Source organism: Paenibacillus aestuarii (assembly GCF_027789125.1).
GTDB lineage: Bacteria > Bacillota > Bacilli > Paenibacillales > NBRC-103111 > Paenibacillus_E > Paenibacillus_E aestuarii.
The window spans coordinates 109,702-167,372 of record NZ_JAQFVF010000092.1; the positions used below are offsets into that span (position 1 = coordinate 109,702).

General features: G+C 52.1%; 51 protein-coding genes and 1 pseudogene (2 of these 52 only partly in view). 13 read left to right on the forward strand and 39 right to left on the reverse strand.

What is annotated here, in order from left to right; genetic code table 11:
- Window positions 1-673 carry the 5' portion of a DMT family transporter gene (locus O9139_RS32430; RefSeq protein ID WP_270885879.1) on the reverse strand. Its footprint begins 197 nt before the window's first position, so 673 of the gene's 870 nt are visible here — the first part of the coding sequence; the start codon lies at window positions 671-673; its stop codon lies beyond the left edge, outside the window.
- Between the two features lie 52 nt (window positions 674-725).
- Window positions 726-2,948: a GDYXXLXY domain-containing protein gene (locus tag O9139_RS32435; RefSeq protein ID WP_270885880.1), complete on the reverse strand. Its 2,223-nt coding sequence runs from the start codon at window positions 2,946-2,948 to the stop codon at window positions 726-728.
- 142 nt (window positions 2,949-3,090) lie between these two features.
- On the opposite strand from O9139_RS32435, the gene O9139_RS32440 reads away from it, so the two are divergent.
- Entirely contained in the window at window positions 3,091-4,035 is a 945-nt protein-coding gene (locus O9139_RS32440; protein ID WP_270885881.1) for an EcsC family protein, read from the forward strand.
- Here O9139_RS32440 and O9139_RS32445 read toward each other — a convergent pair.
- The 3 genes from O9139_RS32445 to O9139_RS32455 form a co-directional block, all read right to left on the reverse strand.
- A complete protein-coding gene (locus O9139_RS32445; RefSeq protein WP_270885882.1) occupies window positions 3,988-4,173 on the reverse strand; it encodes a hypothetical protein in 186 nt (61 codons plus the stop codon). The genes O9139_RS32440 and O9139_RS32445 overlap by 48 nt on opposite strands.
- 1,462 nt (window positions 4,174-5,635) lie before the next feature.
- Window positions 5,636-7,429 (reverse strand): ABC transporter ATP-binding protein, encoded by a 1,794-nt coding sequence (locus O9139_RS32450; protein ID WP_270885883.1) that lies wholly within the window; start codon window positions 7,427-7,429, stop codon window positions 5,636-5,638.
- Window positions 7,422-9,173, reverse strand: coding sequence for an ABC transporter ATP-binding protein (locus O9139_RS32455; RefSeq protein ID WP_270885884.1), 1,752 nt, complete (start codon window positions 9,171-9,173; stop codon window positions 7,422-7,424). The genes O9139_RS32450 and O9139_RS32455 overlap by 8 nt, the downstream gene beginning before the upstream one ends.
- Window positions 9,174-9,247: 74 nt before the next feature.
- Between O9139_RS32455 and O9139_RS32460 the strand changes: the two genes are divergently transcribed.
- Entirely contained in the window at window positions 9,248-9,457 is a 210-nt protein-coding gene (locus O9139_RS32460) for a YrzA family protein (protein WP_270885885.1), read from the forward strand.
- 58 nt (window positions 9,458-9,515) lie between these two features.
- On the opposite strand, the gene O9139_RS32465 is transcribed toward O9139_RS32460, so the two are convergent.
- Both O9139_RS32465 and O9139_RS32470 read right to left on the reverse strand, forming a co-directional pair.
- Entirely contained in the window at window positions 9,516-10,475 is a 960-nt protein-coding gene (locus O9139_RS32465; RefSeq protein WP_270885886.1) for an acetylxylan esterase, read from the reverse strand.
- Window positions 10,476-10,490: 15 nt separating this feature from the next.
- On the reverse strand, window positions 10,491-12,167 hold the full coding sequence (locus O9139_RS32470) for a hypothetical protein (protein ID WP_270885887.1): 1,677 nt from the start codon (window positions 12,165-12,167) through the stop codon (window positions 10,491-10,493).
- Window positions 12,168-12,353: 186 nt separating this feature from the next.
- On the opposite strand from O9139_RS32470, the gene O9139_RS32475 reads away from it, so the two are divergent.
- The 3 genes from O9139_RS32475 to O9139_RS32485 are packed head-to-tail and all read left to right on the forward strand — an operon-like array spanning window position 12,354 to window position 14,928.
- A complete protein-coding gene (locus O9139_RS32475; protein ID WP_377524293.1) occupies window positions 12,354-13,391 on the forward strand; it encodes a methionine ABC transporter ATP-binding protein in 1,038 nt (345 codons plus the stop codon).
- Window positions 13,388-14,050: a methionine ABC transporter permease gene (locus O9139_RS32480; protein WP_377523878.1), complete on the forward strand. Its 663-nt coding sequence runs from the start codon at window positions 13,388-13,390 to the stop codon at window positions 14,048-14,050. The genes O9139_RS32475 and O9139_RS32480 overlap by 4 nt, the downstream gene beginning before the upstream one ends.
- A 20-nt stretch (window positions 14,051-14,070) precedes the next feature.
- Complete coding sequence (locus O9139_RS32485) at window positions 14,071-14,928, forward strand: MetQ/NlpA family ABC transporter substrate-binding protein (protein ID WP_270885889.1); 858 nt, start codon at window positions 14,071-14,073, stop codon at window positions 14,926-14,928.
- Between the two features lie 53 nt (window positions 14,929-14,981).
- Here the strand turns inward: O9139_RS32485 and O9139_RS32490 are convergent, their stop codons facing one another.
- The 3 genes from O9139_RS32490 to O9139_RS32500 all read right to left on the reverse strand — a co-directional run bounded on the left by O9139_RS32490 (window position 14,982) and on the right by O9139_RS32500 (window position 19,974).
- Window positions 14,982-16,943 (reverse strand): glycoside hydrolase family 127 protein, encoded by a 1,962-nt coding sequence (locus O9139_RS32490; protein ID WP_270885890.1) that lies wholly within the window; start codon window positions 16,941-16,943, stop codon window positions 14,982-14,984.
- A 139-nt stretch (window positions 16,944-17,082) separates the two neighbouring features.
- Entirely contained in the window at window positions 17,083-18,198 is a 1,116-nt protein-coding gene (gene ald, locus O9139_RS32495) for an alanine dehydrogenase (protein ID WP_270885891.1), read from the reverse strand.
- 123 nt (window positions 18,199-18,321) lie between these two features.
- On the reverse strand, window positions 18,322-19,974 hold the full coding sequence (locus tag O9139_RS32500; protein ID WP_270885892.1) for a PucR family transcriptional regulator: 1,653 nt from the start codon (window positions 19,972-19,974) through the stop codon (window positions 18,322-18,324).
- A 283-nt stretch (window positions 19,975-20,257) separates the two neighbouring features.
- On the opposite strand from O9139_RS32500, the gene O9139_RS32505 reads away from it, so the two are divergent.
- Window positions 20,258-20,533 carry a hypothetical protein gene (locus tag O9139_RS32505; RefSeq protein WP_270885893.1) on the forward strand — a complete coding sequence of 92 codons (276 nt, stop codon included), beginning with the start codon at window positions 20,258-20,260 and terminating at the stop codon, window positions 20,531-20,533.
- 121 nt (window positions 20,534-20,654) lie between these two features.
- Here the strand turns inward: O9139_RS32505 and O9139_RS32510 are convergent, their stop codons facing one another.
- The 6 genes from O9139_RS32510 to O9139_RS32535 form a co-directional block, all read right to left on the reverse strand.
- Window positions 20,655-21,788 (reverse strand): DUF2264 domain-containing protein, encoded by a 1,134-nt coding sequence (locus O9139_RS32510; RefSeq protein WP_270885894.1) that lies wholly within the window; start codon window positions 21,786-21,788, stop codon window positions 20,655-20,657.
- Complete coding sequence (locus O9139_RS32515) at window positions 21,781-22,902, reverse strand: glycoside hydrolase family 88 protein (RefSeq protein WP_270885895.1); 1,122 nt, start codon at window positions 22,900-22,902, stop codon at window positions 21,781-21,783. Before O9139_RS32515 ends, O9139_RS32510 begins: the two co-directional genes overlap by 8 nt.
- A gap of 201 nt (window positions 22,903-23,103) precedes the next feature.
- A complete protein-coding gene (locus O9139_RS32520) occupies window positions 23,104-24,156 on the reverse strand; it encodes a LacI family DNA-binding transcriptional regulator (RefSeq protein ID WP_270885896.1) in 1,053 nt (350 codons plus the stop codon).
- A gap of 799 nt (window positions 24,157-24,955) precedes the next feature.
- Complete coding sequence (locus O9139_RS32525) at window positions 24,956-25,138, reverse strand: hypothetical protein (RefSeq protein WP_270885897.1); 183 nt, start codon at window positions 25,136-25,138, stop codon at window positions 24,956-24,958.
- A 237-nt stretch (window positions 25,139-25,375) separates the two neighbouring features.
- Window positions 25,376-26,338 carry an LLM class flavin-dependent oxidoreductase gene (locus O9139_RS32530; protein ID WP_270885898.1) on the reverse strand — a complete coding sequence of 321 codons (963 nt, stop codon included), beginning with the start codon at window positions 26,336-26,338 and terminating at the stop codon, window positions 25,376-25,378.
- A gap of 246 nt (window positions 26,339-26,584) precedes the next feature.
- Window positions 26,585-27,343, reverse strand: a complete 759-nt coding sequence (locus O9139_RS32535; RefSeq protein ID WP_270885899.1) for an SDR family oxidoreductase — start codon at window positions 27,341-27,343, stop codon at window positions 26,585-26,587.
- A gap of 176 nt (window positions 27,344-27,519) precedes the next feature.
- Between O9139_RS32535 and O9139_RS32540 the strand changes: the two genes are divergently transcribed.
- Window positions 27,520-28,131: a TetR/AcrR family transcriptional regulator gene (locus O9139_RS32540; RefSeq protein WP_270885900.1), complete on the forward strand. Its 612-nt coding sequence runs from the start codon at window positions 27,520-27,522 to the stop codon at window positions 28,129-28,131.
- A gap of 70 nt (window positions 28,132-28,201) precedes the next feature.
- On the opposite strand, the gene O9139_RS32545 is transcribed toward O9139_RS32540, so the two are convergent.
- The 7 genes from O9139_RS32545 to O9139_RS32575 form a co-directional block, all read right to left on the reverse strand.
- Complete coding sequence (locus O9139_RS32545) at window positions 28,202-28,984, reverse strand: SDR family NAD(P)-dependent oxidoreductase (RefSeq protein WP_270885901.1); 783 nt, start codon at window positions 28,982-28,984, stop codon at window positions 28,202-28,204.
- 245 nt (window positions 28,985-29,229) lie between these two features.
- Window positions 29,230-30,195 carry a class II fructose-bisphosphatase gene (gene glpX, locus O9139_RS32550; protein ID WP_270885902.1) on the reverse strand — a complete coding sequence of 322 codons (966 nt, stop codon included), beginning with the start codon at window positions 30,193-30,195 and terminating at the stop codon, window positions 29,230-29,232.
- Window positions 30,196-30,236: 41 nt separating this feature from the next.
- A complete protein-coding gene (locus O9139_RS32555) occupies window positions 30,237-31,025 on the reverse strand; it encodes a pyruvate, water dikinase regulatory protein (protein WP_377524291.1) in 789 nt (262 codons plus the stop codon).
- Between the two features lie 27 nt (window positions 31,026-31,052).
- The gene (locus tag O9139_RS32560) at window positions 31,053-31,664 is read right to left on the reverse strand and encodes a helix-turn-helix transcriptional regulator (RefSeq protein ID WP_270885904.1); all 612 of its coding nucleotides are present in this window, start codon (window positions 31,662-31,664) and stop codon (window positions 31,053-31,055) included.
- A 233-nt stretch (window positions 31,665-31,897) separates the two neighbouring features.
- The gene (locus tag O9139_RS32565) at window positions 31,898-32,440 is read right to left on the reverse strand and encodes a chromate transporter (RefSeq protein ID WP_333743137.1); all 543 of its coding nucleotides are present in this window, start codon (window positions 32,438-32,440) and stop codon (window positions 31,898-31,900) included.
- Window positions 32,441-32,450: 10 nt separating this feature from the next.
- Window positions 32,451-33,095 carry a chromate transporter gene (locus tag O9139_RS32570; RefSeq protein ID WP_270885905.1) on the reverse strand — a complete coding sequence of 215 codons (645 nt, stop codon included), beginning with the start codon at window positions 33,093-33,095 and terminating at the stop codon, window positions 32,451-32,453.
- Between the two features lie 68 nt (window positions 33,096-33,163).
- Window positions 33,164-33,325 carry a hypothetical protein gene (locus O9139_RS32575; RefSeq protein ID WP_270885906.1) on the reverse strand — a complete coding sequence of 54 codons (162 nt, stop codon included), beginning with the start codon at window positions 33,323-33,325 and terminating at the stop codon, window positions 33,164-33,166.
- 84 nt (window positions 33,326-33,409) lie between these two features.
- On the opposite strand from O9139_RS32575, the gene O9139_RS32580 reads away from it, so the two are divergent.
- The 4 genes and pseudogenes from O9139_RS32580 (at window position 33,410) to O9139_RS32595 (ending at window position 37,518) form a co-directional block, all read left to right on the forward strand.
- Window positions 33,410-34,678 (forward strand): MerR family transcriptional regulator, encoded by a 1,269-nt coding sequence (locus O9139_RS32580; protein WP_270885907.1) that lies wholly within the window; start codon window positions 33,410-33,412, stop codon window positions 34,676-34,678.
- Between the two features lie 175 nt (window positions 34,679-34,853).
- Complete coding sequence (locus O9139_RS32585) at window positions 34,854-35,183, forward strand: PadR family transcriptional regulator (protein WP_270885908.1); 330 nt, start codon at window positions 34,854-34,856, stop codon at window positions 35,181-35,183.
- A gap of 18 nt (window positions 35,184-35,201) precedes the next feature.
- Window positions 35,202-35,918 carry a pentapeptide repeat-containing protein gene (locus O9139_RS32590; RefSeq protein WP_270885909.1) on the forward strand — a complete coding sequence of 239 codons (717 nt, stop codon included), beginning with the start codon at window positions 35,202-35,204 and terminating at the stop codon, window positions 35,916-35,918.
- A gap of 63 nt (window positions 35,919-35,981) precedes the next feature.
- Window positions 35,982-37,518 (forward strand): annotated as a pseudogene (locus O9139_RS32595) (DHA2 family efflux MFS transporter permease subunit).
- 193 nt (window positions 37,519-37,711) lie between these two features.
- Here the strand turns inward: O9139_RS32595 and O9139_RS32600 are convergent.
- From O9139_RS32600 to O9139_RS32645, 10 genes are all read right to left on the reverse strand, one after another.
- Window positions 37,712-38,914 (reverse strand): serine hydrolase domain-containing protein, encoded by a 1,203-nt coding sequence (locus O9139_RS32600; protein WP_270885910.1) that lies wholly within the window; start codon window positions 38,912-38,914, stop codon window positions 37,712-37,714.
- A 180-nt stretch (window positions 38,915-39,094) separates the two neighbouring features.
- Window positions 39,095-39,985: a glycoside hydrolase family 43 protein gene (locus O9139_RS32605; RefSeq protein WP_270885911.1), complete on the reverse strand. Its 891-nt coding sequence runs from the start codon at window positions 39,983-39,985 to the stop codon at window positions 39,095-39,097.
- Between the two features lie 32 nt (window positions 39,986-40,017).
- Window positions 40,018-41,673, reverse strand: coding sequence for an MGH1-like glycoside hydrolase domain-containing protein (locus tag O9139_RS32610; protein WP_270885912.1), 1,656 nt, complete (start codon window positions 41,671-41,673; stop codon window positions 40,018-40,020).
- 74 nt (window positions 41,674-41,747) lie between these two features.
- Window positions 41,748-43,085 (reverse strand): ABC transporter substrate-binding protein, encoded by a 1,338-nt coding sequence (locus O9139_RS32615; RefSeq protein ID WP_270885913.1) that lies wholly within the window; start codon window positions 43,083-43,085, stop codon window positions 41,748-41,750.
- A gap of 40 nt (window positions 43,086-43,125) precedes the next feature.
- Complete coding sequence (locus O9139_RS32620; RefSeq protein ID WP_270885914.1) at window positions 43,126-43,965, reverse strand: carbohydrate ABC transporter permease; 840 nt, start codon at window positions 43,963-43,965, stop codon at window positions 43,126-43,128.
- A gap of 5 nt (window positions 43,966-43,970) precedes the next feature.
- Window positions 43,971-44,888, reverse strand: coding sequence for a carbohydrate ABC transporter permease (locus O9139_RS32625; RefSeq protein WP_270885915.1), 918 nt, complete (start codon window positions 44,886-44,888; stop codon window positions 43,971-43,973).
- A gap of 75 nt (window positions 44,889-44,963) precedes the next feature.
- Window positions 44,964-46,574, reverse strand: coding sequence for a response regulator transcription factor (locus O9139_RS32630; protein WP_270885916.1), 1,611 nt, complete (start codon window positions 46,572-46,574; stop codon window positions 44,964-44,966).
- Window positions 46,549-48,372, reverse strand: a complete 1,824-nt coding sequence (locus O9139_RS32635) for a sensor histidine kinase (protein ID WP_270885917.1) — start codon at window positions 48,370-48,372, stop codon at window positions 46,549-46,551. Before O9139_RS32635 ends, O9139_RS32630 begins: the two co-directional genes overlap by 26 nt.
- 165 nt (window positions 48,373-48,537) lie before the next feature.
- Window positions 48,538-49,491 carry a DMT family transporter gene (locus O9139_RS32640; RefSeq protein WP_270885918.1) on the reverse strand — a complete coding sequence of 318 codons (954 nt, stop codon included), beginning with the start codon at window positions 49,489-49,491 and terminating at the stop codon, window positions 48,538-48,540.
- A gap of 68 nt (window positions 49,492-49,559) precedes the next feature.
- Window positions 49,560-50,294 carry a glycosyltransferase family 2 protein gene (locus O9139_RS32645; protein ID WP_270885919.1) on the reverse strand — a complete coding sequence of 245 codons (735 nt, stop codon included), beginning with the start codon at window positions 50,292-50,294 and terminating at the stop codon, window positions 49,560-49,562.
- Window positions 50,295-50,420: 126 nt separating this feature from the next.
- On the opposite strand from O9139_RS32645, the gene O9139_RS32650 reads away from it, so the two are divergent.
- The gene (locus tag O9139_RS32650; protein WP_270885920.1) at window positions 50,421-51,731 is read left to right on the forward strand and encodes a nucleotide sugar dehydrogenase; all 1,311 of its coding nucleotides are present in this window, start codon (window positions 50,421-50,423) and stop codon (window positions 51,729-51,731) included.
- Window positions 51,732-51,787: 56 nt separating this feature from the next.
- On the opposite strand, the gene O9139_RS32655 is transcribed toward O9139_RS32650, so the two are convergent.
- Window positions 51,788-52,507, reverse strand: a complete 720-nt coding sequence (locus tag O9139_RS32655; protein WP_270885921.1) for a GT-D fold domain-containing glycosyltransferase — start codon at window positions 52,505-52,507, stop codon at window positions 51,788-51,790.
- 228 nt (window positions 52,508-52,735) lie between these two features.
- Between O9139_RS32655 and O9139_RS32660 the strand changes: the two genes are divergently transcribed.
- Window positions 52,736-53,095, forward strand: coding sequence for a hypothetical protein (locus tag O9139_RS32660; RefSeq protein ID WP_270885922.1), 360 nt, complete (start codon window positions 52,736-52,738; stop codon window positions 53,093-53,095).
- Here the strand turns inward: O9139_RS32660 and O9139_RS32665 are convergent.
- From O9139_RS32665 to O9139_RS32685, 5 genes are all read right to left on the reverse strand, one after another.
- Complete coding sequence (locus O9139_RS32665; protein WP_270885923.1) at window positions 53,092-53,298, reverse strand: GapA-binding peptide SR1P; 207 nt, start codon at window positions 53,296-53,298, stop codon at window positions 53,092-53,094. The two genes, O9139_RS32660 and O9139_RS32665, sit on opposite strands and share 4 nt — an antisense overlap.
- Window positions 53,277-54,329, reverse strand: a complete 1,053-nt coding sequence (gap, locus tag O9139_RS32670; protein WP_270885924.1) for a type I glyceraldehyde-3-phosphate dehydrogenase — start codon at window positions 54,327-54,329, stop codon at window positions 53,277-53,279. The genes O9139_RS32665 and gap overlap by 22 nt, the downstream gene beginning before the upstream one ends.
- Window positions 54,330-54,693: 364 nt before the next feature.
- Complete coding sequence (locus tag O9139_RS32675; RefSeq protein WP_270885925.1) at window positions 54,694-54,876, reverse strand: hypothetical protein; 183 nt, start codon at window positions 54,874-54,876, stop codon at window positions 54,694-54,696.
- A gap of 102 nt (window positions 54,877-54,978) precedes the next feature.
- Window positions 54,979-56,829, reverse strand: coding sequence for an S-layer homology domain-containing protein (locus tag O9139_RS32680; protein WP_270885926.1), 1,851 nt, complete (start codon window positions 56,827-56,829; stop codon window positions 54,979-54,981).
- 157 nt (window positions 56,830-56,986) lie between these two features.
- On the reverse strand, window positions 56,987-57,671 hold the 3' portion of the coding sequence (locus O9139_RS32685) for a glycoside hydrolase family 88 protein (protein ID WP_270885927.1). 446 nt of this gene lie beyond the right edge of the window; only the last 685 of its 1,131 coding nucleotides appear in the window; the start codon falls outside the window, past its right edge; its stop codon occupies window positions 56,987-56,989.

Below are 57,671 nucleotides of genomic sequence, written 5' to 3' on the forward strand. Positions count from 1 at the left end.
CGTTCGTGATCCCGACAGCCATACCGATGAGAAATGTGTTCCGCAAATTCCATTTGGATTGCGGATGCTGTTCATCTTTGTTCGAGCGGAGGTAATCCTTCAACCACCACGCGCCAAAACAGCAAGCGCCTGTCGTGAACATCAGAAACAAAGTCGGAAAGAGCGAAGATTGCAGCAGCGTCGACCATTTCCCGGTCAAATCGTTGCCGGCGAACAGGAATAATGCGAGCAATCCCCACTGCGCCCCCTGCAGATTGCTTAATGAAATTTCATTCGAATAACGTACGAGCAAAATTCCAGCAACGATAACGACGAATGCGGAAATCTGCATCATATTGAGGCGCTCTCCCCAGATCATATAGGCGACCATCGCCACAACGATAGAGGGAAGTCCCGTCAAAATAGCGACGAGCGATGCTTTGCCGACGGCGAAGCCTTTGAACATGCTGGCGTTACCGCCAAAAGAAAACAACCCCATTTGCACCCCGACCAGCGCAGTTACCGACCATTCCTGGCGGAAAATGAGCGCACACACAAGACTAATGAGCGAGCCCATAAAAAAAGTGCCGCAAAGCAGTGCGTTCCGATTCAGCGATTGCTGGCTCGTCCAATGGTATAAAATGCCTCGGAGCCCGAAGCTGCACGCTGCGAGCACCGAATAAATAAGCCACATGCCGTCTCCATCCCCCACACCGAAGTTTGGGTTAGTTTAGCATATAAACGAACTATCTTACAATGTCCGGATATTGCAATAATCGGACAAGAATCGCGTCCCCGCCCGCGGAAACTTTCACTTCCGCATATTTAGCCATTCTTTCAACATCATGTCCCGTGCCTTCCGGAACAAAATATGTCTCAATTCCGTATTCAATGTTCTCATATCCGGAAATCGTGCCGTTTAACCGTACCTCGTCGGAGCCGAGCCGCTCTCCTGGCATAAATAAGCGGCGATATTCATAGATGCCTGTCGACGGATTCGGCGAAAGAACGACGGATATTTTTTTATGAAAAATAGAACTGTCCTCCCAACCTTCCTGCAGCTCAGGGCTTGAAATTGTATAGCGCAAGCGGACGTAGTCGCCCTGCAGCATAGAGCGCGGGTCCAGCGGTGCCAGCTCCAGCTTGATCAGCTTGCCATGCGCGAGCAGCCACTCGCTTTTGCCGATTTGCAGGCCCATGGCCGCAAGCTGCAGAAGCACGAGCACAGCGATTAGCAAGCGGCTGCCTCTGTACACATCGGATGCCTCAGTGAATCCGGCGATATCCTGGCGGTTGCGCTTTTCGTACCACACGGTAATCGCAAGAATCAGTATGCCAAGGATCGCAAAGCTGATGGACTTATGCAGCAGCTTCCAGGCCAGATCGTAATATTTGTAAACGAGAAACGCGGTCCAGAACGCCAGCCCCCAGTCATAAATCCATGACGTTTGTAGTTGGCGGCCAATGACTAACACAGCAATGACCGTGATAAAAAACAACGCATTCACTGCATAATACCAAGCATTTTCCGTAATAAATGTCAGAATAAAAAAGCTAAGCAGGAATGATGGAAAGCTGCTGTACAGCAAGGGACTGCGCACAGGCTCCCGGCGGATCAGATTAGCAAGCAGGAAAATCACGAACAAGACGATCGTTAGAACCGTAAATACGGGAACAGTCTGATCGAGCCATTGTCCCAGCAGCACGGTGGCCATCACCTCGCCAGCAAGGACGAACAAAATGCGCTGCACCAAGCCGTCAATACGGATAAAAGCAAGAATGGTCAGCAGCAGGAAAAGCGCCAGCATAACCGTATCCGACTCGACCGCCGCTGTTCCGGCCCCAAGCAGCAGACCACAGCTTAACAGTGTGTACCGCACGAGATTGTTGATCTTTGAAAGCCAGATCATGGTGACGACAGCCAGCAAGCCGAATCCGATCAAAAAATACTCAGGGTTATGAAAATCAGTGAACGTCGTCACCAAGCCGACTAGCGACAGGCTGCCGATCAACGTCCCGATGACGATAACAGCCACCGTCAGCACCCGTGCCATCCATTTGGCAAACTCACCTTCCTGTTTGGCTGGAGCTTCTGCGGGCTCAACAGCGGCTGGCGCAGCCGCCGGGTTCCACGTTCGTACATAGTGCACGAACTTCACATTGGCGCCGACGAACAAGATCACAAAGAGCACACCGCCGATATAAAACCAGATGCTATAGTAGTGCACAGCCAATTCGATGTATTTCATCGTCATCGCGATGGAAACCCAGAGGCCTGCGAAGAGCAGATACGTTTTGCTGCGGGTGCGGTGAACATAGCGGATCACACCGGCAAGAACCGCTAGCAGCAGGATGTTCATCCAGCCGCCGAAGTGTTCAAAAACGATGGAGTTCGACGTCCACAGCATGAGCAGGATCGCGACTTGAAAGGACACCCATTTTAAAAAACCCGATTGCAGGCGCCCGCGCTCCGTTAGCGCGTAAATCAAACCGTTGATTACCGCCAACACCAGCAGGATGACGATCTCAGCCGCTTCCGCCTCTGGCCGCCCCCACCATTTTGGAAAAAAATAGAACGAATACGCGAGATGCCCCAGCACGTAGGCAAGTACATAAAATGGCTGCCAGCGCGTCAGCAGCGAGAACAGCAGCGCAGGGATGAACCATATCGCGTACAGGCTGTAGCTGTCGGCGTGCGAATTGTACGTTTGCCCAATCAAAGCGACCCCGACACCAAACGATACGCACGATGCGAATAAGCTTAACCGGCTAAGAAATGCGCGTTCACTATTGCGCGAAAGCCATACGGACAAGCCATAGAAGCCTAAAATCAGAACAAAAATCGGTACAAACCTTTCCGCGCGTGAAAGTGCCTCCCAGTTTGTAGCAAAAAAATAAACAATCGCTGTCAACAGCGAGCTTACACCCAGCACATAGCCTAGTTGTACCGTGACAAATTTGGATTTCACCGTTGCCGGCCCCCTTCCATTTCCTTACTTTCATTGTACGTTAAATATATCTGCTGTGAAGTACTATCTATTCCTAGTACCTTGTCATACGCCTAATCTTTAGGAGTACGCTGCATCCTCAGAGGGAATCTTTACGTATAGCATGAAAAAGGAGTTGAAATCCGTGTCGAAGCAACGAGAAACGCGTGAGGAACTGCTGGATGAACTTGCGCAGATTGAACGCTGGGAAGCCGGGCAGAAGGATTTATGGTTTTGGGAAAAAATCGGGCGGATGCCCTTTCAGCTGCTCGACCGGCTGACACCGGCTATCGTGCATAAAAAAATCGGTGAGGCGCTGAACGAGCTTGGCCATTATTTACAGGCGGGAGGGCGGTATCTCATCTCGGAAAAAGCGACTTTGGCGCGGCTGGAACAGGCTGCTGATGGCGGTGCGGTTGATGGCGAGCGGGACTTGTCGCTTGGCGGCGCGACTGAAGGCAAGCGGGGCTTGCCGCTTGGCGGCGAAGCTGATGGCGAGCAGGACTTGTCGCTTGGCGGCGCTACTGAGATGACGTTGGAGCGGGTTCGCCATCTGCCGCTCGGCGTTATGGATCAAGCCGCAGCATCGATCGTGAAGATGAGCGCGAAGGCCGCGACTTTGCAGGGAGCGACAACGGGCATCGGCGGTATTTTTACATTGGCTGTCGATATTCCAGCTGTATTGGCCATGTCCTTGAAGCTGATCCAGGAGATCGCGATCTGCTACGGCTACGACCCGCAGGAGAAGGAAGAGCGGATCTTCACCGTCAAATGCCTGCAATTCTCCTCCTCCGACATCGTCGGCAAGCGAGCGATTCTGGAAGAGCTCGCCGTCTACGGAGCGGATCGCGAGCAGGCGCAGATGATCTCGCAGCTGCAAGGCTGGCGCGAAGTATTCGCCACGTACCGCGACAACTGGGGCTGGAAAAAGCTGTTCCAGTTCATCCCGGTCGCGGGCATCATCATCGGCGCCTGGATCAACCGCGGCACGCTGCAGGATGTCGGCGAAGCCGCGTCGATGTTATACCGGAAGCGGCGCATCCTGGAGCGGCTGCGAGACGCGGGCTGAGCCGCGCTTGCCGCGCAAGTTCCTCGCTGCAGTCCCGGTTTCACCGGATACAGCACTCGCGACACTGCCATCCGCGCTGCAGTTCGGCAAATCTGGACTGCAGCATTTCCTACGCTTCGGCACGCGCTCCAAGCTCAACTTAGCTACTCCAAACGAGTGCCTCCCCCCACTCCAGTCCGGATTTGCCCAATTACAGACGCCAGAAAGTAGCCAAACGAGCAAATCCGCCTCTGTAAGCAGGCAAATCCGAACTAGAGATACATTTACCTTGTTCCGCCGCTCTGTAGTTCGGCAAATCCGGACTGCAGCATTTCCTCCGCTCCGGCACGCGCTCCAAGCTTAACTTAGCTACTCCAAACGAGAGCCTCCCCCCCACTCCAGTCCGGATTTGCCCAATTACAGACGCCGAAAAGTAGCCAAACGAGCAAATCCGCCTCTGTAAGCAGGCAAATCCGAACTAGAGATACATTTACCCTGTTCCGCCGCTCTGTAGTTCGGCAAATCCGGACTACAGCATTTCCTACGCTTCGGCACGCGCTCCAAGCTCAACTTAGCTACTCCAATCAAGTGCCTCCCCTCACTCCAGTCCAGATATGCCCAAATGCAGACGCTACTCCCACCACTAACACTGCTCCAGTCCGGATTTGCCCAATTGCAGACGCTGCTCCCACCACTAACACCGCTCCAGTCCGGTTTTGCCCAATTACAGACGCCAGAAAGTAGCCAACCGAGCAAATCCGCCTCTGTAAGCAGGCAAATCCGAACTAGAGATACATTTACCTTGTTCCGCCGCTCTGTAGTTCGGCAAATCCGGACTACAGCAATTCCTACGCTTCGGTACGCGCTCCAAGCTCAACTTAGCTACTCCAATCAAGTGCCTCCCCTCACTCCAGTCCGGATATGCCCAAATGCAGACGCTACTCCCACCACTAACACTGCTCCAGTCCGGATTTGCCCAATTACAGACGCTGCTCCCACCACTAACACCGCTCCAGTCCGGTTTTGCCCAATTACAGACGCCAGAAAGTAGCCAAACGAGCAAATCCGCCTCTGTAAGCAGGCAAATCCGAACTAGAGATACATTTACCTTGTTCCGCCGCTCTGTAGTTCGGCAAATCCGAACTAGAGATACATTTACCTGTAGTTCGGCAAATCCGGACTACAGCATTTCCTCCGCTCCGGCACGTGCTCCAAGCTTAACTTAGCTACTCCAAACGAGAGCCTCCCCCGCACTCCAGTCCGGATTTGCCCAATTGCAGACGCTACCCTCACCGCTAACACCGCTCCAGTCCGGTTTTGCCCAATTACAGACGCCAGAAAGTAGCCAAACGAACAAATCCGCCTCTGTAAGCAGGCAAATCCGAACTAGAGATACATTTACCTCGTTCCGCCGCTCTGTAGTTCGGCAAATCCGAACTAGAGATACATTTACCTCGCTCCGCCGCTCTGTAGTTCGGCAAATCCGAACTGCAGCATCTCCTCCGCTCCGGCACGCGCTCCAAGCTCAACTTAGCTACTCCAAACGAGAGCCTCCCCCGCGCCGCTGCATGCAAAAAAAGCGTACCGCAAGCCATCAAGCTTCCGGTACGCCCTCTCGGCGCTATGAATAGGTATGCGCGGGATTGCTTTTCCCCTGCGCATGCAGAAATAGCTGCTCATAGTAACCATGCAGCTCCAACAGCTGCTCATGATTGCCTTCCTCGATAATCCGGCCGTGCTGCATCACGATAATTCGGTCCGCATGGATAATCGTCGAGATACGATGGGCAATGACCAGCGTGGTCCGCCCCTCGGCGACGATTTGCAGGGCGGACTGGATCAACTGCTCCGTCTGCGAGTCCAGATTGGCCGTCGCCTCATCGAGGATGAGCACCTTCGGTTGAAAGACGATGATGCGTGCAAACGAGATCAGCTGCCGTTCGCCGGCGGAAAGCCCGCTCCCCCGCTCGGAGATGCGCGTTTCATAGCCCTCCTTCATCTTCGAGATCAGCGCATCCGCACCTACTAGCCGGCACGCTTCGTACACGCGCTCTTTGGAGATCGTCTCGTCGAACAGGCGTACGTTATCCAAGATACTGCCTGCATACATATACGGCTCCTGCTGCACAAGACCGACCATCCTGTGCAGATCAGCCTGCCGGATGTCCCGGACATCCGTGCCGTCGATGTGCACGCTCCCGCGCTGCACGTCATAGAAGCGGCACAGCAGGCTGATCAGCGAGCTTTTTCCCGCCCCCGTCGTACCGACGATCCCAATCATTTCGCCGGGCTGAATGCGCAGCTCCAAGTCATGAATGACCGGGATATCTTTTTGATAGCCAAACCCAACATGGTTAAAATGAATTTCTCCCCGCACGTTCGCAAAATCGACCGGCTGCGGATTGGCTTTATCCGCCACTTCCGGCTGCGTGGAAAAAATGTTCCAAATCCGCCCCATCGACACCGTCGTCGACTGCAGCGTGTTCCACTGCTGGGTAATGTTGTTGATCGGCTGAAAAAACTGCCGGATGTACGTAATGAACGCATACAGCACACCGAATTCAATACTTTTATGAAAAACGGCCATCCCTCCAAGCCAAGTAATGAATGCGACCGAAAGGTTGCCCAAAATGTCAAAGGAGCGGTTAAACAAAACGTTCGTACGGACTTCCCGCAGGTTGGCGCTGAAATACCCCTGATTGCGCCCTTCGAAGCGGTTGATCTGTTCCTTCTCCTGGTGAAAAGCCTGAATCAGGTGCATGCCAGATAAGTTTTCCGCTGCAAAAGCAACTAGTTGGGACAGCTGTGTTCTGGAATTTTGATACGTTTTCCGCATATAGGTGCGAAAGCTGATCGCAATGAACGCAATGATCGGAATGACAATCATGCTGTACAAGGTGAGCTGCGTATCCAAGTGAAACATCATGACGATGATAAAAACCAAGGTCATCCCGTCGCGCACGAGACTGAGCAGGACCTGGGTAAAAAACTGGTTCAGCGTCTCCGTATCGCTCGACACATGCGTGATCAGACTGCCGCTCGGCGTGCGGTCGTAGAACGACATCGATAAGCGAAAAATATGGCTGAACAAATCTTTGCGGATTTTCGCGACGATGCTCTGCCCGGCAAACTGCAGCAAGTTATTTTGCAAATAGCTAAAAAACAAGCTGCCGATGGAAAGCCCGACATAGATCAGGCAAATGATGATGAGTGAACGATAATCGTTTTTGCCGATCATCAAGTTGTCGTCAATGGCGATTTTCACCAAGTACGGCTGGAACAGATCCGCCGCGATGCCGAGCAAGGTACAGACGACAATGATCGCAAAGGTCAGCCGATGTGGCTTGGCATAGGCATAGAGGCCGCGAAAAGCCGACTTTGCCGCCCTCTTTTCTTCCTTCGTACGGTTACTCATGAGCTTCCTGCGTCCCCCCTTCTTGAATCGCATGCAGCTCTGCATACAAGCCATCTTGGGCCAGCAGCTCCTCATGGGTGCCGCGCTGCACGATCCGCCCCTCATCCAAGACGATGATTTCGTCAGCATGCTTCAGCGCGCTGATGCGGTGCGCGATCCAGATCGTCGTTTTATCCGAGCGTTCCTTACGGATCGTGTCCACGATGCGCTTCTCCGTCACCGCATCCACGGCGCTCACACTGTCATCCAGAATCATGACCGGCGAGTTCTTGATAATGCCGCGCGCCAGACTCGTGCGCTGCCGCTGCCCGCCGGAGAGTGTGACGCCGCGTTCGCCCAGCTTCGTCTCGAACTGCTCCGGGAAGGAGGTAATGCTGGCGAAGATTTGCGCTTTTTTCGCCGCTCGCTCCACCTGATCCAGCGATGACTCTCTTTTGTAGAAGGCAATATTGTCGCGAATCGTCGTGCTGAACAGGAAGCCTTCCTGCGGAACATATGCGATTTGATTACGCAGACTTTCGAGCGTCACATCGCGGATATCTTTCTCGCCGATCCAAACCGTACCGGCAGGCGGCTCATAGATGCGCAGCAGCAATTTGACCAGCGTCGTTTTGCCGCTCCCCGTTTTTCCGATAATACCCAGCGATTTACCCGGCTCCAGCGTGATCGATATATCATGCAGCACTTCATCTTCATCGTCCGGATATGCAAAAGACAAATGATCGATGCGGATGCCGTCGTGCTCCAGATCCGTAATCTCGGCAAGCTCTCTGTCCACGACGTCGCTCTTGAGATCGAGCAGGTTGTTGATGCGCTCCATGGAGGCGCGCGAACGCTGCATCGTATTGATGACGCGTCCGATCTGCTGCAGCGGGTTCACCATCATCCGGATATACAACGTCAGCTCGACGAAGTTGCCGATGGTGATACGGTGATGAATCGTCAAGTAGCCGCCGAACGCTAAAGCGACGATGAGCGCCAGTGCGCCCAGAAACGGAATCAGCGCCTCGAACAGCGAGGATAGCCGGACGAGCCGCAGCTGATTGTCGCGAATGCGCTCTACGGTTTCGCCGAAGCGCGTCATCATGATCGGCTCGACGCCGAATTTTTTGGCGACGCGGATGCCGCCGAACTGCTCCTCGGCCGACTCGGTCATCCGGCCCAGCGATTCCTGCACAAGCAGTGAATGTTTGCGGATCAACGGTCTGAACTTGACGGCCAGGTAAGGAATAAACAACAGCGGAAATACGCAGACGATGATTAAATAGAGCGGAATCGAGCTGAACAGCATCGTCACGATGACGGCGCCGATCAGAATCGTCGAGTTTGTGATCTGGTTGATCCCCATCGAGATCGACTCGCGGATGGCGGTGACATCGTTCATCACGTAGCTAAGCAGCTTGCCGACGCCGTGCTTGGCATAGAACGTTGCGCTGAGCTGTGTGAAATGGTCGAACAGCCGGTTGCGGGCAACGAACTCGAAACGCCGGCCGTTGCGCATAATTATGTACTGGCCGATAGCGACAAGTACGCCGTAGGAAATGCCGATCAGCAGCAGTTTCAAGCTGTAATCAACGATTAACGTGCTCGTTAATCCCCCTTCCTGCAGCTCGTCGGTAAAGATACCAAGCACCTTGGGGTAATACGAGTTAATAATATTGCCAATGGAGATCGATACTACCGCAATCAAATACAACGGCCATTTTTGCTTAAGAAAATCAATCAATAACCGTGTAGACTTCAAAGCTCATCACTTCCTATAGGTGGGTGTTTGATGTCATAATAGATAAGATCATGAATCATAAAGGAGCACAAAAGATGGATTTCCGCCTAGACCGTATTGAAAATAAAATTGAATTCTTCCAAGCCTATGACATGAGGACGCTGGAACAAAAGATCGACGAGCAAATTGAGAACAATAAAGCCTTGCTGCTCGATGTTCATGCCATTCAACACCACGTTGTGTTCGACCCGAACGCAGGCAAAATGTTGTACAGCGCCGTCGTCCATTTCAAAGCAAAGGCATAATCGCAAGCTAAAAAAGTCTGCCGCTGGCTAAGATGCCGGCTGCAGACATTTTTTATACTTAGAGCTTGGATAAAAATTGCATGGCCTTATCGTTGAACCCTGGAAGGCCTTCGTGGCCGAAATCCGGATAGATTTCGAGGTTTTTATCCGCTTTGATTTTGTTGTAGGCGGCAAACTGTGTAGATGGCGGGCACACAGTATCGGCGAGACCGACGGCCATCAGCACTTCACCTTGAATGCGCTCCGCCAAATTCTGAATGTCAACATACCCGAGCTTCGTAAAAATCTCCTGCTCGCGCTTATGCTGCGGATCATGCCGGCGGAAAAAGTCTTTCAGCTCGGCATAGGCATCCTTCGCCAGATCCATTTCCCACACGCGTTGATAGTCGCTGAGGAATGGATACACGGGCGCTAAGCGCTTAATGCGGGGCTCCAGCGCCGCGCAAGCGATCGTCAGGGCGCCGCCTTGCGAGCCGCCCATCGCGCCTACACGATCCGGGTCCACTTCCGGCATGCTCATGGCTATGCCGGCAAGCTGCGCCGTATCGAGGAAAATCGCCCGGAACAGGAGCTGATCCGGGTGATCATCCAGACCGCGGACGATATGTCCGCGAAGGGTCGTGCCTTTAACGCCGCCGACATCTTCGGAGAAGCCGCCCTGTCCCCGGCAATCCATGGAGAACACGGAGAAACCCATCGCCGCATAGGACAATTTATCCGCCCAATCCCCCGAGTTCCCGGAATAACCGTGAAACTGTACGATCGCAGGATGCTTCGCTTCGGCGTGCTTCGGACGAACATACTTGGCATAAATCCGTGCGCCGCCCACACCCGTGAAATAAAGATCAAAACATTCCGCATACGGCACCTGAAACTCGCTGGGGCGCAGTTCGACTTGCGGATCAACAGCTTTCATCTCAGCCAGGGCGCGCTCCCAATAGGCGTCAAAATCGTCCGGACGCGGGTTGCGTCCTTCATAAGTCATCAGCTTCTCTAACGGCATATCAATAAGCGGCATCGTACATCCTCTTTTCTATGTATGGGTAAGAAATGAATAATCATGCAAAAGAAGTGCGGAATCATTCACGAATCGGGCGGCATTTCCTTCTTCGTCTATCATAATCGCAATAGCCTCATTTTGGAAAGTTCTGTACGTAAGCTCTAGAGCTCCTTGGATGCTTCTGGTTAGGGCGGGCTTCTTCTCTGTCATTTTCTCGGCAAAATGCTGCAAGGAGGCGATGCCGCTTATCCCCGCTTCGCTGATAGCCAGACACTCCATGACCACGGCGTTCAACCTGCCCCTGCTAGTGACGACGGAGCGGTCGGCGAGAACGGTCCGCTCGTAAGGCTGCTGCAGATAGACAGCCAAATAGACGCTGCCGCAGCGGCCAAATAAAGCGTGCGGCGCCTCGATCCATTCCCCGGGAGGCAGGCAGCCGACGAGTATATCCGGCTGATCGGCCGGAATGTCATATAGGGCGGCGATCACATTGCGGTGAAACAGCACTTCACCGGCATCGCTTTGATGCCGCAGGTCGCCGAATCTGTAGCCTTGGCCGGGATGAAAGAAGAACGCCCGATTGACGCCCTGCACGGCACTCACAGGCAGCGTCACATCCCAGCGGTGCTGTTCGTTGTCAAACTCCAGCGCGCGCTCCAAGACGCCGCCTGTGGCGTAATGCTGCGTGATGTACACGTAGCTGTGCAGCACATCATCTGCGCTTTGCATCAGCGCCGCAGGACGGGGTACGCGGTGTTTGACTTCGACTGGCAACGCGCGGTTCAGGGCAAGCGCCCGGGCAGCCGCCGGCGCTTCATAATCAAGGAAGCCGGCATACTCCGTGCGCGGCATCTCCTCGGGCAGTGGAAAGTCGCCGAATTGCACATAGTCGAACAGCACGTTGCGATCTTGCGGCACGTCATGCGGCCAACCGCGCGAATGAGGGCCGACCCATGCCCCTTGCAAGTAATAGGTCGCTCTGACGTGCCATAAATAGTCGAGCATTTCGGCCAAAGCCGTCTTGATCTCGCCCTCGGCGGCTAACGCCCAAGCACAAGTAAAAGCCTGAACCCAGTGCCAAAACCACGGCAAGGCGCCATATTCGGACATGCCGATCTGTGAAATTCTGGCATATGTACGCCGCAAGCTGTCCGCACCATCCGCCAGCAGCTCTCTGTCCCCATACAGCTGGCCAAAAATCAGCTTCGCCGCCGTATATTTCGCCTCATGATGGTGATAGTGTTCAAGCGGCTTGCGGTAGAAACCGCTGCGGTAAATATGCAGCAGCGCACGCTCGAAAGAAGCTCGCAGCAGCTCATTAAGATCAGCTTGATACCGTTGATAAAAATAAACCATCAAGCTTCCCATTAATTCCACCGGCAGCGTATTCTTCGGGGCTTCGTGCGGCGCAGGGCGCAGGTTCAAAGGCCAGTGCCCGTACAAGGCACTTTCCGGCTGCTGATCTTGAAGATCCAGCACCCGCGCCAGCATGAGCTCCGCTTTGGCTTTGGCTTCCTCGCGGTTAAACTTAAGCGGCAAACTGTCATCCATTGCAGCTGCGAACAAATGCGACGCGTAATAAAAGTTATCGCGTACGTCGCTTTCAAACCAATACCCGTTATCCAGGACGGGGAGCTCACTTGCTTGGGAAGCAATCTGACCGCGTACCTGCTTCTTTCTTTGCTGCATGGCATTCATTATGGAGTTCATTTCCTTCCTATTTATTGAAACGTTTAAACCTAGTTTAATAGGTAACGCTTACATCGTCAATTGTATCGCTTACCTTTCATTTCCACCTCAAAGGGGTTGAAACTGGTTGAAATTTCTTATAAAATATTCTACCGTTGGTTAACTTTTAATATAATCTTAACTTTTCTATGATAGGGGGGTATTCATCTGATTCATATCAGCAATTTGGAAAAGGTATATGACAACGTACCTGGGCGTATACCAGCCATCCAGCAGATCAACCTAGATATCGAACGCGGCGAAATTTTCGGGATCATTGGACATTCCGGCGCAGGGAAGAGCACACTGCTGCGCTGTGTGAACATGCTGGAGCGGCCTACCTCGGGAACGATTACCATAGACGGAGAGGACATGATAGCCCTCGACTCGCGACAGCTACAGGTGAAACGCCGTAAGATCGGAATGATCTTTCAACATTTCAATCTGCTTTCCTCCGCGACCGTTGCGGATAATATTGCCTTTCCTCTTAAGCTGGCCGGCATGTCCAAAGCGGCCATCCGCTCTCGCATTGAAGAACTGCTGGAGCTTGTAGGCCTGACAGACCATGCACGCAAATACCCGAATCAGCTTTCCGGGGGTCAGAAGCAGCGCGTCGGTATTGCCAGAGCGCTGGCCAACCATCCGGACATCCTGCTTTGCGATGAAGCCACTTCCGCGCTGGATCCGCAGACGACGAGTTCCATCTTGTCGCTTCTGCTCGACATCAATAAGAAACTGGGCATTACGATTCTGCTCATCACGCACGAAATGCAAGTCATTCGCGCGATTTGTGACCGCGTCGCCGTCATGGAAGGCGGACATGTCGTAGAAACCGGCAAGGTGCTTGACGTTTTCCTGAAGCCTCAGCACGCCGTGACCAAAGATTTTGTCGGACAAGTCTCCGACTTGAACACAGATGCCAAGGCCGGCGAACAGTCTGCAGCACCCGAGGCTTCAGTTTCGCCACGTGGAACCCGCGTGCGCATTACTTACATCGGCAGCAAGACATATGAACCGATCCTGTTCCAAACGGTGAAAACAACGAACGTTTCGTTCGCTATCCTGCAAGGGACGATTTCTTCAATGAAAGATGTGCCTTACGGGCAGCTGGTCGTTGAATTAACCGGCGGAGACGCACAAGAGATTCAAACGGTCATCACCAAGCTGAAACAGGAAGGCATCGATGTGGAGGTGCTTTCATCATGAACATGACATGGGACATTAACTGGGCCGAAATCGCCAAAGCGACCGGCGATACACTGGTCATGCTGGGCTGGTCACTTTTGTTTACTGTTATTCTCGGGCTCGCGCTCGGTATCATTCTTTTCTTAACATCTCGCGGCCAGCTGCTGCAAAACATTGCTTTCTACAGCGTACTTTCGCTGATTGTTAACATCTTACGCTCCGTGCCTTTCGTCATCTTGATGATTTCGGTATTTCCGATTACGAAAGCACTTGTGCATACCACCATCGGCGTCAAAGGCTCCATTCCGCCTCTGGTCATCGCGGCCGCACCGTTCCTGGCTCGGCTGGTCGAGTCCGCACTTCGCGAAATCGAGAGCGGCGTCATTGAGGCGGCGCAGTCGATGGGCGCCACGCCGTGGCAAATCGTGTGGCGCGTGCTGCTTCCTGAGGCGCGCCCAGGCTTAGTCGCAGCTGTGACGGTAACTGCTGTGACGCTGCTTTCTTACTCCGCCATGTCCGGTGTCGTCGGCGGCGGCGGGCTTGGCGATCTCGCGCTGCGTTACGGCTACATGCGCTTCCGTACCGATATTATGATTGTGACTGTCATCACCCTTGTCATCCTCGTACAATTATTGCAATCTGCGGGTGATCGATTGGTCGCAAGATATAATAAAAAATAAATATAGAGGAGAGAACCAACATGAAAAAACTGGCAGTATCCCTGGTTGCTTTGTTTCTTATGGTTGCTTTGGCAGCTTGCGGACAAAAACCGGCTGAAAGCCCATCCCCTGCAGCTAGCGCAGCTCCGGCAGCATCCGCTACCCCTGCGGCAGGCAAAGAAGTCACACTGAAAGTCGGCGCTACCTCCGTTCCGCACGCAGAAATTTTGAACGCGATCAAAGACAAAATGAAAGCACAAGGCGTGAACCTGGAAGTGATCGAGTTCAACGATTACGTACAACCGAACGTACAAGTGTTCGAGAAACAGCTTGATGCCAACTTCTTCCAACACCAGCCTTACTTGGATCAATTCAACAAAGATCAAAACGAGAATCTGGTAAAAGTTACCGGTGTACACATTGAGCCGTTCGGTGCTTATTCGCAAAAAGTTAAATCCGCTGCAGAGCTGAAAGAAGGCGCAACGGTTGCGATTCCCAACGATCCATCCAATGCTGGACGTGCGCTGGCTTTGTTGGAGAAAAACGGCCTGATCAAATTGAAAGACGGCGTTGGCATTAAAGGAACTGTCGCTGACATCGTGGAGAACAGCAAAAAGCTGCAAATCAAAGAGCTTGACCCAGCGATGCTGCCGCGCACAATCGGCGAATTCGACCTGGCGCTGATCAACACGAACTACGCGCTGCAAGCGAACCTGATGCCGACAAAAGACGCATTGTTCATCGAGGACAAAAACTCCCCTTATGTGAACATTCTCGTGTCACGTCCGGATAACAAAGATTCCGAAGCTATGCAAAAGCTGGCCAAAGAACTGAATTCCCCTGACGTGAAGAAATTCATCGAAGATAAATATAAAGGCGCTATCGTGCCTGCATTTTAATGGAAAAAGCTGCCCTCAGTCATCTCGCATGACTGGTGGCAGCTTTTTTTTAGTTAGTTTTCCCGTACCCAAACGGTCATCTCACCCTCGCCCCGGTTCGCCCATGCATAGTACGGAATGAATGTCGCTTGGATTGGTTCTTCGTCGTTCTTCACATCTGCTGCGTAAAGCCGATCTCCCCAAGCTTTCCCTTTGCTGCGCATGGCCGGAACGGATAACGTGCTGATTCCGCCAAGCAATCCGGACTCAAAGCGAACCTGCTCCTCGCCCTCCGCTCCCAGAAGCACTTGATGCAGATTCGTTCCATTGTCCGCCTCCTCCATGCAATAGACCAGCGGTCCGCGCTGCAAGGCCGCCTTACCGGCCGTATACCGCACCTGCGGGTTCGCCCGCATCCGGTTCACCGTCATGGCCAGCTGAAGCTTGACCCGCTCGCCTGACTTCCATTTGCGCTTGATATACGCATAACCATCCGCCTCTACCTGCTGAATGTCAACAGGCGCCTCTCCGGCAACAATCGTGATGTCCTTGCACCAATCCGGCAGCCGCAGCGCCAGCGTAAACGCCAACTCCTCCTGGCCATGTGTAACCTCAAAGCTGACATCGCCTTCCCACGGCAGCTGGGACTGCTGCTTCAGGCTGACCGGCACGCCTTCGATTTCAAAGCACGCCTCACTGCCGATGTAGAGATGCGCGAACACGGTGCGATCGCGATAGCTGTAAATATAACGCCCCAGCGAAGCAAGCAGCCGCGCAATGTTCGGCGGGCAGCAGGCGCAGCCGAACCAGCCCTGGCGCACCGTTTTGACGTGCTGGAAATTTTTGTTTTTGTGTGCTCCCAGCGGCCAAACTTCCAATGGGTTCACATAAAAAAAGCTCCTGCCGTCGCGGGCCATCCCGCCGATTACCGTGTTATAGAGCGCCCGTTCCATCACATCGGCGTACTCGCTCTTCGCTTCCAATTGCAGCATCCGCTGCGCGAAAAAGATCAGCCCGATCGAAGCGCAAGTCTCGGCATACGCCGTATCCCCAGGCAGATCATAGTCGAGGGAAAACGCCTCGCCCTGCGCCATGGAACCGATCGCTCCCGTGATATACATCCGTTTATGCACGACATTGTTCCAGAGCGTCCTGCACGCTTGCACGAGCCCCTGATCGCCTGTAGCGGCAGCGACGTCCGCCATGCCTGCGCACATGTAGACGAGCCGAACGGCGTGCCCTTCAGCCGTCTCCTGCTCCCTAACCGGCACGTGCGACTGGAAGTAGGCGAGATCGACTCCTTTACCGAACATCGGAAAGTGCGTCTTACCCTGCCGTTGTTCATACTCAAGGGCAAAAAAGTGCGGCTTCTGCCCCCGCTCCTCGAGAAAATATTGACTGAGGCGCAAATACCGCTCTTCTTGTGTCACTTGATACAGCTTAACCAACGCCAGTTCAATTTCCTGATGGCCGTCATACCCGCGAATCTGCCCCGGCTCTACGCCGAACACGCTGTCAATGTAATCCGCCAGCCGGCAAGCCACATCGAGCAGCCGCCTTTTGCCCGTTGCCTGATAGTACGCGACAGCCGCTTCGATGAGATGGCCCGCACAGTAGAGTTCATGACACTCTGTCAGATTCGTCCATCTCTTGTTCGGCTCTTTAACCGTAAAATATGTATTCAAATATCCGTCGTCCTGCTGCGCTTTGGCGATCAGCTCAATCAACTCATCGGCCGTCTTCTCCAGCACCGGGTCAGCTTCGGTCGCCAACAAATGTCCGACGGCTTCCAACCATTTGGCCAGATCGCTGTCCTGAAAAACGAAGCCGTAATATTCGCCTTGCTCTAAACCGGCGGCAATTTTCAAATTTTTCACCGCGTGACTGGGCTCTACCCCGTCAATTAAATCATTCAATGCCTGCCACTGGTAAGGCACAACCTCATGGCGAACCAGATGCACATAATCAGCCCAAAAATCGTCTGTGATTTGAACATGTTGCAATGAAAACGGATTGGCGACGGTTACATTTCTCAAGTGCAATGTCCCTCCTATGTTCAAAACTTAAGGCTTGAATAAAGCGCTTTAATCCATATTGTACATGGCGGAAACTGGAAATCATAGTATAAAAAAATGACCCCCGCATCAGCCGCAGGAGCCATTTCATATCTAATCTCTATTGTAAAAGCGAATATACATCCGTATAAGAATAGCCATGCGCTTCAGCTACGGCTTTGTACGTCACATTACCCGCTACCACGTTAATTCCTTTGGCGATCGCTTTGTTATCCAAAGCTGCCTGCGCGTAGCCCTTGTTCGCGATTTGCAAGCCGTAAGGTGTCGTTACGTTCGTCAAAGCAAGCGTCGACGTTCTGGCCACCGCACCCGGCATATTTGCTACCGCATAGTGAACGACACCATGTTTCACATACGTCGGCGCGTCATGCGTCGTAATCCGGTCAATCGTCTCGATGGAACCGCCTTGGTCAATCGCCACATCGACGATGACAGAACCAGGGCTCATCGATTTCACCATCTCTTCGGTAACGAGACGAGGCGCACGCGCGCCCGGGATGAGCACGGCACCAACCACAAGATCCGCACGGCGTACAACTTCCGCAATGTTGTAAGGGCTGGACATGATCGTTTTCACACGGCCTTGGAATTGGTCGTCCAGTTGACGAAGGCGATCCGGGTTCAGGTCAACAATGCTGACATCAGCGCCTAGTCCTGCCGCCATTTTCGCTGCATTCGTACCTACGATCCCGCCGCCGATAACCGCTACTTTCGCAGGCTCGACCCCTGGCACGCCGCTCAGTAAAATGCCTTTACCGCCATGCGCCTTCTCCAGGAAATGCGCGCCGATTTGAATCGACATCCGTCCAGCCACTTCACTCATCGGTGTCAACAGCGGAAGGCTGCCGTTATCCAGTTGAATCGTTTCGTACGCGATTGCCGTTACTTTTTTATCCACTAATGCTTGCGTCAGCTCCGCTTCCGGCGCCAAGTGCAGGTATGTGTACAAGATCAGCCCTTCATGGAAGTAACCGTATTCATCCGGCAGCGGTTCCTTAACCTTCACGACCATTTCGGACGCCCATGCTTCAGCAGCAGAAGCTACAATGAAAGCGCCAGCTTGCGCGTAATCTTCGTCAGTAAAACCGATGCTTGAACCTGCATTCGTTTCTACGCGAACTTCGTGACCGGCTTTGGTGTAAGAGAGTACGGAACTTGGTGTCATGCCCACACGGTACTCGTTATTTTTAATTTCCTTAGGAACGCCAATAATCATCGTTAATCTTCCTCTCATGATGATCCCATACAAAAAGGATTCAATCTCGCCTTGTCTCCAAGTATAGATTCAATCCTTATGCGTTCCATTAGACAGAATGTAAGGAAACTTATCGTTATTTTTTCACATTTTCGCCTCAGGATTTAACATTTGGTAAGCACGTAACGCGACCTGGAGGGCTAACCGTCTTTCCGGCGACATGAAATCTTGGCCGAGCAGCTCCTCGATTTTTTCCAAGCGGTAGTACAAGGATTGCCGGACGATAAAAAGCTGCTGAGCCGCAACCTGCTTCGAGCCGTCATTGTCCAGATACACTTTTAGGGTGCGTACAAGCTCGCTGCCCTTCGAACGATCATGGTTCAGCAGCGGTCCCAAATTCGTCGTGACAAACGTTTGCAGCAGCTGCTTGTCAGCAATGTGAAACAGCAGCTGAAACACGCCCAGCTCCTCATAAAATTGCACGTTCCCCCGCAAAGTTGCCGCCAACGAAATCGTCTGAATCGCTTCTTGATAGCTGACATAGGCGTTCAATATGCTACGATTGACTCCGCCCGCACCGATGGACAACCGAATCGCTTCATCCGCTTTCATTTGCTGCAGCGACTGAAAAACGTGTTGTAGGCGCGATTTTGCCGGTTTTTTGGGCGATTGGTCAAACGCAATGACGATCAGCCTATTGTTCTGCAGCGTAATCAGCGGATGAAAGGCATGCTGTTCAAAAACAGAACGAACCGTCAACGACAAATGGATGCCGAGCGATTCGACGCCGCCTTCTTCATCCGTGTTTTTGACCCCCTGCTCATCCTCAAAATCAATTAAACAAACATAATAATTCAGTGCATTCAGCCGCCTGAAATCTGTTCCGAGCAGCACCTTGATCTGCTCTTCATCGCGGATGCGCTGGTGCAGCAGATCATCCACCCACAGCGTCTGCGAGTAGAGCTTGCGCTCCTCCATGTAACGCTTGCGCAGAAGATCCTGCGCAATCGAGAGCGACGCCGAGTCGAGAATCAAGTACTCGTACTCTTGCGGCTTGCGGTTCAGCGCGATCACGAGGTGCGCCCACGTTTTGCCCATCGCTCCGACCGGCTGCACAATAATCGTCTGCCCCTCGTCTTCCAGCCGAATCGGGGATGCAGCATGGCCCTGCTCCGCTCCTGCTTGCAAATGAACGTGAAGCAAATCCAGCCACCGCTTCGCTTCCTGCGCCGAGGCGGGTGGAATGAACTTCGCCTGCCCATCCTCCGGCACATAAATGACCTGCGCTTTCGTACTCGTTTGCAGCAGTTGCAGAACTTGCATCACCCCTTGCGAAGTCAACGTCATCCGGTGAAACTCACGCGAGATTTTCTCCAGATCCTGCAGCACCTGATGATGCTGATTCACAATATGCGCATGAATATCCTGTGTAATGTCAATAAACCGCACCGCGCGCGGAAAAATAATTAACGGCAATTGATGCGCTTCCGCCAAATCAATCCAATCCTCGGGCACGGAACTGAGGTAATGCCCCATCTCAATGCACAAGCAGGACACCTTGCGCCGCACCAGCTGCTCCAAATAAATCGTAAACAAATCCGTATCCGACTTGAATGCGGCTCCTGTCGTCAAAATCATTTCACCGCCTTGCAGCAGCTGCTCGAACTGGATCACTTCGATGATGTGCACCCAGCGCACCAACCGCTGCAGCCCTTGTTTCCCTGCCGCTATGTATGCATGCTGAAAATGCGGCCGCTCCAGCACCTCTTTGACTGTTAATTGATAATCCTGATTCAATCATTTCACTCCGCTTCCCAGCTTAACGAGCACATTAGCTGCTCCTTAAGTAGCATATCAGAGAATGCCTAGCAGATGAAAGTTTGCTCAGCGAAAATTTTGCATAAATGTAGGTTAGGCGAGTTATCCACACCTTACTTATATAGGCTAGTTGTGGATAACCTAGGTGTTGGGGGGAGGTGACCGATCGCTTGCGCGCTGCTCTTGGCACTATCCCTTAGGCTCAGAAAGAGTCTGGACCGACTTGATTTGGATAACCATTCCGAATCTGTAAGACTGCGTCATGAGTCAATGGGACCGTCTGCTGCGCACGGCTGTTCATGAGTCACTAGATGGTTCTACGTGCTGCCAGCGTTTATGGCCAGTTAAAAAGAGGGTGTTCCTCAGCCAATATTTTGGCTTATGGGACACCCTCTTGTTTCGTATCCTGCAAAACTGGCAGGATATTGCGCCACAAAGGCGCTTCCGTGTGATTATCCTGCAAAAACAGCAGGATAATCACACAACATTCACCAATTCCCTCAATAGAAGGGAAAATCATACCGAAATTGCAGGATAAGCAGTTCCCTGCCGCACGAAGGAGAACCATAGCGTAAGGGCACTTCCTCTATCCTCCGGTGCGAGCCCCGCCCGGCGCGCAGGCGGCACAAAAAAAGAGGAGGTCCCTCAGGCCATTACGTTTATAAGGCTTTGTCGATGTCCACGTATTGGCCGGACCAGGCTTTTAATGAGGTCCACGGCGCGTCTGGACTGCTCCAGAAAGCATCCTCTGCTGGCAACCCGAGGGGCAGGAATACAGATGAACACAAGTACAGGCTGCCTGTCGAGATGTAAGGCTCGCCGAGTTCCGGCTGATGGCCGCACAAGCCGATTTGCAGCCAGCCCGCTTCGTCGAAGGTGCCCGGCGCTTCAATCAGCCGGTGAATGACGGCGCTGAGCGCTCCCCGAACCTGCGCAGGCAGCACAGCTGTCGGCAGCTCTCCTCGCAGCGCGTACTGCGCAAGCAGTTGGAAGGCGCCGAAGCGGTAAGCGATGGAGCGACCGGTAACCGGGAACGTGCCTTCCGGTGAAATAGAGCGCTCCAGTACAGCCGCATAGCGCTGAGCCCTGGCCAAGATCGGCGCAGCCATCTGCGCCCATTCGTCCGCTTCGCCGCCGACACGCTCGATGATATCTACCATCATCGGCTGAATGACGAAGCTGTTGTAATAATCTGCGTGGTAATGAGGGCCGTCACTGTACATCCCGTCTCCGAGATACCACTGCTCATGCTGACGAAGCGCGTAATCCACGCGCATCCGGTCCCACTCTTCGCCCATTGTGAAGAGTGCGGTTTCGATCATGGCTGAGAAAAGCAGCCAATTGTTAAAGCCGGGCTTGCGCGAACGCGTCGCCTTGAGCGCATGCACGACATTAGCCTGCACGCGAGGCTCCAAGCTGTGCCACAGCGCTTGCGGGGCGCGCAGGATGGCGTGCGCCAAAAAAGCGGTATCCACGATCGGCTGGAAGCCTGTCGTGAAGTTCAAGTAATCCGGCGAATCCGGATCGGTCGCTGCATCCATGGCAGCGCGCACCAATTCGCCGTAATGCTTGTGCAGCCGCACCTCCTCCGGGTCCGACGGGCTGCTCTCCAGCCATGGCGCGATACCGACCAGCGTTCGCGCAAAAGCTTCGAGATGAGAATAGGCGATCTGCTCATCTCGTTTTCTTTCGACAGGCATCGTCGCCCTTAGCTTTCTATCTGCCAAAGCCGTAAGCACCGGCGATGCGATGCGATCCATTGTTGCAATCCAATAGGCGCGAGTGTTATTCATACCAGTAGCCTGTCAGCCCTTTTTCCAGACGTAGGAGCGCCTCTAGATAGTAGTAATCGCCCCAGATCACGTAATCATCCGGTGCATGGCCCCCGCGCACGTGATAGGAACCGCGCTCCAGCAAACCTTGCGCATCAGGCTTGTTGATAGTCGCGTAGGAGCCAACCAGACCCTGCATCGAAAGCTGGACGCCTTTTTCCAGGAATTCGCGATCCGCATCATCAGCCGGCAAATGAGACAACAATTCCAAAATCCCTGCAGCCGTAATCGCAGAAGCCGAGCTGTCACGCTTGGTTTCCGCATCAACAGGAACGTTGAAATCCCAATACACGACATGATCTTCCGGTAATCGTTCTAAGAAGTAACGGGCTAGGCGTTTGGACGTCTCCAAATAAAGCGGGTTTTTCGTGTATTTATAAGAGAGTGCGAAGCCATAAACTCCCCATGCTTGCCCACGCGTCCAGGTCGATCCGTCTTGATAGCCCTGATGCGTTCCGCCATGCAGCGGTGTACCGTCTTCTGGATTGAAGTAGAAGGTGTGGAACGACGAATCATCTCCGCGCACTAAATAACGGCGGCTAAGATCAGCGTGCTGAACGGCTACATCTCTGTATTTCTCATCGCCTGTTTGCTCATAAGCCCAGTAAAGCAACGGCAGATTCATCAAGCAGTCGATAATGATGCGGCCGCCGTTTTGCGGGTCGCCTTTGGGCCCCCAAGCCTGGATATACTTGCCATCCGGTCTCCAGCGTTTCATGAGCACATCTGCTGCCTGCAGGGTCAACGCTTTGGCCGCTTCATCTTTTTCAATGATCCATTGCGCTTTCGAGGATAAAGAATAAAGGAATCCGATGTCATGATGATCCAAAGCGACATTTCGCTCTAATCGATCCTTGAAACTTGCGACTGTCTTGCGAGCAGCTTCTTGGAACGCTGAGTCTCCGGTATATTCATAGCATAACCATAAAATTCCGGACCAAAAACCGTCCGTCCAATCGGTGTTCGGGTTCAGCTTATACACATCGTTCTCGCTTACATGCGGAAAAAGATCACCAAAACGCTCAATATTCGCACGCGTAATTTCAACAGCACTATCAATCGCTTGTTTCCACATCACATACTCACTCCGCTCTCAGAAATTGGTAGAAAAAGGTCATAAAATAGGGAGATTTAATACTCTCATGAATGGATGGAAAAAGGTTCTTAATTAAAGAGATTCAACGCCCTCATGAATGATGGAAAAAGGGTTCTTAATTAAAGAGATTCTATGCTCTCATGAATGGATGGAATAACGGTTTATTGAATCAGTTGTAGATTAAAGAGTTTTCGTCGATTGCCGCTCAATCAGCGTCAACGGGACGTCAATCTCCCTGGCTTCGTCAAGGGATTCTTTCTCTTGGTCCGCTGCGAGCTTTTGCTCGGCGCTATTTTGCAGCTTGCGCAGCAGTTTGCCGATCGCTTTTTTCGCTTGATACGTATAAGGAATGTCCCAGCTGGTCAAGCCCGGATAGCTGTGCTGGGCGATATAATCGTTGTTGATACCGACAATTTTCAAATCGTTCGGAATATCGATGCCCATTTTCATTGCTGCTGACAATAAGCGCAAAGCAATGTGGTCATCGAAGGCGACGAGGCCAACCGGCGGTGTCAGCGATCCGTGCAAGTTGTGAATGAACGCTTCAACTTCGATTTCCTTGATATCGGTCAAGTCGTAGTCGATCCCGGTTCCAACCAACTCCACACCGCGCAAAAAGCCGATTCGCCGCTGCTCGTCCACGGCTTTCGCTTTTTTGCTGCCGACATAGATAATCTTCTTACAACCGCCGTCCGCCAAAAGCTTCACAGACTGCTCGGACGCTGTGGCAAATCCTAGATTGACCGCACCGATGGCAATGTCCTCCGGCCAATCCCAGCCGTTGATAAGCACGAGCGGAGTCCCGCTGTTCACAATCGACCGGGTCGATTCGAAGCCCATAGCCAAGCCGTGGCAAATGAGACCGTCGACGCGCCGCTGCAGCAGCACTTCCAGATTCCTGCGCTCAATCTCCGGATCGAAGCCGCCGGAAGAAAATACCGACAAATGGTATCCGGCGTTGTGCGCCTCTACTTGCAGATGCTCGGCCAGCAGCCCGTAGTAGCCGTTTAGACCGGGAACGATCAGGCCTAGCTCATACGTTTTTTTGCGGCTGAGTCCCGCGGCCATCGTATTCCGCCGGTAGCCTAAGCGCTCAGCGGCCTGTTCAACTTTGCGGATTGTCTCTTTGGAAGAACGGATACCACCTCGATTCAGCACATTGGAGACCGTGGCGATCGATACACCTGCTGCTTCGGCCACATCTACAATCGTGACTTGTTTGGGCTTGCTCATTCAACTTTCAGCTCCATTTTGTTAAACGTTTAACATTCAGTTATAGATTAATGTGAAACGTTTAACATGTCAAGCGTTTCGTCACCCTAACTTAAGTTTTTTAAATATTTCGTAAAAAAAATAAAACCAACTCCACTATCGCTACGTAGTACTCTTCAAGCTTTGCATTTTATCAAGTCAAGGAGGTTTCTTGCTTATGACAACTACACTTTCTTTTTACCAAGCCCCATCCGTTCAGGACTTTATCTCCAAGGTGGTCTGGTACTTACGTAAAAAACGTAGAGCGTAGCTCGCGAGAAGCCTTATATTTTAATTAAAAGGACTGCTCCCTGTTCGAAGGGGCAGTCCTTTATTCATGATTGGCTAGTACGTTGTTGCCAGCCGGCCGATACTACTGCGGCGACCATATGTGCGCGTTTCATTTTTCCCATGATCATACTCCTCCTTTATTATTACGCGATAAAATGACTTCCATTTTCCCACTTGCCTGTTGTCAGATCTCCCTTCTTTCCAATCTGCTGGAGCTGCGGCGCATCTGGTACCCGCCCTCCCTTCTGATATATCCATTTTTTTCAAGTACAGCAATAATCATCTTAAGTTCAATTGGAAAATCTTTGAATTAGCGGGCACTTCACAGGAGCAATAATCATTAGATCAGTTCATAATCAAACGTTCAGATGGTGAAGCGTTGCTTTGATTGGGATATTTCGTGAGCTGACCGCATCTGTAAAATGCAAAAAAACCGTTAAGCAGCCTGCCGGCTCTAAACGGTCTCTTACATGATTATCCTTGCTCTCTGCTAGGAATGGAGGTTTCCCTTGCCGCACTCCTGCTTAATAAAAGCTAAGAAACTTATCGCTTGTTGATCAGATAACGGCTGTCCTTGCTGTGTAAACGTAAATTCGTTTAATATCACCGAGTTATCTTCAGCTAACCGCTCTAAAAAATGTTGAATATGTGCATCAGTGATTTTGTTCACCATCTTACGCCTCCGGATTCATTCTATACCTCGAATGTACCAGATAACTATTTAGAAAATATTAGTAAAATCTTAATTATTCATGAGATTCATGTCCATTCCTCGAAATGATCGGTTACAAAATGAAACTCTTTTTCATAAGTCGGTCCTCGACCATCTTTTGAAAAGCTGGATTTCCATCGGCGGCACAAACGCTGCAGTCGTTCATGAACGTTCGGACTCCAATAACCTGCAGGGCGCCTAACCGTGTTCGCGATACGGGCGTTCAGCCAAAAGCTCGTAGGAACGCAGCCTGAGTGCATAATCGGCAATGTAGGTGACGACGAGGAACTCCTCGACGCCGCAGGCAGCGCCAAGCTCCTTGAGCTGCGCTTGCACCTGCTGCGGCGTACCGACCAGCAGCTTCCGGCCGGTGTCTGCTGCTTTGCTTGGCTGCGCTGCCGGGAGCTGCGGGTCGCGAAGCTCGGTCGGTCGGAACCAGGCGGCACTCTCTGCCGCCAAGGCCTGGGCCGCTTCGGCAGTGTCGGCGCAGATCACGCCGACGGCGAGCATGGCGCGGGCTTGCCCGCCTTGAGCGGAAGGCTGAAACTGACTGCGATAGGCAGCTATCGTCTCCTGGGCATCCGTGTCGCTCATGAAATGACCAAAGACGTAGCCCGTGCCGTACTGAGCAGCAAACTCGGCGCTCTTCTTATTCGTTCCGAGCATCCAGACTTGCGGAGGCTCGGCAGGTACTGGCCTGGCGGCGACTGGCTGCCCCTCGTATGTGTACGTGCCGTTCAGAAACGCCAGCAGCTCTTGCAGCGTTTCCGGCATGCGGCCGACACTCGCCAAGAAGTTGCCGCTTAACGCAATGGCCGCATGCGCGGAGCCGCCTGGTGCTCTGCCCAGGCCGAGGTCGATGCGGCCCGGGTACAGCGTCGCCAGCATGTGAAACGCTTCGGCCACTTTCATCGGCTTGTAATGCGGCAGCAGCACGGCGCCCGAGCCAAGCCGAATTCGCTGCGTCTGCGCGCCGATATGCGCCAGCAGCACTTCTGGGGCTGTGCAGGCCAGCCCCGGCATATCGTGATGCTCGGCGACCCAGTAGCGCTCAAAGCCGAGGCGCTCGGCCGTCTGCGCGAGCAGGAGCGCCTGCTTCAGCGCCACAGCTGCATCCGCCTGCGGCAGCACAGGCGCAAGATCCAAAACACTCAATTTCATACGAGTCGTTCCTCCCTTTTTCCCATCCATTATGCACCATAATGGAAAGAGAAACAAAGGCGCGGCGGCAGCGGATAGCGGAATTCATTTTCGCAATCCACCCCCTGCATTCGCGAAAACGCACAATAGCGGTAAACTGCTTCCGCTATCGGCTTTGCCAGCCCGCCTGGCCGCAGGCGCGTTGCATTGGCGCAAAGCAAAAAACTGCAGCCCCTCTCCATCTCAGGGTGCCACAGTTTTTGAAAATCAATAGGCCGTCCAGCCGGCATCAGCCGTAAGGATCGCGCCGTTTACAAAACTCGCATCGTCGGAAGCCAAGAACAAGGCCACCTTGGCGATCTCCTCAGCCGATCCGGCGCGCGGATTCAACTGCATGCCGGCCATCGCTCTTTCCAAGCCGAACGGGTTCGGCGCATTGATGGTTGTCCCGATGTTCGTGTTCACACCGCCCGGCGCAATCGCATTGCAGCGGATACCCAGCGTCGCGTATTGGAAGCCGACATTCTTCGTGAAGCCGACGACCGCATGTTTCGCAGCCGTATACGCCGCTCCTGCGCGAGAGCCTTGCAAACCACCAGCGGAAGCGATGTTGACGATGACGCCGCTTTTTTTCTCGATAAAAATTGGCAGTACTTTGCGCGTCGTCCGCATCGGCCCCGTCGTATTCACCGCGAAAACACGCTCCCAAAGCTCGTCCGTCAAATCGGCCGCCGGAACAAAGTTATCCATAATCCCGGCATTATTGACCAAAATATCTACCGTTCCATACGTTTGAACCGTCGTGTCGATTAAATGTTGAACATCTTCTTCTTTAGCTACATTCGCAGCGATGGCGGTTGCTTTGCCGCCTTTAGCTTCGATATCGGCAACGACAGCTTGTGCCGCCTCCACATGCAGATCGCTTACGATAACGCTGGCCCCTTCAAAAGCGAACAATTCGGCAATCGCTTTGCCCATTCCCGAAGCAGCACCTGTCACAACGGCAACTTTACCAGAAAGTCTCATATTGAATTCCTCCTGTTGGTTGTAATAATCAACAAATGTTGAGTAGTGAACACCTGTTAGATTCAGTATAATAAAGAGGCCTGATTTTATACAATCAGCAAAAGAAACGCAAATGTATCTTACTGTACAAGTTGGCCGTTTTTGTTCAAGAACTGTTGAGAAGGGAGTCGGTGCATGTGATCGAGCCTGGCAAAAAAACAGATCGCCGCGTCCTCCGCAGCCGGCAAGCTTTACGTGAGGCGCTGCTTGCGCTCATGGCGCAAAAGCCTTTTACATCGATATCGATCACGGAAATCGTGGAGATGGCGAATTATAACCGCGGCACGTTTTACGCCAATTATGCGGGCAAAGAAGATTTGCTGAATGATATTTTTGCGGGGTTAATTCAGCAATTGATCCGATCTTTTCGTGCTCCTTATGAAAAGGTGGAAGTGTTTCGGATTCATGAGCTGGCTGCAAATTCCGTGATGATTTTTGATCATTTTTTCCAGAACGCCGCCGTCTATAGCGTCCTCCTGAAGAGTAAGGTCCTTCCTGATCTCCGTGAACAAATGTTCGCGGCCCTGAAGCAGCTCTCGCAAGATGAGCTGGTGCCTCCGGACCGCGATCATGGGATCGATACCGATTTGCTTGCCATTTATTCGATACACGCCCTGCTTGGGCTCGTGTTTCACTGGGTGGAAAGCGGTTTTGCTCACTCGCCGGCGTATATGCAGGAACAGCTGATTAAGCTGATCCATTGGCGGCCGACCGAAGTGAGAACTGCGCGGGCGCAGGCGAAAGGTTAGTCGCGAGGCACGCGCGGCTACTTAGCGCTGTTTAACGCGCTTAAGTCCAGCTCTGCGCGCCCCCAAAGCGCTACAACGCCGCGCCTTTGCCGCCGTCGATGTTGACGGCCGTTCCTGTCACGTATGACGCTGCGTCGGAGCACAGGAACGTAATGACATTGGCCGCCTCTTCCGGATTGCCGATGCGGCCCAGCGGAATATCGTGCTGCGGAGCACGCGCGAACTCTTCCCAAGAGAGCTGCGGCGCTACGCGCTGCCACATTTTTTCAATCTGATCACTTCGGATTAAACCGATGCAGACGGTATTGACGCGAATTTGATCAGCGGCGAGATCCTTGCTCATCGCATTCGTCAAAGCTTGCCCTGCGGCACGGCTAACGGACGTAGGCAGGGAGTTCGCCCCTGGCGTCTTGGCCGCAGACGTCGTAATATTGACGATCGAACCTCCTCCAGCTGTGCGCATATGCGGGATCGCATAGCGCGAACAGTGGATGGCGCCGAACAATTTGAGATCGAGGTCCTGCTGCCACAGCTCGGCGCTTACCTGCTCAAACGGCCCCGCAGCCGACGTCCCGGCATTGTTGACCAGAATATCCAGACGGCCAAATTGCTGAACCGTCTGCTCTACCGCACGCCGGCAATCTTCCTCCGAGCGGACGTCCGCGGCAACGAAGAACACGTCGCCACTGGTCGTCGCGCGAATACGAGCCGCCGCCTCCTGCAGGTTGGCTTCGTCGCGCGCGCAAATCGCAACTTTTGCTCCTTCGCGGGACAACGCAATCGCCGTCGCTAACCCAATTCCTTTGCTGCCGCCTGTAATCAGCGCAACTTTTCCCTGTAATCCGAATTCCATCGTTCCATTCTCCTCTCCTAGTAAACAGATCAACTAAGTACTCTATCTCCAGCATACTCCTTTTTCACCCAAACTTCCAAGGTGCATGGAGTCGCCGAAGTATAGGTGTTCATAAAGTAGTCAGGATTTCCCAATTCCCAAGCTGCAACTCGCATCAATAAAGACCTATTTTCATAAAAAATGACCCTCAGTCCCCAAAATTGCGGCACCAAAGGTCAGTTCCTATAAACCTAGTATGTTCAACATCACGCGCTTCCCAGCCGATAATCATTCATCACATGCATGCAATGGATAAAACGTACCGTTTGTGTCTGCGCCCGCATGACGACGGAGTGCGTCTCTGCACGGCCGTTCTTGAACATCTTCACACCGCTCAAAAAGTCACCCGACGTAACCCCAGTCGCCGCAAAATAAATATCGGAATCCCCGACCAGGTCGTGCAAATTCAGCACTTTGGCCGGATCGGCAATGCCCATATCGAGGCAGCGCTGCAGCTCATCTTCATTGCCAGGCAGCAGGCGGCCTTGAAAATCTCCCCCCATGCAGCGCAGTGCTGCCGCCGCAAGCACCCCTTCCGGCGCACCGCCGGAGCCGACATGCAGGTCGACGCCCGTCTCCGGAAAGGCGGCCGCAATTGCCCCAGCGACGTCGCCATCGCTCAGCAGCTGAATTTTGACGCCTAAGCCGCGCATGACCAATATTTTGTCCGCGTGTCTTTTGCGGTCCAGAATAGAAATTGTCATTTCCGACAACTCCTTCTGCAGAAGCTCCGCCGCTTTGCGAATCGTGATCTCAAGCGGGTCATCCAAGCTCAGCTTGCCCTTCAGGCGCGGACCCATCGCTAACTTCTCCATGTACATATCAGGTGCGTGGAGAAGCTTTCCCTTCTCGGCGATCGCGACTACGGACAACGCATTGTTCCTGCCGCTAGCTACGATTTCCGTGCCTTCCAACGGATCAACAGCGACGTCGTACTCATCGCCTGCTCCGCTGCCTACCTGTTCGCCGATATACAGCATCGGCGCTTCGTCCATCTCGCCTTCCCCAATCACTACAGTCCCCCGGAACGGGATGGTGCTGAATATGGAACGCATCGCTGAAGTTGCGGCTTCGTCCGCGGAATGCTTGTTCCCTTTGCCCGTCCAGCGAGCGGACGCTAGGGCTGCAGATTCGGTCACTCTGACGAGTTCAAGAGACAAATCCCTTTCCATACACCCATCCACCCTTTCAAGTTAGGTTCATGATTCTTGTCTTACATAGAGGCTAAAATCAATCCGGCCGTTTCCTCGATCGCCTTCTCACTGACGTCGATGACCATGCAGCCGAGCTTTTTATACAACTCCCGGGCAAAAGTCAGTTCCTCTTCGATCCGCTCCAGCGCCGCGTATTTCGCGCCGAATGGCAAGCCGACTGATTTCAGGCGTTCGGTACGAATTCGCGCCAATTGCTCGGGGCGCATCGTTAACCCGACTACCTTGTGCGGATCCAATTCATAGATGATCGCTGGCGGCTTCACTTCAGGCACCAAAGGATAATTCGCTACTTTGTAGCCTTTATGCGCCAAGTAGATGCTCAGCGGTGTCTTGGACGTACGCGAAGGGCCGATCAAAACAATATGCGCCTGCTTCATGGCAACGGGATCTTTGCCATCATCGCTATTGACCGTGAACTCAACCGCTTCCACCCGCTGAAAATACTGCTCATCCATCTGATACAACAGGCCCGCCTTCCGTTTCGGCGAGTCCTTGAACGTATCGATGAACGCTTGCATCATCGGTCCCATAATATCGATGGCGTTCACATTCAGGCGGTACGCCTCCTGCCTCATCATTTCCCTGAGCTCCGGCAGGACCAGCGTGTAAGCGACAAATCCGCCGACTCGCTTGACTTCCTCCATCATCGTGCGAATTTCATCCTCCGTACGGATCGAACCATACCGCCGGACTTGGACCGTGTTTGCGTTAAATTGGCGAATCGTTGCTTGTACAACTGTGTTCGCCGTCTCCCCCACCGAATCCGAACAAACGAAAATCGTGTGCATGTTGTCTCCCACTCGAATTCCCCCTGATTAATTACCTAGCGCTACATCGAGCAGCAGTTTGGTCATCGTTGTTTTCGTAATTCTGCCGACGACTTCAACCAGATCCTGGTCGGCGACCCGCTTGACGACAGGAAGAGTGTCGACTTGGTGCGAGATCAATTTGCGAGCGGCTTCGAGGACACTGTCTTCCAACCCCACAGTCACGATGTTCGGGTACCTAGTCATAACGAGTGAGATCGGCATTGATCCTGCTGCCGCATTCCCCAACGTGACTTTGAGCAAATCTTTGCGGGAGACGATCCCGAGCAGCATGCCTTGCGCATTGACAATCATCAAATTCCCCACATTTTCCAAAAAGAGAGACACAACTGCGTCACTGACCGTAACCGTCTCGCGAAGAACAACCGGGATGCCCATGACGTCCTTCACTTTCCGCGACTCTATGTTGATGAACGGCGACTCCTCCTGGGTAGCAGCTGTGCCAAGGAAGTACCCCACTTTCGGCTTCGCATCGATATATCTCAACATGACCAGCAAAGCAAGATCTGAGCGAATCGTCGGGCGGCTGATGCCGAGCAGTTCAGCGATACGTTCGCCTGTAATCGGCGCATGTTTCTTAACAAGATCGATAATCTCCATCTGGCGGGATGTAAGCTCGATGTTGATTCACTCCCTTCCACCAATTTAAGCAACTTAAATAGTGTGTATTATTTATTATATATTGTATATTATAAATCAAAATAACGGAAGTTCAAATTGTTAATCGCACATATTCTTCATATTTATCAAGCTTCAACGATTATGACATAATTGTTTGTAAACTTGGCGCAACTATAAAAAGAGTCCCTTGATAACCCTCAAGGAACTCTCCGCTATTGGAAGAAAACGATACCCATAATGCCGGCAAACAGAATTACGATAAAAGGGTGAAGCTTGTACTTGATGATGCCCACGGCAACGCCAAAAGTAATGAGAATCATAGCTGCTTGATGCCAAGAAAAATGAACGCTGTCACTCCCCGACCACCCTAAACGAATCGCCGCGTAAATGATCAAACCGGTCACGACTGGGCGCAATCCGTAAAAAGTAGACTTGAACCAGCGATGGTTATGCCATTTGTACAGCACGGCTGAGAGAAATATAATCAGCAAGAGCGATGGCAGTACCATGCCTAATGTAGCGATTATGGCGCCAAGAACGCCCGCTGTCTGATAGCCGATTAACGTCGCGCAATTCGTGGCGATCGGACCTGGCCCCGTTCCTGCCAAGGCAACGGCATGATTGAATTGCTCCGGCTGCATCCATTGATGCGTCTCCACTTCATGCTGGATGATCGGAATCATCGCATAACCGCCGCCGAAGGAAATGAAGCCGATTTTCAAAAATGTAAGAAATAAACTCCAAAGCACACTCATCACCCCGTTCTCAAATCCCGTCAGCGATGAAATAATCCGCGTATTTGTAGCCGCTTGGCGTCACGGCCGCTTTTGCTCCCGCCTGTTTGATCGGGCTCCGCATCCCCATCCGCTCCTTGATCGCAACAACGCTAATGCCAAGAACGAATCCAAATAGGATTACCAAGATCGGATGAATAGGCACAAACAGCAGGACTATCACGGTTGCCGCTGTTGCAGCGAACGTTAGTTTATCCACAATGCTGGATTTGGCCATCTTGTATCCGGCGGCAAGAATCAATCCGACGACTCCGGCACGTATGCCTTCCACGAGAGCTTGTGTCTTCGGATAATGCGCAACGAAACCATACAGCAAGCTTAACCCCAGCACGATAATAAAGGTTGGAAGCGTGATGCCGATGACGGCTACAACCGCTCCCATGACACCTGCCAGATGATAGCCGACCATCGCCGATGCGTTAACACCGATACCGCCAGGCGCAGCCCCGGCAATCGATAGCATTTCCGCCATCTCGTCCTCATTCATCCAGCCATTCTTCTCGACGACTTCCTTCTCAATCGCCGGGATCATCGCATAACCACCGCCAAACGTAACGGGACTAATACGAAGAAATGTCCAAAAAATATCCAAGAGCTTTTTCATGTTGTTTGGCATGTTGGTTGACCTCCCCTGCACTTAATTCTATTTTGAACGAAAGTGAAGGAAATGTCCAATTAATTTATTTAATGAGATGGCAAATCACACCTTATAAAGCGTGATTCCTCCCCACTTTTAATTCCGACAATCCCGATTTGTCCCATGAGTTTATTTCCTTTTGGACGTAAGTTCTTTTGCCAGTCAGTTTGTAAAAATCGTTGCTCCGGGACAGTTTTTCCGTTAGGCAAGCTACGCACCTCCCTTTCCATGCATACAATACTTCAGTGACGACCACGCAGTGACCCAGAATGAATCACGAAAGGGCGACTTCGATGACAGTGAAGAAAACATACAAACTTTCTGAAATAGCCACTAAGCTCGGAAAAAAGCGATCCACTCTGGCGGAGTGGTCGAATCAATTCCGTGAATTTTTACCTACGTCCGGGAGCGGCTCGATGTTGAAATACTCCGAAGATACCATGGAAGTATTTCAAGTCATTGCTAAGATGAGAGAAATGCACAAATCTTACGCGAATATCAAAGACTACTTAAAAAACAGGGGACAGCGAGCTTTTATCGCGAGCGTGGATGCGCCAGTGTACACCCCGGAAGATACGGAAACCAAAGCCGTCACGACGGATGATAGGCAGCCCACCGCCGCGATCAGCCATCTCGCACAGGATACCGTGCTCAATGCTCCAATGCCGGAAACGCTGCCCAGCGACCCTCTGCTGCTAACGGCGCCCACCGCTTCTTCGAACCAAGCGACGCTAATGCCAGATGCCAAAAGCCCGATCCGTGCAGCCGCGCACTTACTGTCCAGCCATTTTGAGGGCATTGCCAGTGAAATGACGGAGCAGCGCGGTATCATTCAACAGCTGCAGCAGCATGCGCAGACGGTCACGGAACAGAACGTGCAACTGCAAGGCATCGCTGGCGAGGTGAGTGAGCTTCGCAGCCAGATTCATCAAGTGACGCAGCAGATGCAGACGGTTACAGAGCAGATCAAGATGCTGCAGAACATGACCGCCGACTCCATCGTGCTGCGGGGCAGCATTCAGCAGTTGAAACAACAGCTCCAGCCCGTCTTGGAGCAGCTCGCGCAAGCGCAAGGCATGGCTGGCGAAGTCAGCGAGCTGCGCGGCGGCATCGTTCAGCTGAAGCAGCAGCTCCAGCATGCCGGCGAACAGAACGCGCGGCTGCAAGGCATGGCTGGCGAAGTCAGCGAGCTGCGCGGCGGCATCGTTCAGCTGAAGCAGCAGCTCCAGCATTCCGTGGAGCAGCTCGCGCAAACGCAGAGCCTAGCCGGCGAAGTCAGCGAGCTGCGAGGCGGCATCGCGCAGCTGAAGCAGCAGCTCCAGAATGCCGGCGAACAGAACGCGCGACTGCAAGGCATGGCTGGCGAGGTCAGTGAGCTGCGCAGCAGCATCGTGCAAGTGAATCAGCGCGTCCAGGCCCTGGCTGAACAGAACAAACAAGGGGAGCTGCTGGCTACCGCTTCGGAGGCCTTGACTCAGTATGACAGGTTGGGAGAACAAATGATCAAACAACAAGGCCAGATAAATCAGATGGCAAAGCTGCTAGGTTGGCGAATGGAATAGCGTAACCCTACAAGGGCTTCTTTGATCCGATCGAAAGGCCCTTTTCTGCTTTCTTTTTAGCCATGACGGTATGTAGTGTTGGACAAGCCTAGTGATTTTAGGCATACCACGCATATAAAATTACTTTGACAGACATAGTAACTTCATGTATAGTGTAAATCAGGAGGTGATGGTCATGGTCGATCTCAAGATCACATCGGATTTGATTCGCGGGCATACCGATACAATTATTCTTAAACTGCTGCAAAGCGGCGACAAATATGGATATGAAATCAGCAAATTGATTCACAGCAACTCCGGAGGCGAATATGAGCTCAAGGAAGCGACGATGTATTCCAGCTTGAAGCGTTTGGAGCAGGAAGAGAATATTAGTTCCTACTGGGGCGATGAAACGCAGGGCGGACGCAGGAAATATTATCGGATTACGGATAAAGGCATGCTCACTTATTCGAGCAACATCAGCAATTGGGAATATGCCAAAAAAATTCTAGAACGCTTATTATAAGAAAGGTGGAATATAAATATGAATAACCGCTTAACGAAATATCTGGATGACATTTTCTCGCGTTATGAGGATATCAAGCCGATTCGCGAGCTGAAGGAAGAACTTTCTTCCGATTTGCAAGAGCGGCTGCTGGACTTGAAGAATGAAGGTTTTGACGAAGATGCAGCGTATCAACGGACCATTGCCTCCGTCGGCGAAATTTCCGAGTTAATTGAAAGTATTCACGCGAATACAACGAAGCTGCAGCAAATTGTCGGCATGGATTTCTCGATGAAAAACTTGCAAAATTCCGATTTCAAAGCGATCCGTATGCATGGCGGCAAGTTTAATTACAGCAATCTGCAGGAATCTGATTTCAGCCAATCTGATTTAAAATACTGCACATTCAAATGCAGCAATCTGGATCGCTGCAACTTCGATGGCGCCGATCTGACAGGCGCGGCAATCACCAAGTCCAACTTGAAGGGTGCCAGCTTCGTGGGAAGCATTTTGGATGAGGTGGATTTCGGCTCTTCGGAACTCAGCGGGGTCAACTTTGATAACATGACATTTAAGGGTACGGTTTTCAAACATACAGGACTTCGCGGGACGACATTCCGCAATGCGGTCTTTCATCAAGTCACTTTCAATACGGAAGTGAAAAAGGCAGTTTTCGATGGTGCCCAGATGGATAAAGCCACCTATGCCCTGCTGAAAGGATTTAAGGCCAATTTGGAAAAAGTGACAATTATTTAGTAGGATGTATTTTAATAAGATACACTAATACGACATCAGTGTTAGTAAAGAAAGGGTTTGAATATGACGGCGCAAACCAAAAACAAAGGTATTGGCATTATAATCGCAGGCCTCCTGCTGGGCATTCTCATGGCTTCGATGGATAACACAATCGTTTCAACGGCCATGGGAACGATCGTCGGTGAGCTGGGCGGACTGGACAAATTCGTCTGGGTCACCTCCGCCTACATGGTAGCTGAAATGGCCGGAATGCCGATCTTCGGCAAATTGTCCGATATGTACGGGCGCAAGCGCTTTTTTATTTTTGGCATCCTCGTATTTATGCTTGGGTCTATTCTCTGCGGCACAGCTCACTCCATCATTGAGCTAAGCATCTATCGGGCCATTCAAGGGATCGGCGGCGGCGCATTAGTCCCGATCGCGTTCACCATTATGTTCGACGCGGTACCGCTGGAGGCCCGCGGCAAGCTCGGCGGTTTATTCGGCGCGGTATTCGGCATGTCCAGCATCTTCGGGCCGCTGCTTGGCGCATACATTACTGATTATGTCAATTGGCAATGGGTGTTTTACATCAATCTGCCGCTGGGCATTATCGCCTTTATTTTTATCGCCCTTTTCTATCACGAATCGCACGAGCATTCCAAGCAAAAAATCGACTGGTGGGGCGCTGTCTCGCTGGTCGGCGCTGTAATCTGCCTCATGTTCGCCCTTGAGCTCGGAGGCAAAACGTATGCGTGGGACTCTTCGCAAATCATCGGCTTGTTTGCTGGCTTTGCTCTGCTGACGATCCTCTTCCTGTTGATTGAGCGGAAGGTGTCCGAACCGATTATTTCGTTCGATATGTTCAAAAACCGCTTGTACGCATCCAGCAATTTGGTCGCTATTTTCAGCGGGGCTGCTTTTATTACGGCTTCGGTGTATATTCCGATCTATGTCCAGGGCGTACTCGGCGGAACGGCAACGAACTCCGGCCTGGTGCTCCTGCCGATGATGCTGGGTTCCGTTGTGACTGCGACGGCCGGCGGCTTTTTGATGACGAAGATCAGCTATCGCGCCATTATGATTCCGGCATGTGTCATTCTCGTCGGCGGCACGCTGCTGCTGACCACTTTATCGGCTACATCGCCGCGCTGGCTCGTTACGATCTACATGATCGTCGTCGGCTTAGGCATTGGCGCTTCTTTCTCCGTGCTGAGCAACGCAGCGATTCATCTCTTCGACGCCCGTAAGCGCGGGGCGGCTAGCGCGACGCTCAATTTCTTGCGCTCGCTCGGCATGACCCTGGGGATCACCGTCTTCGGGATCATCCAGAGCCATTCGTTCACGAGCAAGCTGGCTGCAGCCTTTGCTGGCGGCGGCGGGCAAATGCCGCAGGGCTCGCTGACGAGCGATCCGCACAGCTTGCTCGATCCTGCAAAAGCGGCTGGATATTCCCGCGCCGATTCTGGATAAGATTACAGCGGCGTTATCGTCGTCCATCGTGCATACATTTGGTTGGACGGTTCTGCCCGCCGCGCTGGCGCTCATCTGTGCCTTCGCGATGAGCAAGGAAAAGCTGGACCCTGCGCAGCAGGAAGGCCAGCCTTCGGTCGCGCATTAAAAAAAGAAACCAACTGGACGGTGGGTCCAGTTGGTTTCTTTTTTTGCCATGGGCGGGCCCGTGGGCTGAGTCCATGCCTCCGCCAGGCTCCGAAAGCGGCTTTATCCGCTCATTGACGCCCCGGAGATACCTTCACCGGTCTCTAGAGCGGATCTCACGCGTTAGACCCACTGGCGAAGCTTTCACAGTCCCTCTAGAGGCCAGCTCCCGCTGTCACACGCCCGAAGCGCTGCGTCGCCGCAATCAGCTTCGCCACAGCTTCCGCATCCTCGGGCAGCGGTTTGTCCGCGCGCTTCGCCCGGATAATGCTGCTGAGCAGCTGTTCCGGCATTTCCGGGTCGGAGGAGCTCGCCGTCAGCGCGACAATGAGCTGTAGCTCCGGTACAACAAACACCCGCTGGCCGTCTGCTCCCGATGCATAAAAGGCGTCGTACCTTTTCGTATCGCCATCAAAAAGCGCCCGGCTAACAGGCTTGCTCCACCAATAGTAACCGTAGCCGCCCTGCAAACCGTCCCGATGATTCAGGATCACCCGCTTCACCAGCGACTCCTGAATCCATCCCTTCGGGATGATGGTCTTGCCTTCCCACTCGCCGTCTTTCATATACAACAAACCGAGCTTGGCCATATCGCGCGCACTTATGCCGATCGACCAAGAACCAATCGTATGCCCCTGCGGGTCATGATTCCAATTCACGAGACGGATGCCGAGCGGCGCAAACAGCCGCGACTTTGCATAATCGAGCAAAGATTCGCCTGTCGCCTTATGTAAAAGCGCAGACATCAGATGCGCATCGCCGTTGCTGTAATTGAAAGCCATCCCTGGGGCATACTTAGGAGAGTGGTTCAAAATGACTTGCACCCAATTCTCCCCAGCCATCATCGCGTGGGAAGACTGCTCGTTTTCGTTGTTCCACGCAAGCCCCGATGTCATTGAGAGCAAATGTCCGACCCGTACATCGCCTTTCAGCGGAACATTGGACCATTCCGGAAAATAGTCGCTAACCCGCGCCGCTGTAGCGCCAGGTAATTTATTGTCTGCAATAGCTATACCCGTCAGTGCAGAAGTAAAGCTTTTGGTCACCGACTTGACATCCTGCAGACTAATTTCGTTCAAGCCTTCTCTATACGCCTCGGCAACGATGTACCCTTTACGGATTATCACCATGCTGTTCACATTACGTTCCGAAAAAGTGTCGATCGTCTCGGCCAGATGCGCCGAATCCAATCCTTGAGCCTCAGGCGCAGCTGTCCGCCAGCCTTCGGTCGGCCAGTAATGCTCGCTAGCAACCGGTAGGCTTACTTTGGGCTTGACCAAATTCATGTGTCCAGAACCTGCCGCATCAGGTCTGGACGATAATTGACTACCTTGGACATGTTTCCTCTTTTTGTTCACTCCACTCATATCCTCCCGAAAAGTAGTTTCATTATACAACAAATACTACTCCGAAGTTATGAACGAATTATGTCCTATACCTTAATCAAATCTAAATTTAAGCTTAAAATAACCTTAATTTTCCTTTTGCAAAATGAAGCCCGCCCTCCCTGAGATCACCTAGCCAGGCAAAGCACTTTTTCATGAATGATCGATTCTTAACATACCGTTCTCTTCTTTAATTGGCAGAAATAAAGGGCGTTCGTTCGGCGTCTTGTTCGGCGTATGAATCGCCAGCATGAGCGTTCCCTCAAGCGTGCGAAATACCATCGCATGACCGCCGTCATTGCGATACAAAGCCTGCTCCTCATGCTCCCACGGGCCAAGCACGGAACCGCTTGGCGATTTGGCGATGCCAAGCGCATACGTATTGTCGATGAAGCTCGCCCACAGCATAAGCAGTCCGCCTTCGGATGAACGCAGCAGAAAAGGACCGTCCGTTACGTAATTGTCTTGATTGTTATATTTTTCTGCGCGGAATGATGTCGGCCATGGCGCTTCAGAAGCGCTGAACAACCGCACAGGCTCTCCGATCGCACAGCGAAGCTCGGCATCGAGTCTTACTGCGCACACTTCTCCGTCTGCGACCTGCTGCCACTCATGGCAAAATACCATCCACGGATCACCGTTATCATCTACGAATAAAGTGCCGTCGAGTGAGCTCCAGTCCTGCGGGGTTACCGGACCGTCGCTGTGCGGCACGAATGGCCCCAGCAACTGATCCGATTTCAAAACAGCAGTCCCCAACAAATGATTATCCTTCCGTCTGAAAGTAGCAAACATATAATATTTACCGTTATATGCATAAACTTCAGGCGCCCAGAAATTCGTGTCCGAGTAAAATTGCGGATCAGGGCGAAATACCGGAAACGGGCCCTCCCACGTCTGCAGATCGGCTCCGACGTAAGCGTCAAAGCCAGTTCCTTTCCCCCAAATATTTTGATCCGTACTGCCGAATAAATAATATTTCCCTTCAGATTTCACCGGAACCACGTAAGGGTCGCGAATTTGTAAATTTTTATTTTCCACCATGTACTTCAGCCTCGCTTTTCATTAACCTTCTTCTATTCATAGGTAGGCGCAATAACCCCAATATCTTTTACACTTTGAAACGTTCCATTTCTGTACGCCAAATGCTCGTTGCCTTTAATCCGGATGGATAGCTCCTGCCCTTCATAGTGAACAATACCTTCAACCGTACGCACCGTCATCCCGATCAAAGCTTGAAGACGGCCCTCTCTGTCGGTCACAACGCGAACGCCATGCGGCCAAACCAGATGCTCCACCTCGTTACGATAAATGGTCGAAGCCTCCCGCGTATTCACCAGCTCATAGCGAATGCCATCCACCGTGCGGCTGTACGCCGTTGCTTCAGCAAGCTCTTCCCCGTGATCCATTGCATACGGGAGCAGACCTGTGAACCATAGACGGCCATCAAGTCTTGGCATAATCCCGCACAGCCGCTCGACATCATCGATCAGGCAGAGCAGCGCCGGCGAATACGCCTCCGTGAAGCCTTCTTTGCCCGTCCACGGACTGAGTGTTTGCCCGAACCGGGTCATATTCGCCATCGCAGACAAGATCGGCTGCATCACCCAAGTCAGTTCTACATACCGGTCATGGTGTTCAAAAGCGTGCGGAGCCCGGATGATGCTTAAAAAATTAGAAGGGCCGGCCCAACTGTTGTAACTGGAGGATGGATCGAAGCGAGGATCGTCCATAGCGATCGACGTAAACGGATATTTAGCGAAAAACTTCCTCGTGTTCAACAAATAACTGCGCAGCGACTCATCGAAAAACGCCTGATCGCCAACTTCGCAGGCAAGCACGCGCAGCAGCACATCCGATTGCACACGCACGAATTCATCATTGCGATCCACATCGTAAAAGAAACGATCCTGCTCATCAAAGCAATGGGCGAATAAGCTGTGCAAGCTTTCCTCCGCTTTGGCGCGCCAAACGTCGCCGTTCTCGCCTAACTCCTCGGCCATGAGCGCCAAATACGTTCGCTGGCAGAACACATTCGCCGTTAGATCAGGCGCGAGGAACGGCAAAATCGGTGAATCCGGATAGCATAGGCGCGAATCATTCAAATGCGGCGTATCCGGCACATGCCAGAAACGCGGGGACAAGTCATGCCCCGTATCAAACGTGCCAAAGGCTTCCACACAATTCGTCCCGCGCGTATTCCGGTAGGCGGCCAGCCACGCGTCATGCCGGACCATGGCCTCATACATGGTTCGCAAAAAATCCCGAGTGCCCCCGTGAAGCTTGTAGTGGTGCCAAACGCACCTGGCCAGCGGTGTCACCATCTGAATTTGCCGGTAGGCGGCGCCGCCTGCGGTAATTTTGTACGGCAGCTGCCCATCTTCACGCTGATATTCGGCGAATTTACTATACGTAGTCTCCGATACTGATGGCAGAAACCGTGTCAGCAGCTCGGCGTTGATCGTGCCTGTGCTTTCCATCCAGCAGCCCAAATAAATGCCGCCTTCATGCAGGATCGGCGCTTCTCCGAGCGTGGGCACGATGCAATCCAGCAGCTTGCCGATCGCGGTGTAATAGACGCTCTCCAGCTTGTCGCCGCCGCTTGTGGCAAATTTCACGCCTGAACGTTTCCACTCGTCAAGGACAACGGAATCGGACGGCTTCTTCAGCTCCCCTATGCTATGTTCAAGCTCGATTCCGCGAAGTCGATTCAATACGGAAGATTCATTCATCTCGTCAGCCTCTTTTCTGCGTTGAGCAAAGAAGCAGACTGCCGCTCGGCAGCCCGCTTCTTGAGCAAGCTTCATTATTTATTGTTATTGAAAATTTTCACAGTACCGCTATAGAAATCCTCTACGCCTTTGTTGACATCTTTCTTGCCGAAGCCGATTTCCTGCACCGTCGTCTCGAACAGCTTCGAGAACTCCGTGAAGCCCGGAGGGTTGTAGCTGATTTTAAACGATTCCTTCTTCGTCGCTTCAGATACGCGGCTCGTATAGTCGTAGATGATCTGCTCCACCGGATTCGCATCTTTTTTCAACAAATCGCGCATTTTGGACGTAACGGGAACACCGCGGTCATTGCCCAAAATTTTGGCTGCATCTGGATCATTGATGAAGTAGTTCATCAGCATGGCGACTTCTTTCGGATGCTTCGTCTTCGCGTAGCCCGACAAGCCTTGGCTGGATTCGAAAACAACACCAGTACCTTTCGGACCGCGCGGCAGCTGCACAAGCGCCAATTTGTCCTGGATCAAATTCTGATGCGCGACAAGCTGGTTCGAGGCGAGCAAGCTCATGGCCACTTTGCCGGTCACGACAAGCGATTTGCTCGTATCAGAGGCCGGGTTGGAGACCGCCAATTCAGGGGTAACAACACCGCCGTCTTTTGTCATTTTATCCCATAGTTGGAACCATTCCAGCGCATCCTGTTTCTCAAAGCCCAGCTTGCTGTTGTCCATATCATAGAGCTGTTTGCCCCGCTGCTTAAGGAAAATGTCCATGCCATCCACGGTGAAATTGTAGGTTCCGAAAACATCCTTACCAAGCTTTTGCGATATTTCCTTGCTGATCCGGCCATAATCATCCCAGCTCCAGCCATCCTGCGGAACCGGCATGCCGGCCTTTTTGAACAGCTCCGTATTCACCACAATCCCGCGGGCATTCGCTCCGGCAGATACGTGCAGCAGTTTGTTTTTAAACGTGCCGTATTCAATCATCGTTTTGTCCATATCGCTGAGGTCCAGCTCTTTACCTACATACGGGTCAAGCTCGAGCAGCACGCCTTTGTTGGCGTAGTCGACGACGTTGCCGCCAAGGAAGAACACGTCCGGCGCCGTTCCAGAAGCAAGCTGCGTATTCAGCTTGTCGAAATAGCCTGAGCTCGGTGCGAACTCGCCGACAACTTTGATGTTCGGGTTCTTCTCTTCGAATTTGCGCAGCGCTTCGTTCGTTTTATCCGCCCTTTTTTGATCGCCCCACCACATGATCCGCAGTTCAACAGACTCTGCCTTGGTGTCTTTGCCGCCAACCGCCGCAGCTGCACCAGGTGTGCTATTCGCCGGACTGCTGCCGGTCCCGGATGAACAAGCGGTCGTAACCGCCATCATAATCGCCATCGAAGATACGAGTAAACGTTTTTTCATGTGCTTGTCTCCCCCAAAGTGTAAATTCGTAAGCTTCTGCTTATTTCAAGCCTGTCGTCGCAATGCCATCGAGGAAATACTTTTGGAACGACAGGAAAATCGCCATAATCGGCACCAGCGATAAGACAGACATTGCCAGCAGCGCGCCCCAATCGGACGCTCCCGAAGGATCGAACAACGAGCGGATGCCCAGCTGAACGGTGAAAAGCTTAATATTGTTCAAATAAATCATTTGACTGAAGAAATCGTCCCATGTCCAAATGAACGTAAAGATCGCTGTCGTGATCAACGCTGGAACCAATAGCGGCATGATAATCCGAAAATAAATCTGCCCTTGTCCGCAGCCATCGATGGTTGCGCTTTCATCCAACTCTTTCGGGATACCGCGAATGAATTGCACCATCAGGAGGATGAAGAATGAGTCGTGAGCGAGCCATTTTGGCATAATCAACGGCAAATAAGTGTTAATCCACTCCAGCTTATTGTAGATGATGTATTGCGGAACTAAGGTAACGTGATAAGGAAGCATGATGGTCACCAGCATAAGGCTGAACCAGAGTTTTTTGAAACGGAATTCCAGTCTGGCAAAGGCATATGCCGCAAACGAGCAAGTGATAATGTTCCCCAGCACCGAAAGCACCGATATTTGCGCAGAATTGAGGAAAAAGCGGCCGAATGTCGTGCCTTGGAGACCTTTCCAGCCATTAACGTAATTGGCGAAAGTCACTTCTTTGGGCCAAAGGCTCGTGTCGGAGAAAATCAGCTGATTCGGCTTAATGGAGCTGCTTAGCAGCCAAAGCACCGGATAAAGCATGAGCAGCCCGAAGGCAATGATCAGCGCGTGCTTGACGACACGGATATAATTTGCTCTTACAGCCATCCTCGTCACCCCCTCTCATCCTTGCCGTCGCCGTAAAATACCCAGTATTTCGAGGTAATGAACACGACAGCGGTCAAGATGCCGATAATGACGAGCATGATCCAAGCCAGCGCGGATGCATAGCCCATATCGAAGAAGGAAAACCCTTTCAAATACAAGTACAGCGTATAAAACAGCGTCGAGTCGACGGGTCCTCCACGTCCGTCACCGATGACATAACCAGGCGTGAACACTTGGAAAGAATTGATGATGCTCATGACCAGATTGAAAAAAATAACCGGTGACAGCAGCGGCAGCGTGATTTGGAAAAACTGGCGCACTTTTCCCGCTCCGTCCACCTGCGAAGCCTCATAGAGATCAGCGGGCACTTGCTTCAAGCCGGCGAGAAAAATAACCATCGCCGATCCGAACTGCCAAACGGACAATGTCACGATCGTGTACAAAATATAATCGGGATGAGCGACCCAGGATGGTCCCTTAATGCCGAACCAGCTGAGCGCCTGATTGAACAGACCGTCGCCGTCAAAAATTTTCCGCCATACGATCGCAATCGCTACACTGCCGCCAAGCAGGGAAGGAATATAGTAGACGGTTCTGTAAACACCTAGTGCACGGATGCCCTTATTTAGCGCCATGGCCACCAGCAAGGCAAAAATGAGGCGCAACGGTACGGACCAGATGACGTACTGAAACGTCACGGCTAGCGAGTGGTAGAACAATTTGTCCTCCGAGAAAATTTGGGCGTAGTTATCGAACCCCAGCCATCTCGGTGCGTTCAATAAATTGAACTTGGTAAGCGACAGATAGAACGAGCCAAGCATAGGCCCTAAGGTGAGACAAAAAAAGCCGAGCAGCCAGGGCAGCAAAAACAGGTATGCTGTGCGATTTTGCTGCCACTGGATTGATTTACGCAGTGTTTGCATGGAAGCCGCCTCCCGTCATGAGTATCTTTGAAGTAAGTAAGATCATCATAAAAGATATTGTGACGGGCATGAATGCTATTTTTTCGGCAATCCGCTTATAATTTTTTCAGGTAACTTTTGCCGGAATTCGGAAGGCGATACTCCGTACATTTTTTTAAATTTGGCGCTGAAGTAGCTGGCATTGGAAAAGCCGGTCAGTTCGGCAATGTCCCATAAGTTTAGGCTCGTCTCCTGCAGCAAATGGCTGGCTTCCGCCATGCGCACATCGGTCATATACTGCACGAAAGGTTTACCCACATTGGCTTTGAACAGCTCGGAGAAGTAAGTCGGATTATAGTTAAACCTCTCGGCAAGCATGGTTAAATTGAGATCATACATATAATTCTCGTCAATGTACCTCTTCGCTGATTGAATGACGGAGCTGTCAGAGTCCTCTGGTTCGACTTCTACGCTGCGACTGATTTTGGAAGCCAATCTGGATAGAAAATGCTCCGCCTTCTCCACCGTATCGAGACTGCGCACATACTCAGGCAATAGCCACAGCTGGTCCGCACCCTCCAGCGGAATTCGTGCTGCATACGCCATGGCGTCCAGCAACAAATAGAGCTGTAGGATCAGCTTCACAAAGCGGGCCTTCGATTCCAGGAACGCATCCTTTAATTCCTTGCGGACCAGCTCCTGAAAAAGCAGGAACTCACCCTTGGCCAAGCTGCGCTGAATCACCTTCAGCGATTCCTCGGCCAACGCGGACCTGCCTGCGGTTCCCTGCTCGACCGTACCGCTAAGCTCCATTTCCTTTAAATTCCAATCGAGCAATGCGGATACGAATCCTTCCTTCCACTGCTCCAGCACCGCCACTGGCTGCCCCATGCCAACAACGGGCTGAAACCCCAAATGTTCGGCCACACAGGCACGGAGTTCATCGGCAAACTTCCACGGATCGCTCTCACTTTCTTTCACAATGAAGTGCATTAGACTCGGATAGTTGGCATCGCGAAACACCTGCGGCTGCACAGGCGAAGCCTCGGCGAACTCTCTGCACATCAATTCGAACGGCATGCGAAGCTTTTCCGGCGAGCGTTCAAGCGAGGCAGCATGTCCAGACCGCTCGATCAGACCTGCGGTCAAGAAGCGGACACGGTCCGCCTCCCAGCTGTCCAGTTGAAAAAGCTTGGCCCGCTCGCGGACCATCCGCTCCTGCTCCCCGAACTCATCCTTGACAAGCTGGACGATAAAATGCTCCTTCATCTCCTTATAATACTGGCTCAGCCGCCACTGGATGGCTGCCTGCTGATCCTGATTGCTTCGTTGATTGTCGAGTTCCTTCTTCACTTGCAAGAGCGCTGTCTTCAGTTCCTCGCGGGAGACGGGCTTCAGCAAGTAATCACGCGCATGATGGCGCACGGCCGCTTTGGCATAATGAATATCCTCGTACCCAGTCAGGACAATCACTTTCAACAACGGATATTGCTCTTGGCAAGCCTCCAAAAAAGTAACGCCATTCATCACCGGCATATTCATATCCGTGATGACGATATCAATTGCCTCGTTCGCCAGTACAGCAAGCGCCTCCGTCCCATTGGCGGCCTCACCCGCTATCGTTAACCGCAGTTCCGTCCAATCCACCTTCAAAAGCAAACCTTGGCGAATCTCAGGTTCATCATCCACAATCAGTACGCGATACATCTTGAAGTCCTCCTCCCGGCATAGGCAGTATGAGTGCAAGGCAAGTTCCTTGACCCGGCTCAGCATCGATCTGAAAAGCAAACCGCGCGCCGTAATACAACCGGCACCTGCCAAGCACATTGCGCAGCCCGATTTGCTTGGATCGGCTTCGCAGCAGATCGGCAAACTGGGGATTAGCTGACTCCGCTTGCAGCTGTTCCACCATGTCGGCCGCAATGCCCGGCCCGTTATCCCGAACGACCAGGTGAACCGCATCGCGATCCCGCTGGACACGGATGAACACCTTCGCTTCCGGCTGCTGGGCGAAACTGTATTTGACTGCATTTTCGATAAGCGGTTGTAAAATAAATTTGGTGACCTCCAGCCGGTCAAGCTCACCTTCCTCTTCCAGCTCGATTTGCAGCTTATCGCCAAAACGGATTTTCAAAATGGATATATAATAACGCGCATACATGACTTCCTCTTTGAGCGCAATCACATCGTCGCTAATGCGCAGCGAAAAACGCAGCATTTTACCCAAGGCATGAATGACATCTACCGTATCGTCCGTGCGCTTCTGCATCGCCAAGCTGCTGAGCAGCTCGAGCGTATTAAACAGAAAATGCGGATTAATCTGCATCAGCAGCGCTTTGTACTCGGCCTGCTGCCTGAGCAGCTTGTGCTCGAACTCCGTCTTGATATGGTAGCGAAGCTGACTCACCATGTTGCGGAACGTCAATGTTACGTAGCCAACCTCGTCATGCACACGTGTGTCAGGTTGAATCCGCTGTTCCGCACCAGCAAAGTCGCCCTTTTGCACATAGCGCATTGCTGAAGCTAGGCGGGACAACGGCTTGGTGATCCCATGCGACAGCCACGTGGCCGCCGAGATCGCGAGGACAAGCAGCACGATGGCTAACATAAGCATCGAGTTGCGTAGCTTGTTCAGCTTGGCGAACAGATCCTCCTCCGAGACGACGCCGACGAGTATCCAGTTGTTGAGCTTTAGCTTGGTATAGACCAGCACCTCACTGGACGCGCGTACATTTTGCAAATAAATAACTCCCTGTTTCTCGGGATTGTTGCGGATCGCTGCGATTTGAGCGGCAGCCTCCGGATGAGTAGCGTATTCCCGCTGACCTAGTATGGGCTGTCCATTCTGATCTAGCAAAAAGATCGTTCCTTGCTCTCCCAGATGGATCCGATTCAAAGGCTCCAGAAAGAAATCTGCACTGACATTCACTTTCATCATCGTTCTCGCCTTCGTCGGCTCAAACGTGCCGATCGGCATCAGCAGCGAGACGACTTGATTGGGGTTGGAACGGCTCGTTTCGACAGGGTCGTCATGCGCTGGCGCCCATTGAATGCCTCGCTGCATAAAGTCGGTATACCACTGCGAATTTTTAAAATGGGTATCGGCCGCGATCTGATTATACGCGCTGACCCACAGCCCTTCCTGGCGGTAAACGGTTACAGATGAAACGCTGGAATAGCTGTTGGTCGTTTGCGTCAGAAATTGGCTCATGTTAATATTGGCCAGCATTTTTTCGCCAGCGGATAAGGCAGGATCGGATAAGGCCGTATCCCAAGTTTTCGTTCTGTCGCTGTTGAACACAATCGATGACAAGTCATAAATATGGCTGAGCGCCATGTTGACGAACGAGCTGTACTCGTCCATTTTCTCAAAGGCGGATGACTCGATATAGGAACGAATCATCGACCTTGATTCATGAAATAGGAGAAGCGACATCGTCCCGAACGAGAAGACGAGCAGAAGCACGAAGAATACGATTAAGCGTCTTTTGAACGAATACAGCATAAGCATCCCCTCATTGTCCCATGCGTGCGGTTTTTGTACATTATAGACCACCTCAAAGTGAAAGGGAATGAGAAATTGCGGGGATGCATGATGCCAAATGGAAAAATATGGATTAACAGGCCATTTATCCGCAAGCCGATATTCATGTCGACGTGCAGACGACCATCAATTACGGGATGATCCGTTAAGGTTGACTTCAAGCGGCAGCCTCCCGCTGCCTTGCGCCTGGTAACGCTTGACGGCTGCATTCGTGACATAAACGCCGGCGACAATAAGCACAGCGCCAATGCCATGGTACATATGCAGCGACTCACCTGTGAAACTCGTTGCAAATATCGCGCTAAAGAGCGGAATCAAGTTTAAAAAGCCCGCACAGCGTTGCGGACCGGCCAATTCAATCGCCCGATTCCAGGATAAAAAGGCGATCAATGAGGCAAACAGCCCGATATAGACAAGTCCGGCAACAAGCCCGGGGCTAGCGTTGATAGACGGGGCTTTCACGGCTAGTTCGAGCGCTGAGAGCGGAATGAGGACGATGAGGGCAACCGTCACCTGCGCCAGCAGGAAAGGCGTCGACGGAAATCGGCCTGCCGCTCTCTTCATCCCGACGGAGTACAGTGCCCAGCATAGGATCGCCAGCAGCATCAAGAGGTCCCCTTGATTGAAGGACAGCGTCAGCAGCGCATGCAGGCTTCCCCTTCCGATGATCCAGAATACGCCGAGCATCGAAATGACAATGCCAGGCAGCGCTGGCCAGGCAAAGCGCTCTTTCATGATCGCCGCAGCTAGGATGACGACGAGAATCGGTGTCGCCGAGTTCATCAGCGAGGCGTTGATCGAGCCTGTAAATTGCACCGCGGCATAGGTCAATGTGTTAAATCCGGCAACGCCTGTCAGGGATAAGAAGACGAGCATTTTCCAGCTTTTCGCCCATTCACGGCGCAAAAGCCAAACCTGCTTGCCGCAAAACGGCAGTAAACAGACGAAGGCCAAGCCCCAGCGTATCGCCGCCAGCGTCAACGGCGGGATCTGGGCGACCAGCGCTTTGCCCGCGACGAAGTTGCCTCCCCATATGCAAGCTGCCACAATCAGTAAGACGTACGGTGAACGTTTGAACATAACAGCAAGTGCCCCTCTCATGGAAGATTAAAGTACCCCCATGATAACACAAGTCGCGCCTTCCGGGTTCACAGCTTTTGGATAGCTCGTACGGGCCGGTTGACATAACGCTTGAAGTTGGTCGTCCGGATTCGTTTGGAACTTTTTTCCGCAAACAGCTCTTTCTCGGATATTTGCCACGTATGGGAACTGCGGTCGATTCTGCGGAAGGCGGCAAAATTGTAACTCGAGGTGCAGTACAGCTTGAAGCCCTTCCTGAGGCAGGCCTGCAAAAAGCGCGCATCGCTCCCCCGCTTGACGCGGACGAATCGGACCCGCTTAAACACGCGGCGGTGAAACATGATCGTCGCCCCGGCAATTCGTTTGCATCGTGTATAAGAGCTGGCCGATGGTCTGCGCAGCAGTAATGTTTTTCGATGCGGAAAATAAAGGAAATATGACTTTTTGCCGACGACGTCGGCCTTCGTGCGCCGGAACAACCGCATCGCTTCCGTCAAATACTTCGGCCCATAATAATCGTCGTCGTCGAATTTGGCGAGATAGTCGTATTTCGCGCGCGTCACAGCAAAATTCAAACATTGGCCCAGTGTTTTGTGTTCAGGAAGCTGATAGATCCGCACATTCGGGTACTGGCTTGCGCGTTGTTGATATGCAGCGAGATTCATCGCATCGTTATTCAAAATGATCATCAGCTCTTTGTCTCGCCAATTTTGGCTCGCATAGTTCTCAAACACTTTATCGATATACGAGAAACGCATCGTCACAGTGATCACCGTGACACCTTGTGTATGCAGCTTGCTCATAGAATTGATTTCACCTCACTCTCTGAAAATAGTTAAACTGACCCTGTCATAGGTCGTGCTCTTTCCTATCAATCCTTAATATTTTATAGAGATGTAAGTTCTACTCATAGAAGGGAGACTCTTAGAATGTTGGGAGAGAAATACACCGTAACAAAGACAGGCAAAATTGGCATTATCGGCCTTGGATTCGTAGGTCTTCCCTTGGCACTAGCTTTTATTCGCAAAGGTTTCCAAGTCATTGGCATAGATGTGGACGAACCGAAACTAAAGATGCTGCGAAGCAAGAAGAGTTACTTAACCGATATTGAAGATGCGGAGATTGCTAGCGTCCTGACTGCTGGCTCGCTTAGCGTATCGAATTCTTATGCACAGCTGAAAAACGTTGAAAATGTCATTATATGTGTGCCGACACCGCTGACCCCCGAGCATACGCCGGACCTCGGTTATTTAACGTCAACTTGCAACCGGTTATTTCCATATTTACAAAAGAATCAATTAGTCGTCCTGGAGAGTTCGACGTTCCCCGGTACGACCAAAGAGGTCGTGCAGCCTATTTTGGAAAACAGCGGCCTCCGCGCAGGGATTGACTTCTACTTAGCCTATTCGCCGGAACGAATCGACCCGGGTTCCAAGCAGCTCAGCTTGGAGCAAATCCCGAAAGTCGTCAGTGGGCTTACAGCCCAATGCTTGAAACTAATCGTCACTTTATACAGCCAAGTGTTCGATCAAGTCGTCCCCGTCTCCACGACGGAAACGGCGGAAACGACCAAACTGCTGGAAAATACGTTCCGCTTGGTCAATATTTCTTTCATCAATGAATTTGCCCAAATCTGTCATGCCTTACAGGTGGATGTGTGGGAAGTCATTGCAGCAGCCAGTACAAAACCGTACGGGTTCACCCCTTTTTACCCGAGCGCCGGCGCCGGAGGGCATTGTATTCCGGTTGACCCTCTATATCTGCAATGGAGCGCCGTACAGCTTGGCATGCATAGCCAATTTATTGAACTTGCCCATCGCGTCAATGAATCGATGTCAGGTTATATTTGGGGGCAGCTTAAAACTTATCTCCTTCAGCAAAAGCCTTTTTCCAAGCCCAGCGTCCTCATCTATGGTGTCACTTATAAGCGAGATACCCCTGATATCCGGGAATCCACAGCGCTTCCGCTGATAGCCCTCATGCTGAGGGACGGTGTTCATGTCAACTACCATGATCCGTTGGTGCCGCAGCTGCAAGTAGCCGGAACGACGCTTCACAGCACAGACCTCACTAAAGAGGCGCTGCGAGAATCTGACTGTGTGCTGATTCATACCGATCATACGGCCATTCCCGTCTCGTTCCTGCTTGCGCACGCTTCTCTCATCTATGACACCCGCAACGCGATGAAAGACAAGACAGGCAGCGCTACCGTCATTAAGCTTGGGGGCGGCTACGCATGAAACTGACTTGGAGACTTTGTTGGCGAAGGAAGTAGAGGTTGCCATTCAGCTTTGGATCAGAGTTTGGGTTTAGACATTGCTTTGGTGCGAAGAAAACGGGGCGCTTTGCCGAAGTCGAGGGCGACCTTGCCGGTTAATTGCGCGATTTGGGGTGCAAGGATCACGGCATTTATCCCGCACGATATCAGAGCGATGTCAAACGAATGCCGCATAGCGGTGACTTGCTTTAATGTTTGGTTGATTTGTCCGTAATCGGAAAAACGAATCGTTCGGGTCACTTTAAGATGATGTGGGGGGCGCTCCAACAGCGACTTGATGTGGCGCGGATTTTTATTCAGGATCAGTATGCGTCTGCCTTTCAAAAGCTGATAAAACTTTGGATTTTGAGGCATCATCCGATTGGCGCAGGCATGGCAGGTGAACGCCGGATGCAAGCCGTAATGCTTGAACAATTGATTGGTCAGCCTTCTTTTTAAATAAGCCGGCGCCTTAATCGTGGTGTCATTTGTGGGGAGAATGCCGACGATGGTGGCAGCGCGAATCGAGCGCACGATCTGATCTCTGGCTTTCAAATTCGGGAGTGTCACGCCCTTTTGCCCTCTTCTGGACTTGTGCGCCCATGGCTCACGCATTACTTTTTTAATCGGCCAGATCGACTTTTGCGCCAGGACAATATTTTCGCCGTCGCCAATTCTTACTAAGGATAACGGTCTTTTTTGATCCAAAGCCTGCTCAATGCGCCTCAAGACGTCGGGGAGAAACAAATAGGTGGACATTCCATTCCCTCTTTTCCATTCAGTCCTTTCATCCCCACAGTATATGAAGCCCGCCTTTCAAGAGGATGGGCATTAACCGAAAATAGGAGCCCGCTCTGAACCGCATCCTTCACCCGTTCAGAGAGGCTCCTTCGATTTTACAAGCAGCATGGAAACTTCTACCGCACATTCGCCTACCCGACTGCATATGGTGAAAAGAAGAAAATGGGCCATAAGGAGGGATTTGGCGTGCATTACAACGCATTCAGACCGAGCATTCACGACGTGTTCCGCTGTTTTCAAAAGTGGACGACCATCCATCTCAGCGATGGGACAACATTAACCGCCTATCTGGTTTCGGGCGATTTGAATTATGCCAACGGGTATTTGATGCACAATTCCTATCAATCGCTTCGTTGTCGCGGTATGAAGGTGCACCCTATGCAGCAAGCGCAGTCCTGTCTGAACCAGTGGGTCACGGTTACACTGCGGAATGGTTTCAGCCTTGACTTCTACCTGACTTCATATGATGGACAAATGATTGGCGGCGTCTTGCCGACCCGGCAGCTCCTGCCCTTGGCTCATCAGATTATGAGCGTGGATTGCTAACGTGATTTTAAGCTCTCTTCCTTCTGGACGCCCGCTCCTTCTCGCTTATCCTTTTCCGCACATTCCGGAGAGCTGCACACATTGTAAAACTTCTTCACCCCATTGGTCGGCAGCGTGGCAATGACCGCATTGCAATGCTTGCAAAGAATAACACCCAGATCGTTCTGCACAGACTTTACTTTTACCTGGTGGATGTAAGACATTTCGCTTCCTCCTTAAATGTTGTGCTCACGGCACGAGAGATATAAACTGCAAAATCAACGACCCGGCATGCGTAAGCCCACTCATTGTCATACCAGGCCAGCAGTTTAATTTGATCGTCTTGCGTCATAATGCTCAGTCCGTCCACGATCGCCGACTTGTCATTGCCGATATAATCCGCGGAAACGAGCGGCAGCTCGCTATAATCGACATAGGCTCCGATAGGCCCTTGAACAGCCTGTCGGATGGCCTGTTTCACTTCGTCAACCGTGACGCTGCGGCCCACCGTTACTTGCAGATCAAGCAGGGACACATCCTGCGTCGGCACGCGGACGGAGACGCCTTGAATGCGGGACGCCAGATTAGGGAGCACATCTGTAAGCGCTTTACCGACACCCGTCGATGTCGGAATGATCGCATTCGTACAAGCCCGGGCACGGCGGAGATCTTTGTGCGGGTTATCCAAATGGTTCTGGTCATTCGTAAACGCATGCACCGTCGTCATCCAACCGCTCCTCACCCCGAAAGCCTCATCCAGCATCTTAAGCACCGGGGAGATGCAATTCGTCGTGCAGGATGCGGTGGAAAGCAAGTGATGCTCCTCCGGGCTGTACCGAGCTTCATTCACCCCCATGACGACGGTCAAATCCATCTGTGTGCCTGGGGCGGTAATGAGCACCTTCTGCGCACCGGCAGCCAAATGACGCTGAGCACCTTCGCGGTCATTGAACTTGCCTGTCGCGTCGATCACCAGTTCGATGCCGAGTTCTGCCCATGGCAGCAGCTCCGGCTTCCTCTCATTCGCGACCTCCACCCGCCGCCCATTGATGAGCAAATGATCGGACATCGCTTCCACTTGTGCGTTCCATGTGCCATGCACAGAATCATATTTGAGCAGATGAGCCAGCACATGTAAGGGACTTGTTGAGTTAATCGCTTTCAACTCGTACATCGGGTTCTCATCGCTGCACATTTGTCGAATACATAGTCTTCCGATTCTTCCAGTTCCACTGATGGCGACTCGCATGATCATCTCTCCAAATCAATTATTTAGTATGTCATAAATATATAATATATTTAAATAATGTGCAATATATATTTGAAAAATGGGTTTTCATGTGAAATACATGTATATAGGAGATTGGATTCGCGTATATAGTGTGTCATATACGATTTAGAGTGGTGGCGGCTGCGCGGGTGGCAAGCCTTGCATCTGCTGCGTGGGGGCTTAACTGCTATACAGCATGTTACACCAAGCAGTCGTGTGGCTATATGGCGGGTCGTACTTCGGCAGTAAAAAGGATTTTCCTTATTTCCATACTGCAGCACGCTTCGTTAAAGGCCTATTATCATAAAAAAACCACGTTCACTGCCAAAGCAGCAAACGTGGTCGAACTTCACTTCTCCTCTTCACAAGTCCCGCACGAGCCGGGATATCCGTCGGTCGCCTTCATTTCGTCCATGTGCGCGCGCATGTCCTCATCTGCCGGCATGTCGGCGACAAGCTTGACGGCTGGCTGATGGAATTCTACATGGCCTTTTGGGGGATTTTGATTTTCACCTGTCATATTTGGATTCACCGCCTCTACAGCTGATTTCGCCTCTTATTTTTGCAAATTGGCCGCAAAGTTATTCCAAATAAAAAAGAGACACACTGCCGCAGCAGCGTGCCTCCAAGCGATTTATTTTACAACGATCGAGGTGACGATATTGTTCGTGCCGATCAGCTCAACGAGATTACCTGCGCTGAATAAGCCCAAGTTCCCGGATAAGCTGACATTCGGTGATACATTATACAAAGTGTTTTGATCGGCGCCGTTAATGTTTTGGGTGATTGTAATGGTCGCTATGACGCCTTGTGCGTTAACGGTTGTGCTTTTCAAATACCCATAAATATCAAAAGATTGGCCAACGCTTCCGTTGCTTGTAACCTCAATGTAAATAACTTGATTGTTAGAAGTGCGAAGGTTGACGATATCTCCCGCGCGAAGATCAGACAACGTGGCCCGCACGCCGTTGCGATAAACTACGACATCAGGGTGAATCGTGTAGTAAACGGAACTGCTGCCTGACGGAGTCACTTGCAGCACATTGTTGTAAACCGCAGCGTTCAGCGTGGCGCCAGTGCTGATGGTTTGCGCCATTTGTGTCACCTGAACGTAAGTGACTAAATTGTTGGATGTGCTAATATTTACCACATCCCCGATTTGCAGTGCAGAGCGGCTGACTTGAACACCATTGCGGTAAATGACAGCATTGGAATCCAGCGTATACGATGTGTTCACGCCAGCTTTCATCAACTGCAGTACATTATCGTTCACGATAGCGCTGACGGTGCCGCTGCTTGTGACAGGTGTGGCGGAAGTCGATACGGCAATGTAGGTCACTAGATTGTTCGCAATGCTCAGGCTGACCACATCCCCAACCCGAAGATCGTATGCGGTGATTCTTGTGCCGTCTCTGTACAAGACAACGTTCGGATCAAGCGCCAACGAAGAAGATTGCGAGCCATTGGTGATGGTCAACGTATTATTCGTAACCGGTACGCTAACGGTACCGTTATACAGAACTGTGTTCGAGTTCACCGGCGTCGTAACTTCAATGAACACAACCTGATTGTTGTACAGGCTGATTTTGACCTGGTCGCCGACTTGAATCGCCGATGGGCTCACTTTGGCTCCATTCCGGTAGACAAAAACTTCCGGATGCAGCGCGTACGAATACGTGCTTCCCGAGCGTGTCAGGTTCAGCGTACTGCCCGTTACCGCAGTATTCACCGTACCTGTCAGTGTGTTGTTGTCCTGATCCGGCAATTGGCCCCCGACGCGGTCCAGCAGCGCTGCAAGCTGTGCCCGTGTTACCGCCTGGTTCGGTCTGAACGTATTGTCTTCAAAGCCATCGATAAGCCCCCGTTCCCGCGCAACAGCCACATAGCCAACCGATCCCGCTGGAATTTGCTTGGCATCTTTAAACGGCAGCACCGTATTCATCTTGGCTTTAGCATCCGCGTCCAGCTTCAGCGCTTTCACCAACAGTGTCGTCGCCCACAGCCTGTCGCTGACTTTTTGCGGGTTAACCATGTCATCACCTTCTGAGAACAGGTCATTCTCCAAAGCGACGGCAACATAACCGACAGCCCAAGCAGGAATTTGATTGGCATCTTTGAAATTCAGCTTCGTGCTCATTTTCGCCGGCGATTCTGCCTGATCGCGCAGCCCCATTAAACGGACGGCCGCTGTAATCGCTTCGATGCGGGATACCGTGTTTTGCGGCTTAAACGTGCCGTCGTCATAACCTTCAAACACACGCTTGGAAGCAAGGCTGGCAATATAACGCATCGCCCACTCCGAGTTCTTTAAATCGTTGAACGTCAAATGTAATTCAAACTTGATATTGTCTTTCCGGTCATCATCGTGTCTGCCCTTGCCTTTCCCATTGCCATTGCCATTGCCGTCGGCCAGAGCCACCGTGCCGCTGCCTAGCATCATGACGAGTACAAGTCCTGCTGCGACTGCTTTTTTCACATGCAACATCCGTTCCCTCTCCCTTATCATTAAAATGATTCATGATGACTGATGATCTATCATATCAATTCGACGGTTTGGGTAATTATGGGAGGGTAAGCTTGAAATTCCCAACAAATTTATTTCCAATTATTTTCCACTACTTATATAACGATCGAGCCTCAACCTATTGCCAAAAAATAACCGCATCGCCCCGCAAACGCGCGAGCCCTTCGACGAAGAAGAAATCGCCGTAGATCAGCGGCACATTGATGTTTTTACCCTCTGGAAAATGGCTCGTCCCTGCCACAATCAAACCTTCCTCGTTCGGGTTATCCCACGCGCCATACTTGCGGTACAGCGACTCCAAAATGCGGGCCGCATGCTCTCGGTAGGCACAGGATTCCGTCTCCGCTACCTTCTCCGATAACAGCAGCAAGCCGCTTGCAGCGCATGCGCCAGCTGAAGAGTCCCGGAAGTCCGGTACACCCGCAGGAAGGCGGAAATCCCAGTGCGGCACAGCATCGTCCGGCAGCTGGGCGAGGAAGAAATTGGCAACGCGTTTTGCTGCGTCGAGGTACTCCTGTTTGCCCGTATGATGATAACACAGCGTCAGCCCGTAAACCGCCCAAGCCGTTCCGCGCGACCAAGCGGATTCCGGCGCATACCCTTGGCCGCCGATGCCTTCGACGCACTCGCCAGTCTGCGGATCAAAGCGGACAATATGATACACCGATCCGTCCGGACGAATGAAATGCGCGAGCACCGTTTCCATATGAGCCTCGGCAATATGGCGGTAGCGCGGATCGCCGCTCACATCGGACGCCCAGAACAGCAGCGGCATATTCATCGCGCAATCAATAATCGCCAGG

What these genes read in the sequence shown, in the direction of transcription:
- O9139_RS32510 (WP_270885894.1), bottom strand. Translation starts at nt 21,788, where the DNA reads ATGAATAACACTCGCGCCTATTGGATTGCAACAATGGATCGCATCGCA.
- O9139_RS32655 (WP_270885921.1), bottom strand. Translation starts at nt 52,507, where the DNA reads ATGTCCACCTATTTGTTTCTCCCCGACGTCTTGAGGCGCATTGAGCAG.
- O9139_RS32615 (WP_270885913.1), bottom strand. Translation starts at nt 43,085, where the DNA reads ATGAAAAAACGTTTACTCGTATCTTCGATGGCGATTATGATGGCGGTT.
- O9139_RS32580 (WP_270885907.1), top strand. Translation starts at nt 33,410, where the DNA reads ATGACAGTGAAGAAAACATACAAACTTTCTGAAATAGCCACTAAGCTC.
- O9139_RS32520 (WP_270885896.1), bottom strand. Translation starts at nt 24,156, where the DNA reads ATGAGCAAGCCCAAACAAGTCACGATTGTAGATGTGGCCGAAGCAGCA.
- O9139_RS32505 (WP_270885893.1), top strand. Translation starts at nt 20,258, where the DNA reads ATGAGTCAATGGGACCGTCTGCTGCGCACGGCTGTTCATGAGTCACTA.
- O9139_RS32440 (WP_270885881.1), top strand. Translation starts at nt 3,091, where the DNA reads ATGAAAAAGGAGTTGAAATCCGTGTCGAAGCAACGAGAAACGCGTGAG.
- ald (WP_270885891.1), bottom strand. Translation starts at nt 18,198, where the DNA reads ATGATTATTGGCGTTCCTAAGGAAATTAAAAATAACGAGTACCGTGTG.
- O9139_RS32630 (WP_270885916.1), bottom strand. Translation starts at nt 46,574, where the DNA reads ATGTATCGCGTACTGATTGTGGATGATGAACCTGAGATTCGCCAAGGT.
- O9139_RS32525 (WP_270885897.1), bottom strand. Translation starts at nt 25,138, where the DNA reads ATGGTGAACAAAATCACTGATGCACATATTCAACATTTTTTAGAGCGG.
- O9139_RS32570 (WP_270885905.1), bottom strand. Translation starts at nt 33,095, where the DNA reads ATGCCAAACAACATGAAAAAGCTCTTGGATATTTTTTGGACATTTCTT.
- O9139_RS32620 (WP_270885914.1), bottom strand. Translation starts at nt 43,965, where the DNA reads ATGGCTGTAAGAGCAAATTATATCCGTGTCGTCAAGCACGCGCTGATC.
- O9139_RS32565 (WP_333743137.1), bottom strand. Translation starts at nt 32,440, where the DNA reads ATGAGTGTGCTTTGGAGTTTATTTCTTACATTTTTGAAAATCGGCTTC.
- O9139_RS32485 (WP_270885889.1), top strand. Translation starts at nt 14,071, where the DNA reads ATGAAAAAACTGGCAGTATCCCTGGTTGCTTTGTTTCTTATGGTTGCT.
- O9139_RS32645 (WP_270885919.1), bottom strand. Translation starts at nt 50,294, where the DNA reads ATGAGCAAGCTGCATACACAAGGTGTCACGGTGATCACTGTGACGATG.
- O9139_RS32535 (WP_270885899.1), bottom strand. Translation starts at nt 27,343, where the DNA reads ATGAGACTTTCTGGTAAAGTTGCCGTTGTGACAGGTGCTGCTTCGGGA.
- O9139_RS32665 (WP_270885923.1), bottom strand. Translation starts at nt 53,298, where the DNA reads ATGTCTTACATCCACCAGGTAAAAGTAAAGTCTGTGCAGAACGATCTG.
- O9139_RS32545 (WP_270885901.1), bottom strand. Translation starts at nt 28,984, where the DNA reads ATGGAATTCGGATTACAGGGAAAAGTTGCGCTGATTACAGGCGGCAGC.
- glpX (WP_270885902.1), bottom strand. Translation starts at nt 30,195, where the DNA reads ATGGAAAGGGATTTGTCTCTTGAACTCGTCAGAGTGACCGAATCTGCA.
- O9139_RS32560 (WP_270885904.1), bottom strand. Translation starts at nt 31,664, where the DNA reads ATGGAGATTATCGATCTTGTTAAGAAACATGCGCCGATTACAGGCGAA.
- O9139_RS32680 (WP_270885926.1), bottom strand. Translation starts at nt 56,829, where the DNA reads ATGTTGCATGTGAAAAAAGCAGTCGCAGCAGGACTTGTACTCGTCATG.
- gap (WP_270885924.1), bottom strand. Translation starts at nt 54,329, where the DNA reads ATGATCATGCGAGTCGCCATCAGTGGAACTGGAAGAATCGGAAGACTA.
- O9139_RS32465 (WP_270885886.1), bottom strand. Translation starts at nt 10,475, where the DNA reads ATGCCGCTTATTGATATGCCGTTAGAGAAGCTGATGACTTATGAAGGA.
- O9139_RS32625 (WP_270885915.1), bottom strand. Translation starts at nt 44,888, where the DNA reads ATGCAAACACTGCGTAAATCAATCCAGTGGCAGCAAAATCGCACAGCA.
- O9139_RS32635 (WP_270885917.1), bottom strand. Translation starts at nt 48,372, where the DNA reads ATGCTGTATTCGTTCAAAAGACGCTTAATCGTATTCTTCGTGCTTCTG.
- O9139_RS32590 (WP_270885909.1), top strand. Translation starts at nt 35,202, where the DNA reads ATGAATAACCGCTTAACGAAATATCTGGATGACATTTTCTCGCGTTAT.
- O9139_RS32530 (WP_270885898.1), bottom strand. Translation starts at nt 26,338, where the DNA reads ATGAAATTGAGTGTTTTGGATCTTGCGCCTGTGCTGCCGCAGGCGGAT.
- O9139_RS32610 (WP_270885912.1), bottom strand. Translation starts at nt 41,673, where the DNA reads ATGAATGAATCTTCCGTATTGAATCGACTTCGCGGAATCGAGCTTGAA.
- O9139_RS32650 (WP_270885920.1), top strand. Translation starts at nt 50,421, where the DNA reads ATGTTGGGAGAGAAATACACCGTAACAAAGACAGGCAAAATTGGCATT.
- O9139_RS32515 (WP_270885895.1), bottom strand. Translation starts at nt 22,902, where the DNA reads ATGTGGAAACAAGCGATTGATAGTGCTGTTGAAATTACGCGTGCGAAT.
- O9139_RS32585 (WP_270885908.1), top strand. Translation starts at nt 34,854, where the DNA reads ATGGTCGATCTCAAGATCACATCGGATTTGATTCGCGGGCATACCGAT.
- O9139_RS32450 (WP_270885883.1), bottom strand. Translation starts at nt 7,429, where the DNA reads ATGAGTAACCGTACGAAGGAAGAAAAGAGGGCGGCAAAGTCGGCTTTT.
- O9139_RS32605 (WP_270885911.1), bottom strand. Translation starts at nt 39,985, where the DNA reads ATGGTGGAAAATAAAAATTTACAAATTCGCGACCCTTACGTGGTTCCG.
- O9139_RS32480 (WP_377523878.1), top strand. Translation starts at nt 13,388, where the DNA reads ATGAACATGACATGGGACATTAACTGGGCCGAAATCGCCAAAGCGACC.
- O9139_RS32460 (WP_270885885.1), top strand. Translation starts at nt 9,248, where the DNA reads ATGGATTTCCGCCTAGACCGTATTGAAAATAAAATTGAATTCTTCCAA.
- O9139_RS32470 (WP_270885887.1), bottom strand. Translation starts at nt 12,167, where the DNA reads ATGAACTCCATAATGAATGCCATGCAGCAAAGAAAGAAGCAGGTACGC.
- O9139_RS32555 (WP_377524291.1), bottom strand. Translation starts at nt 31,025, where the DNA reads ATGCACACGATTTTCGTTTGTTCGGATTCGGTGGGGGAGACGGCGAAC.
- O9139_RS32640 (WP_270885918.1), bottom strand. Translation starts at nt 49,491, where the DNA reads ATGTTCAAACGTTCACCGTACGTCTTACTGATTGTGGCAGCTTGCATA.